We start from the raw sequence: 48996 nt of genomic DNA, 5'->3' as shown, positions 1-48996 counted from the left end.
GCGGCCGCAACGGCCTGGGGATGGTGACGACGCTGAGACATGTAACGATGTACCTGTTGATCGGTGATGTGGAGGCCAGGCATCGGTACCTATCGCTGCTATGTTCGATAGGTGTTCAGATACCACCACTCCACGCGCCCCGATCAGATCCCCTCGCAAGGGGCTTCTGTCGCGCCCGCCCGTCAGACCCGCTCTCCGGTCGGGGCTCCGCCCCTCCCTGCGACCGGGCCCGACGGGCGACCCCACCGGCCATCATAGTTGTCGCTGAACCGGCCACCGTAGTTGTCGCCGCGCACTCATTAGCGCGCTATCGCTGATCCGGCCGAGCATGGTCATATCGAGCATGTGATCTTTCTCCCAGCCGGTCACGCCGGCTGGAAACTCTCTTCGAACGCGATCGAAAAGATAAGGCCGTCCGTCGAATTCCATGCGATGGCTCTCTCTGGAGATCGCCCACGCGGCGAACTCTCCAGCACCGGCCGGCGCCGGATTTCTCACATGGCATTGAGCCGCGCGATCATCCACCCGCACTTAGGCGATGGAAACCCGGAGAACAGATCGCTTTCACGCACGCCCTGGGTGTTTGGTTCCCGGCTTTGATGGTGCGATCTTTTCCCTGAATGGAATGCGACAAGTTCTACACGGACGGCAGCTGTCGTGTTGACTCCCGCCGGGTCGCTGCTGACGGGGCCTCGTACGGTCAGCCGTTTCGAAAGGTGTAACCGTAGCCGTTGATCGCCGGCGCACCGCCGAGATGCGTGAAAAGAACCCTAGATCCCATGGCAAAAAAGCCTTTCTGGACCAAGTCGATCATTCCTTGCATCGATTTGCCTTCGTAAACGGGATCGATGATCATACCTTCGAGTCGCGCGCACAGCCGGATGGCATCGTTGGTTTCCGGGGACGGTATGCCATAACATGGGTAAGCGTACTCCTCGAGCAACACCACATCGTCCTCGACCAGTTCCATTCCAAGATCGACGAGCTCCGCTGTATGTTGGGCAATATCCAGCACTTGCGCCTTGGTTTGCAAGGGAGTGGCGGAGGCATCGATACCAATGACGTTGCGATGTTGACCGTCATTGGCAAATCCGACGAGCATGCCGGCATGCGTCGAGCCCGTGACCGTGCAAACGACGATGAAGTCAAATGCAAACCCAAGCTGTTTCTCCTGAGCGCGCAACTCCTCTGCGAACCCCACGTAGCCGAGACCACCATACGGGTGAACGGACGCGCCAGCTGGTATCGCATAGGGGGTGCCGCCCCTTGCCTTGACCTCGTAGAGCGCCTTTTCCCAACTGCGGCGGATGCCGATGTCAAAGCCTCCATCGACCAGGCGCACCTCTGCTCCCATGATGCGGCTCAACAAAATGTTGCCGACCCGGTCGTAGACGAAATCCTCGTAAGGAACCCAACTCTCTTGAACCAAAAGGCATTTCATGCCGATCTTGGCGGCGACCGCGGCAACCATCCGAGTGTGGTTAGACTGCACGCCGCCGACTGTGACTAGGGTGTCGGCATCCGACGCGATGGCGTCAGGAATGATGTATTCGAGCTTACGAAGCTTGTTTCCGCCGAAGGCGAGACCAGAGTTGCAGTCCTCGCGTTTGGCGTAGATTTCCACATTTCCCCCCAGATGCGCGCTGAGCCGGTCGAGCTTCTCGATCGGCGTCGGTCCAAAGGTGAGCGGATAGTGTTCGAACTTTTTCAGCATGTTCTTTCCAGCGATGCGTGAACGGGCTGAGCCCAGCCATGCACTTCATTTTTAGGGAGTGTGTTTGGCGTGAGGTCAACTGTGCCGTCCGACCTCTCAGGAGAGCTTCGTCATCAGCTCCAGCGCGTCATTTGCTATCACGACCACCCATTGACACGCCGGCGTACCGCGTTTGACTGCCAATGGCTTCGCGCCGGGCCCCTGCATCTCCCGGCATCGGAGCGACCGCATCGGACCATTTCAAGTATAATATGCAACGTGCGATCCGCCCAATCTTCGTGATCGATCCAAAGCGGCACGGACTTAAGCTCAGATCCTTTCACCATGCCTCAACGGAACGGCGACACTCCGCCGATTGGAACGAACTGGAGCACCTCTAAAGGTTCAATCCTCCGCACCTCATCATCGTCTAACAGCTGATGTCCAATCTGTTGCAACTTGTGAGGCTCAGCAATTCGGCTGGGTCTGCTGCCGTGGCCAGAGCGCCAGATCAGAAAGAGCACGCTTGCGAAATAGGCTATCTGGAGTAGCAGCGAACAAGCCAGCGTTGCGACGACGACCGTGCGAATGGAATGAGAAGCAAAATAGACAGCCAAAGCGTTGGTGCACAGGATTACCCAAAAAGCGCGAAAAAAGATTCTGAAGGACAACGCCGTTCTCCTGGTTTTCTCGCCACGTCATGCAGTGATCTTGTCGGCGGCAACATGTGTCTGGCAGTTCTTCGGGCAGACGCGGGCGCAGGCTCCGCAGCCGACGCAGCGGCCTTCATGGTCGACGACCATGATCATGCGATTGAGCTCGCCATCGAAGTCGTCGTCGTCGTCGTCATTGCAGGGGCCGAGGATTTCGCCTGCGTCATCGACGCCGTAAAGGTGCATGACGTCGCGCGAGCAAACCTTAAAGCAGCGTCCGCAGCCGATGCAGGTCGTGCCATCGATAGCGGTGAGATATTGCGGCATCCATTTGGAGCCGTCGCGGGTGGCGAATGCGCTCGTCATCGCGCATTCTCCGATGCAGCGAGATCTCTTTTGGCAGCGTCCCACTCGGCAAAAACGGTGAACGTTCTCTCGGCAATCACCTTGATCTCGGTCCAGTTGACCGGGAGGTCTTCGGCAAGGTCGTGCAACTCCATCTTCGCGGTTCCCGCACGTGACTGCAGCTTGCGGACCTTCTTCCGCAATTCCTCATGGTTTGACATTAATCCTTCCTCGAATAGGGCTTCCATCACACCAGCGCGACGTCGGGACTGACTTCGGTGTCTGCGGTCGCATCGTCGACCAGTTTCGTACCGGCCTCCGCGAGTTGTCGGAACGTCTCGAAGCCGAACCGGTGGATGTCCGGACAGAACGACCCAACGCCTGGCATCGAACAGCCCGCGCCCAGAGGCCTCACGGATTTGGCCTCCACAATTGGCGATGTCACCAGGCGGAAACGCTCCGCGATCGCAAGCCCGATGGCGCTGTAAAACATGTCAAGCCTCCACAGCGCGTGGGGATCGGGATAACCCATGCCAGGGATCGCGCGGCGCGTTTTTCCGGTGACGATGAAGCCGGCCAGCAGCGCTGCATCCGATTTGCCCTCCCATAAGCAGTAGGACTCCTCAGCACGGATCAGCCGCACGAGGCATTTGACGAAGGGGGTGTTAAGGGCCGCCTCGTCCTCGTTGATAGCAGCGAAGGTCGCGGCTTCGGGCAATTTCATATTCTCCCCAGTTCAGGCCTCTTCCTCGAATTTCTTTTTTCGGCAACGCCTTGCTCGGGCACACGTTCGCCGCCGATGCCCGGCTCGGAGGGGGCAATTCCAAGCAATTGATGTCGCGGTGACCAGCCTTGGACGCGTCTTCGACCGCAAGGCCTCCCACCACGGCGAGAATTCGTGTCCAACATCCCTTGCGCTCCTGCGCGGCCGCGGGGCATGGCAAAAATTCGAGCTTTGAACCTGCCGCAAACGATCCACCCGGTGCTGCATGGCGCCTACTTACTGCGGTCACGCCAGGGAAATGGACCAATTGGCCAGTAAACATTCAGATTGACGCCCCTTTTTATGTATTTTCCCAGGCCGATCGCGCTTTGGTGCCGTCGCGAAAATGTCTTGCGGAGCCGCGTAGAGAGCGCTGTAACGGCCCTCCCACCCTTGTAGCTGGCTAGGGCCTGCAGCAAATCCGATAGAAGGTGCTGTTTCAGGGCGTCCGGAGTAAGCTCCAAACTGTCAAGCGACTTCAGTGCCAACCTAAGCAACTCGATCGCGCGATCCTTATTGCCGCTGTCGTAATAGTACCTAGCGACCGCCGGATAGGACCGGAACTTAGGGCCGTCGCCTTGCGCGGGGTTGAGTGCCAGGATGTGTTCGGACAGCTTTTTGCCCATCGCGAAGCGCTCAGCAGATGGAAAGTGCGAATGATCGTGTGCCGGACCGAAGAGTTGGCCTAGCGCTGCAAGCATCCAGTTCTCTGAGTTTCTGTCGATTGCGTCGTGAACCAACTGGCGCATGACGGGCATGCCTTTTTGCATGTCGTGCATTTTGTGAAGTAACAGATGAACATGAGCCAGGCGGAAATTGATATCGTCCGGCACCAACGCGATGCCCTCTTCGATCGTCGAGAGCGCCGTCTTCCAATCCTCTATCTTCATCGCCGCCCAGAATTTGTCATTGATCGGCTTCTTCAACGCCTGTTCACGCGCTATTGCGCCATTTCTGGCGATCCGCGCCGTGTCGGCGGCTTTCGCCTCATCGCTGGTGCGCCAACTACCGTTCAGCACTTTCGGCAAAACCTCGTCGAGTTGCCTCGGATGACCGATAAAGGCGATATGGCCGTCCCGGTCGACCACGAACGAGGTCGGAATTCCGACCGAAAAGCTGGGCTCCCTCCAAAGCTTGTTCATTTCGCCTGCAGGGTCGAACGCGATCCGATAGTTCAGATCCGGGCACTTTTCGGCCAACCACGCGCCCAACTTGGCTCGGGCCTCAACGGGCGAGGAAGCGTCTTCATCGGCCACCACTCCGACGACCTCGAGTCCGGCGTCCTTGTATTTCTCCTGCAGTTGCACCAGTTGGGGTGCCGTCGCCGCACACGGTCGGCACCAAGTCGCCCAAAACACGACGACGTACACTTTCCCGGGCCGGAAACTTGCAAGTGGCTCGCCACGCAGCCAGATCTCGACCTTGACCGGGGGAGCCTGTGATTCCATCTGCAATGCCATGTTGCTCTCCAAGGCTATTGTCAAAGGTTGCGCGACTTTGCGCGCGAGCTTGTTTCCCTCTAAGCGAGGGGCACACGGGTTCAAGGAAGGCGAGCATCCCTCATCTCGCGTCCGAGCGCCTTGAGCGTTTGCTCAGTCTTGCCGCATCCAGTGTTGCCGCATCCAGTCTTGCCGAATCCAGTCTTGCCGAATCCAGTCCTGCCGAATCTCCAGTCGCAAACGCTGTGCCAGTGTGCTCAGCGTGCAGCGATGGGTGATTTCACTTGAAACCCAACATGCGACGAAGACGGCCGGTTGTATTGAACCCGACATGTTTGCCGCCCTTGTCCAGTTTCGGACATCCGTCAGCTGTGGGCCGCCAGAAGAGCCTCGCCCCGTACCACTCAACATGTATGCCGGCCAAGGGATGAGGAGATGAACATCATGACTGCGTCAACTATCGCCGGGTTCGTCACCATTCGCCCGCTTCGCACCCATTGGGTTGAGCCGTGTATCGTTGCGATCCCTCAGGAGGTAGCGGAACTCGACATTTCAATTGCAAGGGGGCCGCTCCATTCGTGTGCCGCTGCGCCCCCTCGCCCGCCTGGCCATTGTGTTTCCCGGCTGGTGACATGGACGTCCTCCACGACGACGCTGGTCCGCTGCGGCCCGCCACTACCGCCATCCCCAATGCCGCCATTTTCAGATTGACTATGACGATGATGGCGGACTGGCCGGGAGTGCTGATACAGGCCGGTGAACTCTGCGGCATTCCTGCCTTGTGTTACTTGTGTGTTTCCGGCGCCGGGGCGCTACAGCGCCCGGGCGGGTGCGAATGCGAGCGTCGTCGGATTTGATCAGCCCAAGACCATTCGACCGCCACGCGGGTCGGGCCGGACCGACTGAATACACTTAAGATGCGGCCGTCCTCGCCGCTCTGCCATCTCAGCCAATGACATCATGATTGATGCCATAGTGTGCCGCCCAATCCGGCAAGGGCCCGACTGTCCACCCGAACTCGAGGGGCTTGGCTGCGATACAATGATTGCGTTGTTCAGCCCCAAGCCAGTAGTGAGGGCGATCCGTGATTTAGCCCATGCAGGTGCCGATACGGGTCCGAACGGCGTGCCGCGTAGAAGGGATTCCCCTTTTCGACCTGACGCCGACCTGCGAGCCCTTGAGCTTGACTGCATGAGAATCCCATGTGCGCCGGCGCGGCCGTTGAGTTCCGCTCACGGATCATCTCGGGCGAGCAGAAGCCATGCTAAGGGCACACTGGAGACGTGCGGGATGTCTCGGGGCGAGGCGCCTGCATTTGTCTCGATACGCTCCGCGAACACGTGCGCGTTTGCCGCGACGTTGGCCGACTTGGCATCAAGGATAGGCGGCGCAGACAAGCAAAGGTTCGAAAAGCATCGGTGCGTCTTGGGAACCGTCAGCGCGCCAAGAACAGCGGCAATGGCGGCTTTGCTTCTATCCATCTCCTCACACCACCGAAGAGCCGCTCGCGCAGCCTCCGGCTGCCATAAGCGCCCATGACAATCATGTTGGCAGACGTGTCGATTGCGTGCTGCGCGAGCACCGTTGCCGCCGGCTTCCCGGCGCTCGGCAGCCGGTCGACTGATACTCGAGCACCATGCAGGGTGAGATAGGCAGCGACGTCGGCTCCCGGCTCGGTGCCACTTCCGGTGCAGGTCACCTCCGGATCGACTATTGTCACGCGAACTTCTTTGGCACCGGATAGCAAATCCAGCGCTTCCCGAACCGCACGGGATGCTTCAACGCGCGAATCCCAGCCGACCAGCACGCGCCGCGGCGACAGGGTGGCCTCGGCACCCTCCGGTACGACGAGCACCGGCTTTCCGGTATCAAACAAGCTGCCGTTGATAACAAGAGGTCCGAGATTGATGTCGTTGAGAAGTGCGGGGCCCACAATGGTCAGGTCGCTGCAGAGCGCCCGCTGTCGCACCGCGTCTCCGACGCTGGCCTGATTGCAGTATTCGACGTCGTAGCAAATACACCGGGCTCCCAGCAGTTTTTGAATATCCCTGGACGTCTTTTCCAGAATGCCCATTTCGTGTGAAAATTTCTCGATCTGCCTATACCGCTCTTCCAGCCTGGCAATGGCCGCTGCGCGTCGTTTTGGCCACTCAGGGATGCAACCGCTTAGCGGCGGAGGCGCCATAATGAGTACCGAAAGGTTCGCTCCGACCTCGGCACACAAGCCGGCAGATATCGTGACGTCCTTATCCGAGTGGTCAGCTCTCGTCACACTGAGTACGCTTTTGAAGGCCATGGACTGTTTCTTTTCGAGTATGTTGTACCTGCAGGCGTTTCGAAGCCGCTGGACTTGCCCTCGCGAGGGAGATGGGAAATGGCAAATCGGCTTGCCATTCAGCCATCGGGGTTCTCGAGCGAGTAGCCGGCCGATCTGACGGTACGAATGACGCTGCTGGGCGAGGCCGCCTTCAGCGCCTTTCTGATCCGGCTGATATGGACGTCGACGGTGCGTGCACCGATATGGATATTGTCGGGCCAGGCGGCCTCGATCAGTTCGTCTCGGCTAAAGACCTTGCCGGGAGCCTCAAGCAATTGGCGCAGCAGGTTGAACTCGAGCGGTCCGAGATGGATGTCGTGGCCATTACCACGAACTCGATGGGCGTCGAGCTTCATCTCAAGGCCGCCGCAGCAGAGCCAGCTGCCATTTTCGGCCCCGTTTGAACCCGGCTTCGGTAGCGCCAGCTTCGTGCGCAGACAGTCAAGCAGCGTAGCCGGCGCGATCGGCCGCACAAAGCTCTCGTCGATGCCTGCCTTTAAGAGATCGAGGTGCTGGTTCTCGGCGCCGGGGGCAATCAGGGCAATAACGGGAAGGCCACCCGTCCGGGGCTCCCTCTTGAATGTTGCGCAGATTGTTGAGCCCGTTGCGCTTGCTGGCCCGCAATCCAGCACCACCGCCTGGAGGTCTCGTTCATCGGCCGCTGCAAGTGCTTCCTTAACGCCGCCTGCCGGCTCACTCGTGAAGCCGTCCACCCCCAGAATGTGACTGAGGAACAGATACAACTCCGCATCTTGCGAACAGATCAGGACCAATGGCTTCATCGGCGTTGCCCCAAGAAGCAAATCGGCCTCGACCGCCCCGATTGGGTGGGCAGGCCATGGCATGTCTTCAACGCCTGGCATGACCCTCTTGCTCGAAAATCGCGTTCATCACGCCCGCGCCACCTCAGGATAGGCTTCCGTGGCCGCGATCGCATCACCGACCAGTTTCGTACCCGCCGCTGCGAGTTTCCAGAACGTCTCGAAACCGAACCGGTGGACATCGCGCAGGGTCTTCGACAGAACGACCAAACGCCCGGCCGTGAAAAGCACGCGCCCGAAGCCCTCATGGCTCATCTCCATCATCGGCGATGCCATCAGGCCGGAGCGCTCCTCGATCGCGAGCCCGACGGCGGTGTAAAACATGTCGAGCCTCCACAGCACGTCAGGATCGGGATCGCCGATAATCGGGATCGCACGGCGCTGTTCCTTTGTGACGATGAAGTCGCCCAGGAGCTGGGCGTCCGATTTGCCTTCCCACGACCCGCAGGAATCTTGCGCACGGATCAGTCGCAAGAGGCATTTCACGAAGGGGGTGGCAAGGGCCGCCTCGTCCTCGGCGACATCAGGGTTAACCACGGTGTCAAGCATTTCGCCTATTCCTCATTTGAAGTCCTCATCTTCGAAGCACGGTTTCTTTTCGGCAACGCCGGCCTGGCCCAGCACCTTGCGCAGCCAGGGCGGAGGAGCCTTCCTGAGCATCGTCTGCGTGCGCAACAGCACCTCTTGGATGGTTTGGGGCTGTGGCACTTTGATCGGATGGATTTTCGCCGAAATAACCTTGGCTGCCGAAGGTCCGCCGATAGCCAGACAAAACAGGAGATGACAGCCCTTCAGCGCCTCCACCTTCGGAGCAATGCGATCGTCGCCCTCGCTGCGATGCTTCCCGCTCTCGTCGGAAACGTCGTGGAAGGCCACGGCTTCCACAAGCTCCCACGCCTCGCGCGTCACGTCGAAGACTGCAAAGCACTTGGCCGACCCGAAATGGGCATTGAGGTTCTTCATGTCTTGCGTGGCGATGGCCACGCGCAAAGCGCCGGCTTGCCGTGGCGGCATCGATGCGTGAACCTCGTCAGTGACGAGCGAGAGGCGACGAACAGAGCTCATCTGGCATTTCCCGGTGGCGGAATGGATCAAGCGCCTCAGGCGTCGGCGCATGCCGGTTGGCCTGGAGGATGTTGGCAACCTCGAAGATCAAGTCTCGGGTCCCCTGATAGAGGATTGTGAGCTTATGCTGGCTGCCGAGCCGGTCGAAGATGGGGAAGCCGACGCGCATGAGCGGGATGCCAAGGCGCTGCGCCGCCTGGCGGCCGTGGGAATGAGTGACGAGAAGATCAGCGCCGGCGCCAAGAGCTTCCAAATCGCTGAGATCGCCGATCTGAACCGACTCTGCCGGTACTTTCTCCAGAATTTTTGACTTGTCGGTCGTGGTGATCGCCGCCGCGATTTCGGAGCCCATGCCGACGAAGAAAGTCGCGAGTTGATAGAGCTGGTCTGGTTCGGCAGCGATCGCAATTTTCTTGCCTCCGAAATCAAAATGTCCGTCGAGCAACGCGTCTTGCAACTGCGCGCGGCGACGACGCACCCTGACCGGCACCGCCGCGCCCGAAATCTCGGACAGCAACGAGACGAACCGATCAGCCCCCCTCAATCCAGTCAGCGACTGGAGCAGCACGTAAGGCACGCCGGTCAACCTGTGCAGCATCTGCGCCGGCTGTCTCATATGCTCGCCTATCGCGATGCAGTGCCCAGCCGTGCCAAGCTCGCGGATGTCCTCGATGCTTGTGCCGCCATAGGTGGTCGGGATCCAGCGGTCTGGCACCTTTCCGTCGAGCGAGCCGGAGACGTCCGGCACAATGACCGGCTCGAGCCCGAAGCTTTCAACCATCTCACGCAAATGCTCGATGTCCGCCACCGTGAGGTTCCAACCGGGCAGGATCACGATCTTCTTCGGCCGCCGCGCCTGCTGGCCGGGCCGTGTGATTCTTTCGAGCATCGCGGTGACAGCCTTGGCCCAGCCCTCTTCGATCGCCCCCTCGAAATCCGGCGTATTGGCCAGCACGACCTCCGTACCCGCGAGTTCTTCCCCGCGCTTCTGCCTGATATTGGCGATATCCGCTGCGAAATCCTCGCCTCGGGTTTCCATTAGCGCCGTCGTGCAGACCCCGATCAGCTTTGGCATTGTCCGGGTCTTGAGGTTGAGGATCGCCTCTTCCAGATGATCCGCCCCGCCAAGGATCGTCGCCACTTCGTCCATCGCGGTAGTCTGCAGCGGGATAGCTTCCTTGAAGTGCCGCACGAAGAGTACGAGCGCGAAGCTGGTGCACCCCTGGCTGCCATGGAACAACGGGATCGCACCATCGATTCCAAGAAAGGCCAGGGCTGCACCCAGCGGCTGCGACGACTTCAGTGGATTGACCGCCGCAGCTTTTGTCTGGGGGAGGATGCGTACCATCGGTTTCCTCAACACTCGCCGAAATCGTCGGCCGTCGTGCCGGCAAATTTCTTGAAACCCTGGACGGTCGCGGTCTTGCTCTTTGAACTCGGCGGTTCGTCCTTCATGGAGGTCTGGAAATCCCACGGCGGCGCCTCCCGCACCTGGCGCCAGATCGGGTTGTGGATGGAAAGGTCGATCTGGCGGACGAGTTCCACCATGCCGGCATACCCGGCATAAGGCTGGTGACGCTCCTGGTTGATATCGAGCCAGGGTACCTTGGCCTTCAGTGCTATAAACTGCGTGCGCCCCCCCGACAGCATGATGTCGGCCTGGTGTTTCGAGAGCATTGCGTAAAGCTCGCGCGGTGCCATGGTCTCAAACATGTGGTTCTCGTGCTTGAGAATCTTTTTGATGCGCTCCTTGTCTTCGGGCGTTGATTTCTTGACCGAGGTGCCGACGATCTCGATGCCGATCTCCATCAGCGCATGGACCACCGACCAAGACTTCACACCGCCGGTGTTGAGAAGCACGCGCTTGCCTTCGAGCCTCGACCGGTAGGCGGCAAGCTTCTTCCAGGCAATCGCCTCCTCTTCAAGAATCAACGCCTCGGTGCGGCCGAGGATCTCCGGATCCGCACCCTTCTTCACAAGCAGTCTGGCGATCTGCCGGAGCGCTTCAGAGGTGTCGGTGATGCCGTAGAAGGAGCCTTCGAAAAACGGGATGTCCCAGCGCTGCTCCATCTTGCGCGCCAGGTTAATGAGTGCGGTCGAGCACACCATCATGGTCGCCCGGGCGCGGTGCGCTGAGGCAACGTCGAGATAGCGAGCGTCGCCGGGAATCGAGGCTCGCACCCGGATGCCGAGCCGATCAAGGAGCGGCTTCACCAGCCAAAATTCGCCGGAGAGGTTGAATTCGCCAAGGATATTGATGTCGTAGGGGCCGGCATCGTCGGGCTCGACTGTGCCGATGACGTGGTCGAGCAACGCCTCGCCGGCAAGCTTGTTGCCGAGATTCTTGGACCCGACGAAGCCCGGCGCATTGATCGGAACCACCGGCAGGTCGAACTTTTCGGCCGCGCGTTTGCACACGGCTTCGATGTCGTCGCCGATCAGCGCCGTCACACAGGTTGAATAGACGAAGATTGCTGGCGGCGCGTAGGCTTCCTTGATCTCGCGGATCGCTTTGAAGAGCTTCCGCTCGCCCTGCCCCATCACCACGTCGAGTTCGGAGAGGTCGGTCGTGAAGCTAGTGCGCCATAGGGTTGGCCCGGATGAAGCCGCGCCGCGGTTGTCCCATGAATTGCCCTCGCAGGCGAGCGGTGCATGGATCAGATGCGCAACGTCGGTGATCGGCTGCAGCACGATTTTTGCGCCATCGAAGGCACAGCCGCCGGCCGCCGCCCCAGGGGTCAGCGGCTTGGTACAGCCCTTTTTGCGCGCCTTGGCATCCTTGCCGCGGTTCTTTTCGCAGCCAGGCTCGTTGAAGACATCTTGGATTTTGGCTTTGAGCGAGGACATCGTGCCGGTCTCCAAGTCCATTGAGAAGACGACCAGCCTCACCGAAAAGCCGGCCGCCACTCCTGAACGCATCGTGATCTTTCAGATTCGCTCCACGCGCTTCAGCTTCTTTATTTTAGGCATGTCTTTGTCCCGAAACCGGTTCCACTTTTGCAAGATCTGCTTTAGCGGGTCAGGTCATAAGAATAGTCTGTCACCCCCGTCTTACTTGTCTCGCGATCGAGCTTGTCGAAGATCTTGTCGAGGATTGTCGTCAGTACGCGCAACCCACCTTGGTACCCCATGAGCGCAAAGCGATGGTGATGGTGCCGGTCGAAGATCGGAAACATCAGCCGGATCAGCGGCGTGCCGGTGTCGCGCTCCAGATACTTGCCATAGGAATTGCCGATTAAGAGGTCCACGGGCTCGGTGAAGAGCAGCGACCGCATCGCCCACAGGTCCTTGCCCGCCCAGATTTGAGCATCCTTGCCGAAGGGCGATGATGCAAGCAACTCCTTCATCTCGGCTTCCCACGCCGGCGTGCCGTTGGTGGCGAGGCAATGCGTCGGCTCGCCGCCTGTCTCCATGATGAAGCGAGCCATAGCGTAGACAAAGTCCGGATCGCCGTAGATTGCGTATTTCTTGCCGTGCAGCCAGGATTGGCTATCGGCCATGGCGTCAACAAGTCGCCCGCGCTCCAAGCGGATTGCCTCGGGGATTTCCTTGTCGGAAATAGCGGAGACCTTTACCAGGAATTCGTCGGTCGCCTGAACGCCCAGCGGGTAATGGAACGCGGCCGTCGCCTGCCCAACCTCCTCGCAATATAACAGCGTTTTTCGAGTGTTGTAATGCTGTAACGAAAGTGTTGCCTCGGCGTTGAGTGCGTTCCTCACGTCTTGGATCTTCGTGCCCCCGTCATACATGCGGTATTCGCCGTCCGAGGGTGTGTCGAACTGGTCAGAGGCATCTTGGATGAAGGTATAGGACACGCCCATTAGATCGAGCAGGCGTTTGAGTTCCCGGTTGTTGCCAACGCAAAAGCCGTCAAAACCCGGAATGATGTTGATTGTTCCTGAGGCTTCTGTCCGCTGCTTGCCTTTCCAGAAGTGCTCCAAAATGCCCTTGACCGTACCGTCATAGCCGTCGACATGGCTGCCAACGAAGGCCGGCGTGTGGGCGAAGGGCACGTCGAAGTCGCGCGGGACCGAGCCTTCTTCCTTGGCGTTCTCGATGAAGCTGCGCAGGTCGTCGCCGATGACCTCGGCCATACAGGTAGTCGATACGGCGATCATTTTCGGGTCATAGAGTTTATACGTGTTGGCGAGCCCGTCGACCATGTTCTTCAGGCCACCGAACACTGCCGCGTCCTCGGTCATCGAGGAGGAAACCGCCGATGCTGGCTCCTTGAAATGGCGCGACAGGTGTGAGCGGTAGTAAGCCACGCAGCCCTGGCTGCCGTGCACGAAAGGCATGGTTCGCTCGAAGCCTGCGGCCGCGAACACCGCGCCGAGCGGCTGGCAGGCTTTGGCGGGGTTGATGACAAGTGCTTCGCGAGCGAGGCTTTTTTCGCGGTATTCCCACGTCTTGGTGAATTCGTGTTGATCGGTAACGGCCTGATCCTGATGCGGACACTCGAAGTTCAGCTTCTTCTCGGCGAGCATCTGCCTGTATTCCGGCTCGCGGAAGAGGGGCGCATGGTCGAGAATTTTTTCGGCCGACTGCGGCATGGTGGTCACCTCTTTTTTGCATCTGACCGCGCCATCCGGCGCGACAGGGACATCAAACGTTTCAGGGTCTTCCGCGGATCGCAGGGCCGCGGGGGGGGGGTATCGTCTCCTTGGCGAGACCAGGAGGCCAGGCGTTTATTCTGCAGCCATTGCCCGCCCACGGCTCGGACGACATTTCCAGGGCGCCTCGAATAGACCCCAGACCGGGTTGTTGATGGCAAGGTCCACATCACGGGCGAAAACGGCAAAGCCGTCATAGCCATGGTAGGGGCCCGAATAATCCCAGGAGTGCATCTGGCGGAACGGTATGCCCATCTTTTGCACGGGGTATTTTTCCTTGATCCCGGAGCCTACGAGATTAGGGCGAACCCCCTCGATGAACTTCTCCAACTCATAACCGGTCACGTCGTCATAGATCAGCGTGCCGTTCTTCACGTAGTGGGCGGTGCGTTGATAATCGTCGTTGTGGGCGAACTCGTAACCAGTGCCGACGATCACCATGCCGAGGTCCTCGTAGGCTGTGATGACGTGGCGGGGGCGCAGGCCGCCGACATAGAGCATCACCGTATTGCCTTCCAGGCGCGGTCTGTATTTGGCGATTACCGCATCGACCAGCGGGCGGTACTTGGCGATCACCTTCTCGGTCTTCTCCTCGATTTCCGACCCAAAATGCTTGGCAATCTTGCGCAGGGAGGCCTCGATCTGGGAGGGACCGAAAAAATTGTACTCCATCCAAGCGATGCCGTACTTTTCCTCCATGTGCCGACAGATGTAGTTCATAGACCTGTAGCAATGGATGAGATTGAGCTTGGCCTTCGGCGCGCGCTCTATCTCGGCGAGCGTGGCGTCGCCCGACCAGTTGCCCACTACGCGCAGGCCGATCTCCTCGAGCAGGATTCGCGAAGCCCAGGCGTCGCCGCCGATATTGTAGTCGCCGACGACGTTGACGTCGTACGGGCCACTCTCGAACTCGACGTCCCTCTTCTCGAACACCCAGTCGCGGATCGCATCATTGGCGATGTGGTGGCCGAGCGATTGCGACACGCCGCGAAAGCCCTCGCAGCGCACCGGCACGATCGTCTTTTCGATCTCCTTGGCCTTCTTGCGCGAGACCGCTTCAGTGTCGTCGCCTATGAGGCCGATCGGGCACTCGGACTGCACGGTGATGCCGTTGTTTAGCGGAAAAAGTTCTTCAATCTCGTCGATGATCTGTTCCAGCTTTTTGTCGCCGCCGAAAACGATGTCTTTCTCCTGGAAATCGGAGGTAAACTGCATTGTCCCGAACGTGTCGATGCCGGTCGTGCCGACGTAGTAGTTGCGGCGCTGCGACCAGGAATAGTGCCCGCAGCCGACGGGTCCGTGCGAGATATGGACCATGTCCTTGACCGGACCCCACACCACGCCTTTTGAGCCGGCATAAGCGCAGCCTCGAATGGTCATCACGCCGGGAATAGACTTGATATTCGATTTGACTTCACATTCGGAGAGGACCTCTCCTTCGTCGCCGGCCTCTTCCCCGCTCTTTGCGACGTTGAGGTGTTTTTTGCGGCGCTTCGCCGCCTTGTCGGGATATTGCGACAACACCTCCTCGATAAGCTTGGCATGGAGAGCGCCGTCATTTTCGTATTCCAGGCTCATGGGACCCCTTTCAAGGTTCGCGTGACGCCTCACCGGCGAGGCGCCGTTATTCCAAAGGCGCGCTAGGTCGAGGGTGCACCTCAAGTCGACAACGCTCGTTACAGTGCGGCCGCCTTCGCCGGTTCCTTGGCTTGGAGTTCGGCAAGCATCTGCTCGTCTGTCTTCATGATGCCGAAGTCGAGCAGCATGTCCTCGAGCTCCTCCATGGTGATTGGGGTCGGGATGGTGCCCTGGCCCGAATTGGCATGGATCTTCTCGGCCAGCGCACGGTATTCCCCGGCCTGCTTTGAGTTCGGCGCATACTGGATCACCGACATCTTCCTGAGTTCGGCATGCTGGACGATATTGTCGCGTGGCACGAAATGGATGAGCTTGGAATTGAGCTTGGAAGCCAGTGCTTCGGCGAGGTCGAGCTCGCGGTCGGTTTGGCGCTCGTTGCAGATCAGGCCGCCGAGCCGCACGCCGCCCGAATGGGCGTATTTCAAAATGCCCTTGGCGATGTTGTTGGCGGCATAGAGCGCCATCATCTCGCCGGACATGACGATGTAGATTTCCTGGGCCTTGTTCTCGCGGATCGGCATCGCAAAACCGCCGCACACCACGTCCCCGAGCACGTCGTAGGAGACATAGTCAACATCGTCATAGGCGCCGTTTTCCTCGAGGAAGTTGATCGAGGTGATGACGCCTCGGCCGGCGCAGCCGACACCCGGCTCGGGGCCGCCCGATTCCACGCACTTGATGCCTTTGTAGCCGATCTTGAGTACGTCCTCGAGTTCGAGGTCTTCCACCGAACCTTCTTGTGCCGCTAGGTGCAGGACGGTATCCTGCGCCTTTGAGTTCAAGATCAGGCGGGTGGAGTCGGCTTTGGGGTCGCAGCCGACGATGAGGATCCTCTGCCCTAGGTCGACAAGGGCGGCGAGCGTATTTTGGGAGGTGGTGGACTTGCCGATGCCGCCTTTGCCGTAAAAGGCGATCTGACGCAGACCTGACATGTAACTTTCCTTCCTTCTTCCATTCATCGCGGTTGTCCGCGATATGAATGCCGGTCGGCAGCTCTCGCCGCCTCACACAGAAGGTCTCAAAACTCGTGCCAACTTGGTTCATCGGGTAGAAGAAGAATTTCTTATTTGCTTTCAGCCGTTTAGCGCGAGGCAAAACAACAGATGGGCAAACAGCTCCTGTGTAGCGGACCCGACAAAGGCGACAGGACGCATCGGATTCCGTCGCTTGCGACCGCTGTTGAACGCGCCGCAAAGCGCAGGCTCGTCACTCATTCAATGCGATTGACGCCCCGCGAACAAGATCACCGGCCTTCGACCGATCTTGGGGTGAGAAAAAGCCATTCTCATCGCGAAGTTCCTTGGCGGAAATCTGCTTGGACGCAAAATGCGCAAGGTCGACATCGCGGGAACGCAGCTTCTCCGCGCGACGATCCTAATACATTCAAACCAACCTTAACGGCTACCTTCCTCGGTCAAGCAATATATCTGCCCGATCTATCTGAAGGGCAATGCGACGGGCGGCAAGATGGCAACCAGTGCCAACCATCACCGAAATGCGGTGAAGCAGCTGGCGAGTTGGCCCAACTGCCAGATTCACTAAGGGCCCGCCCCATGTTCAGCGGAACACGCACGGGGCGCTTTGGACAGCCTCCTAGGGCCGCCGCGTCATGCGTATCGAGGACCATCGTATCAGGAGCCTGAATATGACGCCCACGCCTCGAGTTCCGGCGCCCCCTGGCACGAAGTTTCTGAAACGTCTGGATCCGTGACGTTTTATTCGCGTCGGTTACGACGCTGAGGTGCGGGGGGGGGCGTGAAATACCGGGACGGCCGCCAGCTCTTGATGGCCCCGGAATGCCGGGACCTGCTCATCCAGTGTCTCTCAAAACTGACGAAGACGAAGCCGGGGCGATCTGCTGCTGTCTCCAGCCCGAGAGGGATGGTGAGCCTGTCTGCCGCCACTGCAACGTTCTCGACTCTACCCGCTCCGCAGGCGTGCCTTCTAGTGTTCTGTGTGCCGCCGCAAGTTCTCGGTCACCTCTGACGCCGTGCAGGACCTCCACAAGCGCGTCCATTGCACATCTTCGCCATTCCCGCGACCCGACCCGACCTTGGTCGAGCTTCCGACATTTTTGTCCACCTCCGGACAATTCATCGAACGGTCTGTTCGAGACAGCTTTCACCTTCGCTGGGCATTAAACGCGTCTCGCCGAGGTGCCCGCGGGCTGTTGCCGCCGCGGCAGCAATGCGGCGCCGGAAAGGAAACTGGTGATCAATGCGGGATAGGGACGATGGCGCAGGCGCCGCCGCCGGCGGGGGTTTTGACGTTACACGGTCGACATTCCTAGTCTGATGCGATCGCCACCTACCGGCGGGCTTTGCCCCCGTGGCTGCCGCGAAGGCGTGGTCCTTCTGTTCAAGCGAAATCGCAGCGATCTCTGCTTCAAGCCAGATGGCATGGCATTTGCACCAGCTTGTCAGAACCATCGAAGCACACACAAACTGAGAGCAAACCATGGCTGAAAGGCGACGCTCCAGACAAGCGCCTGAGGAGAGGGTGCCCATCGCGGATAAACACCGGAAGGTCGTCCCCTCCAGACGTCCATGCTCGGTAGCTTTTCAGCGCGCGTCTGGTCCCCGGCCAACATCCAAATACCTGGCGTTGGCCCAATTGCTGCTTGCCCGTCCTCATCGTCCGGCTTCGTTGGAGCATGTGAATGCTAGAGTGTTCCCTCAAAGGGCCACCCAAGCTAACGTCGGCGCGTCACTGGCAAGCATCTACAAAACGCTGAACCAGTTTCGTGAAGGGAGGCTCTTGCGCGACATCGCACTTGCGGCGCCACACGCCTATTTCGAGACTAACACTATCGATCACCACGACTTTCTCCTCGACGACAAGCAGCCAGTCATCGACATCCGTTGCAGCGTCATTTGCACTGAAAGGATCGCTGGATTCGTCCAAATCGACCCTCGATCCGGCAGTTCAGGTACAAAGAGGATGGGCCAAGCCCTTCCAGTACCACCGGACGGAAGAGGGATTTGGAAGCCGCAAAGGCCTTCATCTCATGTCCGGCATGCCATCCGAGTCTATTTCGCGTCGGCCCAAACCTAGAAAGCCGCGCCAGCTTTCTTCCAAAAGGAGCAACTTGATGACCATCACGAAGAAGGTTCCCTTCGTTACTTTTCGCACGCGTGTTCGCGATGAGTCCGTCGACGGGCCAAATCCATACTGCTGGCAAGACAAGACATCCGACGAATATTTCGATGGCAAGCGCGTCATCCTGTTCTCGCTGCCCGGCGCCTTCACCCCGACCTGCTCGACCTACCACCTGCCGAATTTCGAAAAGCTCTATGATGAGTTCAAGAAGGAGGGAATTGACGCAATCTACTGCATCTCCGTCAACGATGCCTTCGTCATGAATGCGTGGGGTAAGTCTTTGGGGCTGCAGAAGGTCGAGCTTATCCCGGACGGCTCAGGCGAGTTCACCCGCAAGATGGGCATGCTGGTTGCGAAGGACAACCTCGGCTTCGGAATGCGCTCCTGGCGCTACGCCGCCCTGATCAACGACGGTGCGGTGGAGCAGTGGTTCGAGGAAGAAGGTTTCTCCGACAACTGCGAGACCGACCCCTATGACGTCTCATCCCCGCAGAACGTTCTTGAAACACTGCAGGCCGTCGCATGATCAAGTGAGCGTCTGGCAATCCCATTAATGCACGGCCAAGAGCTTCCTCGATCGGAGTTTCGCGATCAACATGCTGTCCTCGGCAAGGCTGGTTCAACGCCAGAACCAATCAATGGTGGCATCGCCTCAGCTCATTGAGTCGATGCGCCTGTTGCAACTGGCGCGCGCCGAACTGCATCAATTCGTGGAGCAGGAACTCGAGAAAAATCCGCTTTTGGAGCCAGCTTCAAACGACGGTGAGGCTCTTGGCGACGCGGCGATTTCGGTAGACCAGTCCACCGGCGCACGCGAAAAAGACATCGATAGGCCGACGATCACGGCGGCCGCCGAGCGACTGGGGGAATGGAAATCGCTGCGCAATACGACGAACATCCCTGCGGACAGTCGCCCTGCCGTGGCCGAGTTTGCCGCCTGCACCGAAACATTGCACGACCACGTCGCTGGTCAGATCGCGCTCACTGCATTCACACCACAGGAGAGGCTGATTGCCGGAGAGCTAGCAGCTAATCTGGAAGATACGGGCTATCTTCGGGTGGACCTTTTGGAACTGGCCGGCAGACTGAACGCCCGCGAGACGGATGTGGAACGGGTTCTCGCAACCCTGCAGCAGTTTGATCCACCGGGAATTTTTGCTCGTACTCTGAGCGAATGTCTCGAGATCCAGTTGCGTCAGCGAGATCGGTTCGACCCGGCCATTGCCGCTCTGGTTGCGAACCTTGAGATGGTTGCCAGACGCGATTTTCAGGCGTTGAAGCAGTATTGCTGCGTTGATGAGGACGACCTTCTCGAGATGTTGCATGAAATCCGTGCGCTCGACCCCAAGCCTGGAAACCGGTTCCAATCCGGAGCGCCCGAATCCATCATACCCGACGTCTGGGTCACGCCCTCGCCCGGAGGTGGATGGCAGATCGAACTTGACCCGGACGCATTGCCCAAGGTTTTGATCAACCAAACCTATTTCGCAGAAGTTTCGCGACACACCGGCCAGAACTCTAAAGATCAGGCATTTCTGAACGAATGTCTGCAAAACGCGAACTGGCTAATCCGCAGCCTCGATCAGCGCGCCAAGACCATTCTTAAGGTTGCGGCTGAAATCGTGCGCCAACAGGATGCCTTTTTTGAACACGGCGTCGCCCACCTGCGACCACTCAATCTCAGGACTGTCGCTGAGGCGATCAATGTGCATGAGTCGACGGTGAGCCGGGTGACCTCGAACAAGTATATGCTTACACCACGCGGGGTGTTGGAACTGAAGTATTTTTTCACTGTTGCGATTGCCTCCTGCCAAGGCGGCGACGCGCACTCCGCCGAAGCTGTCCGCCATCGGATCAAAGCGATAATTGCTCAAGAATCGACCGGTCGCGTGCTTTCCGACGACGACATCGCCGTCCAGTTGAAGGAAAGCGGCATCATTGTCGCGCGCCGCACGGTCACAAAATATCGCGAGGCGATGAACATCCCCTCCTCCGTGCACCGGCGCCGGGAAAAGCGCCTACAGCTCAAAGGCGATCAAGCTTGGCAGCCTCATATCGCTGACGAACGCGGCTCTTAGTCCAACGCGATCCGTTCTTGATCCTTGCGAGGCTGCGTTTGCTTTCCTCCGAGCCGCTTGCGGCCAAAACGAGCGAGTCCATCACTCGAATGACTATGGCCGCTTCTTCGCGTCCCCAACCGGCCTGTTGAAGCTCGGTCAGTCACGGCAGTTTCTCGTCCGTGTGACGGCAGCGGGACCCGCGGCGTGAGCCGAGACTAAATGCACAGACAGTAAGCCCTCCTCAACGGAGGTAGCCTAGAGAAACGCCCGAAAAACGCGGAGGGCAGGGCTACTGCGTGTTGGCTGAAGGGCCGATCAAAAATTCGTCTTAGCCGATCCTAAAAGCTTCCAATCGTCTTTGCTCCAGCCCGCCGCATGTCGAGCAAGGGCCGAGACGCTAGGGAGCGAGGGAGCGCGCCCTCAAAAGCGCCGTAGCGACCGAGCGACCGATCTACAAGTAGTCATCAGGGTTCGGATCGTATCGCGCGCTCGAACGCCGCATCGTCCGATGACACCAGTGAGAGCCGCGTAGCTCTTGCATAAGGGACCTCGGTCCCGGCGATCCGTTTGTTCGTTCTCTCACATACTTGTGCTGCTTCCGAAACGAGAAGGTCTCGACCCGAGCCGAGTCGAGCCCAGCGCACCGCGACCAGGAGATGAACATTCCCTACTGCTGTGGAACGTGCCCGGGAAAGGCGCACCTACGGCTCGATGGCGGTCAAGGTTAGCCGCCTCATACTACTGACGAACGTGCCCTCAGTCCAACGAGATGCCGTTCTTGATCCTTGCGACGCTGCGTTTGCCTTCCTCCGGACATGAGCAGCCGTTTATCCAAGGAATGCGCGCAAGATTTTGCGCCGAGCGGGGCGACGGGAAATGATTGGCTCAAAAGATCAGATGCATGCAAAAATGTTGCGCAGCTAGCCGCCCCGCGACTGCCAACCGGACCTTGAACCCTTGGACGAACTCGGCTTCGATGAGCCGCAGCCCGTCGGCTGGCGAAAAGTCGACGATCAACAGGCGGCCTCCGCAAAATACCCGTTATCCAGTTCGCTGGCGTTTCCCGCATCACCGAATGAGGTCCAGCCGCCGTCCACGTACAGGATGGAGCCGTTCACGTATGAGGCGGAGGGCGAGGCCAGGAAGAAGGCTGCGTCAGCGATGTCTTTTGGTTGTCCCAGCCTGCCCATCGGGATGCGTCGCGCGATCGTTTTCATGTTGATGCGGCCGACCTTCGCCAACTGAGCAACGCCAGGCGTGGAAATGAAGCCAGGAGCGACGGTGGCCGTCCGTATGCCGACCGGCCCGAGTTCGGCCGCCAGGCATCGGGTCAGAATGTCCAGCCCCGCCTGGGAGGCACCATAAGCATGGCGCGGCGCGAAAGGCAGAAAACTGTTGATCGATCCGATGTTGAGGATCACGCCGCCAGCGCGCATCGCCTTGATCGCTTCGCGAGCGCAGGTGAAAGCCCCGGTAAGATTGACATCCAGGACGTGTTGGATGTGTTCCGGTAATTGTTCGATCCCCAACAACAAAGTGTCGGCGGCAGCAGCACCGTTGACGAGCACATCAATGCGCCCGAAGCGCGCCCGCAGTTCCTCGAATAGAGCTACCACCTCGCTCTCGACGGCCACATCCACGCATTTGGCCGGGTTCTTGCCGCGGAGCCACACAGCGAGCTCTGCCGCTGCAGCGCCATCCCTATCCGCAATCACAACGGTATCGCCGTTTGCTGCAAAGCGGCGAACGACGGCTGCGCCTATGCCGTTCGCGCCGCCGGTGACGAGCACGATTCGCGCATCGGTGTGTTCGGCCGGACAACAGCGTTCGGCTTGAGGTGTCCCATCCACCGGCGGGTACGCATCCCCCGGCTGGTTGAATGACATCCAGCCTCCGTCGACTGCCAGCACTGAACCGGTGATGTAGCGCGCCTGCGAGCTGGTCAGAAACCGCACGGCGAAGGCGATCTCGTCCGGGCGCGCCAAACGCCCCAGCGGCACGCGGCGGCGCACGGCCGCTAGGTCCACTTTGCCCGCCCGGTCCAGTTCTGCCACCATCGGCGTGCGCACGTAGCCGGGCGCTACCGCTGTCACGCGAATGCCGCGAGAAGCCAACTCGCATGCAAGCGACTTCGTCAACGAGATCAGGCCCGCTTTTGAGGCCGCGTAGGCGTTGCGCTTGGGATTGCCTACGACGCCCGCAATCGAAGCGACGTTGACGATGGCGCCGCCCGGCCTCATGAGCTTCGCCGCTTCGCGGGCCATGACAAACGGTCCAATTAAGTTTACTGCCAGGGCCAGGCGGAAGGCTTCGACACCAGTGTCGACGCTCGCAGCCATGGTGGGTCCCATCGCGGCGTTGTTGATGAGGACGCTGATCTGGGCGAACTGTGCTTCGACCCGACCGTAAAGCGCGAGCACGTCCTCCTCGCGCGAGACGTCGCACTCGAGGCCGATATGCGGGTGGCCGAGACCACGGGCGAGTTCAACGACGCCACTGCCAGGAAGGTCTACCGCAATGACAGTGTCTCCATCCCTGGCAAGAACTTCGACCAGCGCACGGCCGATCCCACCCGCGGCGCCCGTAATGATGATAATGCGTCCTGCCTGCACGATGAGGAGTTCTCCTGCGCTCCCTTCCGCGATTTCAGGCCATCAATTTGAGCGGCAAAAGATGCGTCGCGTTAAAGCAGCGCGTCCTGGCGCTGGCCAGTTGCGGAACCGGAAAGACGCCGCAGCGATCCGGCGGCGGACCAACTTCCGATTTGGTAGCCGAGGCTGCTGAGGAACCGGCCAAGGACAGGAGCTTGCCTGGATGATCGGTGCGTACATCTGGGCACAACCAGTTTCGCCGGCGGGCTCGTGGGACAGACCCGATCGCTCACGCCGTCGCGGGCAGATAGGCAATCCAATTTGGCGCATCTTCACCGGGCAGTCTTTCGCCGGGATCGCTGTGGCATCGCAAAGTTGTCATGGCCTTCTTGAGTCGCCTCGGCCGATGCGGCTGTCTCGTTCGAAGCCTCCGAAGAGTCATGGCGAGAAGGTATGCGACGCTTTCCGAGCCTGTAGACCGGATCATCCGGATGCGGTGCTCCGATCGGACGTCGCGGGCCGAACCGTTCTGCCTCAACGATCGCTGCTGGGATCTGCTCCTCTATCCAATCGAAGACTACCGTCCGTTCGGCAATCCGCCACTCCCCTTCCCTCTTGTGAAACAGATCGCAGTAACGGCCGCACAGAAGCGTCTGGCGTACGTCTCCGTCTATGTCCGGTGCGCGTTGCAGAGCGGTAAAATAGCTCTCGACCGCAGCCTCTGCCGAGTTGAGGAATTCGATCAGGATGTTGGTGACTTGGTGGATGTTACGCGGTCCGGTCTTGAAGACACCGAGTGCAAACTCGATGAACCCCTCTGCAGGACCGCAATAGGCTCCGTGATTGTCATGCGCATCGGGCCAGTACGCGCTGCGTAGCGCCGCTTCATCGGCGCGGTCGATCCCGCGGCAGTACTGATAGAGGCAGTCGCGGATCGCCTCACGGTCGATTAGTTGGTCAATTTTCGTCTGTTCCATCGGCTCTGCCACAAATTCTGTGATCGGAAGAAGTGTTTCGCGAACCGCACCTTGGCGTTTGCGCATCCTGGGACATCTCGATGCCGCGGATGCCCCTGCGCAGTTGGACGAGGGCGGTGGTGGAACAGGAGGGGCGTGCCTCCGTTCCCGTATGGGCCACTTGGTCGATCCCTTTCATGCCCGCCGGACTCTCGGTGGAATGACGTCCGGTTCAACTCGTGCTGCAGGGTCACGGTCGCATTTAAGTGCACGTTCGGGACAGGATCGCGCGCCTCGCGATGCAGTCAGTCCCTCCCCTTCCGCAACTTCGATGTTACCGGGTAGGATGTAACCGGCGTCATCGAGCTTGAAGATGTGTGGCGCGAGCGCCGCGCATCGCGCGTGACCCTGGCATTTGGCATTTTGGACGATGATGCGCATGGCGATGCCTCCATTGTCGTTGCACCTCGGCTCGAGGCGGGGCTTGGTCAGGACCAGTCTAGAATCAGATTTTCGATCCCGAACACATGGCCGCCAGAGGTGATGGGTGCCGTACCCTTTTTGATCCGGAAGGCGGGGATGCGCGCCAGCCACTCCTCCAGGCCAATGACGATCTCGCGCCGGGCAAGGTGTGAGCCAAGGCAACGGTGAGGACCATAGCCAAAGGCGGCGTGGCGGTTGTCCTCTCGCCCCAGATCGACCGTGTTGGGGCATTCGAATTCCGCCGGGTCGCGGTTGGCGATCATCGTGGCGCAGGAGACATAATCTCCCTTGCGGATCGGCGCGCCTTCCAAGTCGATATCTTTCGTTACCACGCGGATCAACTGAACGGTCGGATAGGCGCGCAGCAATTCTTCGGCCGCGGCCACGATCCGGCCTGGTTCGCCGCGCAGCAATTCCTGATCCTTGAGGTTGCGTGCGAGATAGGCCAGGTCAAAGCCTATGGCTGCCGCAACAGTGTCTAGGCCGGCAACAAAAACAAGAACGCCGACGCCGCGTACTTCCTGTTTCGTCAGGCGGCGGCCCTCGACCTGCCCCTGCACGACGAAGGTCATGAAATCATCAACCAGGTCCTTGCGGCGGGCGGTTGCAAGTTCATCAATGAACGATACGATCGTCCGGGCCGCGGCCGGCCGTTTCACATCGTCGCCGTGGAGCAGATCTCTCCCCCATCCGACAAATGTGTCGATTCGGTCATCCGGCAGCCCAAGGAGATGAAGGAAGACGTTTACCGAGAACGGAAATGCGAAATCCTTCATGACGTCGCAGCTTGTGCCCGATGCGGCGATCCCGTCGATGAGCCTGATTGCCCGCGCGCGGACAGCCGGCTCTAATGCCGCCACCCGTTTAGGCGAAAGCAGTGGATTGAGCAGGGAGCGAAAGGCGCCATGGGCCGGAGGATCGAGTTCAAGTGGGATCATCGGCCAGCTTTCGCCCAGCGCGGAGGCAAAGATGCTGCGATGGCTGGAAAAAGTTTCGGCGTCCTGCAGCACCCGGCGCTGGTCGCTTGCGCGGGTAATCACCCAGGTACCCTTCCCGTCGCGTGTGTTGAGGGGTGAATAAAAGATAGGCGGGCCGGCATGGACGCAAGCGACTGCTGCGTGGGGATCCCCGTTGGGAGTCGGTGACATGCCGGGCGAAGTAAACAGGCTGAAGTCCCTCACCATTTCGGGCGGCACATGGTCTGGAACCGGGCTTGTAGCCATTTGGCTTCTTCTCCTGAACGTCAGGCGTTCATGCGCTCGATTGAGATCGCCGGCCAGTCATAAGGTCGATGGCTAGCGCCAGCTAAGTCTCGGCTCAGGTGCTTTACGATTGTGTTGCCCGATGCACCCGACCTGCGCACCAGCGCGCAAAGAGAGCAGTCGCAAGTTCAAGCAGCAGGGGCACTCCTTCGTGCTTCGGTCTCTAAAGCATAGCCGCTGCTTATCCCTGTTAAGTGGAGAGACTGGTCGATCAATGCTGCGCTCGGCGACGCACTGGTGACGCTCCGCTGATAAAATCATCTAAGCAAGTAGCGTGCCGCATGGCGCACCGATCGTGCTGTACCGAGCGGTGCCCAGCCTGCGCTGAGCCGCCGTCGCTTTAATCACCGTTCCATCATCGTTAGGACCAACGTCTGACAACCGACATCTACGGTCGGTTTGTCGGGTCTGCTACACGGGGCTGTTCAGCCTTGACTCCTGCCGCAACTTATTTAGCCATTGCCTGATCGCCTGGGGGCGGTGGCGGCACACGATCGTGCGCAGCGGTCGGGCCGACGACGTGATTTGTGATTCACGGCTTCTGAAGGGGAGACGTGATGAATCGGAACCATTTTTGGCTAACGCAGGAGCAATTTCGCCGCATTGAAGCTCATCTGCCGACCGACACGCGCGGCAAGGAGCGGGTAGACGATCGGCGCGTGATCAGCGGCATCGTTCATGTTCTGAAATCTGGCGGGCGCTGGGCCGACGCGCCGCCGGAATATGGGCCGCGCAAGACGCTCTACAACCGGTATGTTCGCTGGGCTGTCAGGGGCGTGTGGAGTGATCTCTTCCACGCGCTCGCCAGGGCCGGTGGTCCGCCCGAGCAGGTGCTGATCGACTCATCCGCCGTGAAGGCGCATCGCTCGGCTTCGGGTGGTAAAGGGGGGAGCACAATCAGTCCATCGGTCGCTCGCGCGGCGGTCGCACGACCAAAATTCACGCCCTGACCGACCGGTATTGCCGCCCCATCGCCTTCATGCTCACCGGCGGCCAGGTCGCTGACTGCACGGCGGGAGGCGAACTTCTGAAACGGCTGCCGGACACCCGCATCCTGCATGCCGACAAGGGCTACGATTCAGATGCGATCCGACGCCAGGTCGAGGCCAGCGGTACACTGCCGAATATCCCGCCTAAGGCCAACCGGCGCTGGAAAAACTGCTTCTCACCCGTGCTCTACCGCGACCGCAACGCCATCGAACGCATGTTCTGCCGTCTCAAGGACTTCCGAAGGATAGCCACGAGATACGATCGTCTTGCCGTCAACTTCCTTTCCGCTGTCTGCATCGCCGCGACCGTCAGCTATTGGTTGTGGGTCCGGACCCTAAGCCTATCCCCCGAAATGCCTTCAAAGGAAGCTGGGTAGCATTGCGGCGCCTCAACTCGGGCCGCTTGAGCGTCCGGCTACGCGGTTAATCCGGCGCTACTTTTGAGGCTGGGCAAGGCTTGGTCTGGTCGAACAGCGACAGGTTCACCAGCTTGCCGGTCATCGAGAAGCCCCCATAGTCCATGACGAGATCGCGCGTAATACCGTTTTCGTGCAGTTTGAAGCTGACCCGATACTCCGGCACGTCCGAGCCGCCTTTGCCGGCATCGTCGAAATAGGCGATGTCGACCGGCCAGTATTTGTCGGTTGCGAGCTTGGCGAGCGCTGGCGCCTCCGGGTCCGACTTGTCGGGGTCGGTCTTCTCCCCGAGAACAACCGCGGTCGTCACCACTTTGTTGGCATCCTCGGAGCCGTCGAAAAGATTGCTCTGGTAGAAGTTTTCGCCTTTTTCGGCCTTGTCGATCATCTCGACAAGATGACTGGTGGGGAACCTCGTGGCGCCGAGCTCAAGCGTGCTTTTCAAAGGCTTGTCGATGTCGACCTTGAGTCCTTTGGGCCCTCTCGTCGCCATGCCCTCGACCTCCTTGTCGAGGTTCTGATCAACGAAGGACTTCGTCAGAAAAGAAAAGGTCTTGCCCTCAGCGTCTTCGAACGTTGTCGTCTGGTGGTCGATCAGCGTGGTGTTATCTTTGGCGACGACCTGGATGATAAACCGGACCCTCACCGTATAGCCCTCGCAAGGAGAGCCGTTGAACTCATACACCATGCGGCCCAAAATGCCTGTGATGCCCGATCGGTCGGACGCCTTGTTGAGGCTGAGATCGTAGACGGCGCGATGCGCCTGCAGCGCTGGCACAGCAAAGGCCGGAGCCATCGAAATGGCCGTCGACAACAGGACGGCGGAAAGAGAAAGGCGCGTCGCGCGCATAAAGTGCTCCGATCGTCGCGGCGGATGGCGGGCCGCAGGGAAAGATGGACCAGTTGAAAGGTCGAGGCGGAAGGGAGGAATGGAACCCGCCAACGCGGCGCCTGTTAGCATATGGAAAGCAAGCGCGAGACAAAACGAAAACCGACAGCGATTTCAGGTTGGGTATAACTCATGTACCAAGCGCAGCGTTAAAATCTTTGTAAATGTTTTGTTATGCCAATTTAACGTCCGCTTCATGCTGTCTCATCATTGGTGCCTCATTGGCCCTTTGTCCTGGCGAGTTCTAGCCGCCGACGATGCAGGTTAATTAGGAAAATAGACCAACTTGGCTCCTTTTCCCTCGCATTCCGTTTCAACATGACTCTGGGGACAGTCACCACACGCAGCTGGCAGTCTCTGGCAAGGCCGAGCGGTGGCAAACGGGATCTGGTTTTGGGGAAAAAAATTGTAGGCCGCGCGGGATCGTGGGCCGGCCATTTTCTCGCGGACGGCCGGTCGATCTTGGCAGCGCCCACAATATTCCTCCATCTGATTGAAAGCACGTCTCAGCGGTTTCGACTGCTTGTCGCAATTTACGCATCACAAGCTGGCGATATTTGGCCCATCTGCAGATACGATCGCCCGCAATATGCCCGGGTCAATTCCAGAATTCCGCGGCCGGCAGACCGATCTTGCTATGCTTCTTCTATCTCTTGTCGTACCTCGACCGCCTCAATGTCTTTGGATTTCATCAACCGCTAGTCCAGAAGCCGCCGCCAAGCGTCCGCTCTAACATAGCGCTCAAGCGGCCTCGCGAATGCGAGAAATCCTTCATAGACAGCTCCAAAAGAACCGGGGTGTCTAAGCGCTCCCAGCGCGTCAAATAAATGGGCGTCGATTCGCCCGAAGATCGGCGTCTGGGAATGTGTCGCCGGAAATTGGCAGCCATAGCGTGATATGGTGGTTTACCTGGTTCTGATTACTCCAAGAGCCTACCCGCCCAGATCCGTCCCTGCGCGACCCCCACGGCTCGTCATCGCCAATGGGCTCGCCCATACCGCCGCTACAGTGGGAAACACGACATCGTCCCACCAGCCTGCTTTATTCAATTGCTGACCACTTCAACAAAACGTTGTTAACCAAATTTTCTGACCCGCCAGAGCTTATTCGCGAGATTGAAGCGGCGAGGTGATTGATGTGTGATTCACACATAACCGTTTTTCCGCTGGATCGGCGGCGGAAATTAGTCGAAGGCATCGCCCGGGTTTTGCAATCCAAGAACGCCGAGGACGCGAGTGCTTTTTGGCGTAGCACCGTGAAGACAATTCTCGTTCAGCTATCCAAATCAGGAATTGCACCCGGCTCGGCCGAACAGGAAGTTCGCACGCTTTTTAATGCTGTCTTAGCCGAGATAGGCACCCGCAGTGCTTTGAAACTCTCGCAATAGCATCGGCTCATGAGAGACGTCCGAGGCTTCGAACTTCGAACGGTAGCACTACTGTATACGTTCTCGGTGCACGATCATCGAAATTGTGCGGCCGATGTGTTCTCGGGTGAGTCGGTTCGCCCTCACTGTCTCTGACCGTAATAGGTCAAATTAAGTTAGACGATGCGGAAATCCATTCATGGTAGGCCGACGTTCACCGCGCGAGCTTTTCCACGAGCTGAACCCGTTAAAACAATGAGCCGGAAGTTTGAATTCCAGGCCGCTTCTACGCGACTTCGAGCCTCGCGTTAGTCCCAACGACAGAAATGCAGTCCTCCTTCAAGGCATCGCAACGTGGCGATGCAGAGTCAATATAAGGCCTGAGGCTAATGCAATTGCGGGCTGATCCCGGACGAGCGGTATTTGTGGAATGTCTGGCTCGCTGCAGTGGCGCTGGCATCCCAATCACCAATTTGCAGCCGCCAAGGCAGCTATTGCACTCGCTCAGCCCCTTTAGAGCGTTTCATAGGTTGATTGAATCGGAAGGGATTGAACGAAGCCGCTGACGCGGCATTTGGCGGATCGGTTTGCGGGTGACGCTTCTGTTTTGAAGGATTGCGACTGTTGAAGCGCAATCTCGAGAACAGGAGCAATGAGATGGTCGAGTTGAGCCCTCTTCGCCGGCGCATGATCGAGGACATGACGATCCGCAATCTGTCGCCGGCCACCCAGCGATCCTACGTGCATGCGGTGGCGAAGTTTTCGCGCTACTTTGGCCGCTCCCCTGACCGGCTTGGCCTTGAGGACGTGCGCGCCTTCCAGGTGCATTTGGTCTCAACGGGGATTTCGTGGCCGGCGCTGAACCAGACGGTGTGCGCACTGCGGTTCTTCTACGGCGTGACGTTGGGCCATGCCGAGATCCCGGAGCGCATTGCCTACGCCCGCTTGCCCCGCACGCTGCCAGTGGTGTTGAGCGCCGACGAGGTGGTCAGGTTCCTGGAAGCGGTCCCGAGCCTGAAGACGCGCACGGCCCTGACGACAGCCTACGCTGCTGGCCTTCGCGCCTCGGAGACCGTCGACCTAAAGGTCGGCGACATCGATAGCGAGCGCGGTGTCATTCGGGTCGAGCACGGCAAGGGCGGCAAGGACCGCACCGTGATGCTGTCGGCGCAGCTTCTGCGCATCCTGCGGATTTACTGGCGGCTGGCGAAGCCGCAGGACTGGCTGTTTCCCGGGCGCGGCGCCGATCGTCATATCGATGTGCAGGTGTTGTATTCGGCCTGTCGCTCGGCGCGTGTGGCCGCCGGCATCGACAAGCGGGTGACGGTCCACACGCTCAGGCACAGCTTCGCCACGCATCTTCTGGAGAACGGCACCGACATCCGCATCATCCAGGTGCTGCTTGGCCACAACAACCTGTCGAGCACGGCGCGCTACACCAGGGTCTCGAACGGCCTAATCCGGCGCACGACGAGCCCGCTCGACCGGCTGAACGTCGAGGTCGTGCCGCCGGGCTGACCGGTCCCGCCCATGCCGGCGAGACTGGAGGTGGCGGATATCTTCCGCCGCCATGGCGGGGCGTATCGGCAGGTTCATGACGGCCATCTCGGGCGGGTCGAGCGCCGCGTGATGAGCGCGATCGAGCTATGCCGGACCGCCGAACTGGGCGGCCATGTCGAGGGTTGCCGATCCTGCGGGACAATCCGCGTGGCCTATAATTCCTGCCGCAACAGGCACTGCCCCAAATGTCAGGGGAAGGCCTGCCGGGACTGGCTCGCCGCGCGGCAGGCCGAGCTTCTGCCGGTGCCCTACTTCCACGTGGTGTTCACGCTGCCGGCCGAGGTCGCCGCGATCGCCTTCCAGAACAAGACGGTACTCTACACGATCTTGTTCAAGGCGGCGGCCGAGACGCTGCGCACAATCGCCGCCGATCCCAGGCATCTCGGCGCCGAGATCGGCCTCATCGCTGTACTGCACAGCTGGGGCCAGACGCTCACCTACCATCCCCACTTGCATTGCATCGTACAGGGCGGCGGCATCTCGTCCGACTGCACACGCTGGATGTCGTGCAGGCCGGGCTTCTTTTTGCCCGTGCGCGTACTGTCGCGCCTGTTCCGCCGTCTCTTTCTGGAGGCATTGCGGACGAGCTTCGACGCGGGCATCCTCAAGTTCTTCGGTGATCTCGCCGGCTTGACCGAGCCAGCCGCCTTCACCCGCCTGTTGGCCAAGGTGCGCCACCTCGACTGGGTGGTCTACGCCAAGCCACCTTTCGGTGGGCCGGAACAGGTGCTTTCCTATCTCGGCCGCTACACCCACCGCGTCGCCATCGCCAATTCCCGGCTGGTCGGCATGGACGACGATCGCGTCGCGTTCCGCTGGCGGGATTATCGTCATGGCGGCAGGACGAAGGTCATGACGCTCGATGCCCATGAGTTCATCCGCCGCTTCCTCCTGCACACGCTACCCGACGGCTTCCACCGCATCCGCCACTACGGCTTCCTCGCCAACGGTCATCGCGCCCCCAAGCTCGGCCTGTGCCGCCGACTGCTGGCCAGCCAGCAGCAGAACAATCTCAAACCGAGTGCCGAAAGCGCCGCTGTCGCCGCCGCGCGCCTGGCGTTGACGCATCGCTGCCCATGCTGCGGAGGGGCGATGATCACGCTCGCCACCTGGCGATGCGGGCAGGCGCCGCCGAACCCCTTCTGGAATGACACCTCATGATCACGCCGGGTGCGTCCACATCATCTGGTTCGGCACCCGTCGCCATGCGCGCCGGCACCCAAACCTTTGTCCCACCGCACAAAGCAGCAAGCAGCCAGCCCGGCGATAGAGGCCACTGCTGCCTGTCTGACGATTCACGTCATCACGGTTTTGCCTCCCGCCATGCTGTCCATCGCTGTGGTCGAACCGCGAACGCCGTTCATCGGCCTGGCAAAAACAATCCCACCGCTCCTCAGGGCTACAATCCCCATAGCGCCAGACCGACCCGCAGCTTCGCTCAATCCGGCTTGCAATGAGGTCCGACAATCAGCCGGCTCGCTCCGTCGCGCCGACGGACCTCACAGAAGCCTCCAGATTCCCGCTCGGTCTGATTTGTGATTCAAGATGCTGGCTGGATAGGAGGCCAGCGTCTGATGGTTCGACCTCTTTCCGATGATTTACGCGAGCGGGTTGTTAGGGCGGTTTTGAGTGGCGAGAGCCGCCGGTCGGCCGCCAAACGGTTCGGTATTGCAAATTCGACAGCCGTGAAGTTGTTGCAGCGCCATCAGGCAACCGACTCGGTGGCGCCGGGCAAGATGGGTGGCCACCGTAAGCGGGTTCTGGAACCGCATCGGGCCTTCATCGTGGAGCGGATCAACCAGACCTCTGATCTGTCGCTGCATCGGCTGAAGGACGAGTTGGCCGCGCGCGGGGTCAAGGTCTCGCACAATGCGGTGTGGCAGTTCCTGCGCCGAGAGGGGCTAAGCTTCAAAAAAAGCTGTTCGCCCTTGAACAGGCACGCGCCGATATTGCCCGCAGGCGCCAGCGATGGCGATCCTGGCAGGCCGGCCTCGATCCCCAATGCCTGGTCTTCATCGACGAGACCTGGATCAAGACCAACATGGCTCCGCTGCGCGGTTGGGGCCGAAGGGCCAGCGGCTGCGCGGCCTGGCTCCGCACGGCCACTGGCGCACGCTGACCTTCCTCGGCGCGCTGCGCTGGGATCGGCTCGCGGCACCTTGCGTCTTCGACGGGCCGATCAACGGCCAATGCTTCCGCGCTTATGTCGAGCAGCAGCTCATCACCGTGCTGAAGCCCGGCGACATCGTCACAACCTGGGCAGCCTTAAGTCGGCTACCATCAGGCGGCGACTCCATCTTCATCGAATACCTCGGTGTCTTGCCGAGTTGCGAAGACACACGGGAGGCGATGGCGCGTCCAGGGTCCCTATAGCAGCATTCCCATCGCCATCAGGTCGCCAGCCGTCACGATGACAGCTGGCAACAAGCAGACATGCTCTTCGGATAGGGAAATTCATGAGGCAAGGTCAACTCGGCCTTGGCGGGTTTTAGGATTTCGAGGCTGGCTTCCGTGCGCCAGCCTCGCTCATCAGATGGCGGATGTCGTCCGAGGAGTAGCCGTCGACAGCCATAACCATGCGGATGATCGGTTCGTTCAAGATTTCGTCGAGCGTGGGCTCGCGGTCACGTGTCATGCGTCGCCTCCGAACACTTACTGTTGCCCCCGCAGTATATGCGTACACGATGTCGGCTGTGTGACGGATCCAGGGGTATCCGACCATCAAAGTAACGACAGCGCGGCCGCATGCGTCGCTTGCCGTGTCCCCAAACGGTTTACGGTTATATGCGGGCGAAGAGCAGAGTACTGAGCGTGGAGCACAATGGTGCGCCGGGGACGCTCGACGACGACATTGTTGTTACAGATACCTTGCATTCTTATGGATCGCCGCGCCGCTGCACGGCCGAGGCCCAGAAGTTCACTGTCGTAGCCGGAGTGGCAGATGTCGCCGAACGGCAAGTCCGCCTCGACGGGATATCGCCCAAGGGACAAGAACCGCCGGTTGCCGCGAGTTGCCCCTTCGCGCCTCGACTGCGTCCTGCCGCTCTCTCAGTCCGTCAGCTTGTTGAAGGCCGAGCCCCCTAGAATAGTGTCCAGCCGCCTCAGCGCAAGGGCCTAGGGTAAGCGGAAAACAACATGAAATGGCTCTTACCTCATGCAGCGGTCGGACCGGGAATGCGGGGCAAGGTTTCGGCCAGGAACCGCCAGTCCTCCCGCTCGCCTTCGCCTTCGTGGCGCTTGCCGAAGAACTGTATGATCATTTTGCCGTCGGCGCCGTAGGCTTCGAGCGAGGTGACGTGACCGTCCTTCGTCGGCTTGCGAACGGCCCAGACCTCGCAGATGTGATGGGTCCCCAGATGGAGGTGGAAGGTCTCGTCGAGCACATTGATCCACGGGCCGATTGTTTTGATCAACTTGACCGGACCGGAATGGATCTGGATGCAGCCACGATTGCCGACAAAGCACATAATCGGCATCTCGTCTTCGGCCGCTTGTTGGAACATTGCACCAATGGCGTCCTTATCGAGCGCCCAAGCGTAATTCTCGCCGACCATTCGGACCGCATCGCAGCGGCTGAGCTTCAGTGTCTTCAACATTCCGAAGAACTGATGCACGTTGGTCAGCTGGCTCCAGTGCTCGCGTAGATCCTCCACCGCGGCTGCTTGGTCGGGAACCTCTGAGTCATCGTCGACTTGGCTCGCCTTGACAGCTACGATCGGCGCCTGGTTGCAGGATTCCAGCTGGACCACCAGCTTCCGATAAGCATCGAGGTCTGAGGCGGCCCCGAGTTGCACCTTGTGCATCGCTTTGCCTGCAGCATCAAAGAATTGCAGGCTACGGCTGATGTCCTCGCCATTGCGCTTCTCGACGGCAAAGCCATGCGCCCAAACTTTCGGGAAGACACGCAAGTCGATGTCGTCGCCGAGCACCAGAGCATGCTTGTTGCCGGTGACTACCTTGTCGTAAACACCGATCTTTTCGTGCATGGCACTCTCATTGCGGGTCAGCGCCATCACCTCGCCAACCGTTTCGAGGCCGGTCAGCACATCATTGACGCGCGGCTCGACACGAACCGCGCTGAGACCGCAATGCGCGGCGACCAGTTCCGCCTCCGAAATGCCCAGCCGGGCGGCGAGATCGTGCTCACGGATCTTCGGATTGTCTTGCTGCGCCCGCCGGATTTCGTGCGGCGATGGTCTCTCGCGCTGGTCCATGTGTTAACGACCTTCATCTGCTTGTTAAGGATCAGCTGCGCTGCCGGATGGTCGGTCGAGTGAGCGCAGCGTGGTGCTCGATGCCGACCTCGTGCTCGTTCACGAACAGGGTGCTGCTGGCGAGAGTGCGTGACCATCGAACCGGGCGTGTCGTCTGAGCGGCGAGGACCCGATTCCACCCGCGCAGAGCGGTTCTGACCCAGCCCTGACATGTTGCCGAAGCCCTGACATGTGGCTTGCTCCATTCGATCGATCGCGAGGGCACTCGCAGCATGATTGTCGTCTCGGCGGTTTTTGCCGCATCGCCATTTGCCGCATCGCCAATAGGCGTTTCAAAAGTCGTGCCAGTTCGCCTGAACAAGCGCAAAACAATGTTCCGCACACTCATCAGTGATTTATGTGAGAGTTCAGTGGGAACCGAGGCCGGACACTTTGTGTGACGTACCCGACAAACCCGACAATGCATGTCGGTTGCCCGACGTCTTGCCAACAATGGCGCACAAGATTGATAGCGCCTCTAGAGGGATCGCGCCGTGTTAAAGCGGCCTTTTCCTCTTTGGCATGGTCTCTGCAACGTGATCCGCAAAGACGTCACGGATTGAGGATAAGTCTTGCCATGATCACGCTCACCGACAATGCTGTAGCCGCCGTCAAAACCGCTCTTTCCAGCGCCAGCGAGCAAGCGGAGGGCCTTCGCATTATGGTCCAGACCGGCGGCTGCGCCGGGTTCAAATACATGATGGGCCTGGAGAGCGTCTCGCGCCAGGGCGATGTGATCACGGAGACAGATGGGTTCAAGCTGTATGTGGACGCAGACTCCCAGCCGCATGTCGCCGGCATGACGGTCGACTTCGTCACCGGGCTCGACTCTTCCGGCTTTGTCTTCGACAACCCCAACGCGCGGGACAAGTGCGGCTGCGGCAAGTCCTTCAGTTAGCTGAGGACTGTTCGTATGAGGCCTGTCTACCTCGACAACAACGCAACGACACGGGTCGATCCTGACGTTGTGGAAGCGATGTTGCCGTACTTCACAGATCAATTCGGCAACCCTTCGTCAGCGCACGCGTTTGGCGCCTCAGTCGGTGCGGCGATGAAGAAGGCGCGGCGGCAGTTGCAGGCCCTGATCGGAGCGCAGTTCGACGACGAGATCACCTTCACCTCGGGTGGAACAGAAAGCGACAATGCAGCGATCCTTTCGGCGCTCGAGGTCACGCCCGACAGAACCGAGATCGTGACATCGGTGGTGGAGCATCCCGCCGTGCTGACGCTGTGCGCGCATCTTGAGCAGGTTCGCCGCGTCAAAGTCCACAGGATCCCGGTGGATCGTCGTGGCCGGCTTGACCTCGACGCCTACAAGGCAGCTCTCTCGCCCCGTGTGGCAATCGTCTCGGTAATGTGGGCGAACAACGAGACTGGTACGATCTTTCCCGTGGCCAAGCTTGCCGAGTTGGCCAAGGAAATCGGCGCCCTTTTCCATACCGATGCGGTGCAGGTGGTCGGCAAGCTTCCAATGGACCTGAAATCGACCGCTATCGACATGATGTCGCTCTCCGGCCACAAGCTTCATGGCCCCAAAGGGATCGGCGCACTTTGGATAAGGCGTGGCGTGCACTTCCGCTCGATGATCAAGGGAGGACACCAACAGCACGACCGGCGTGCCGGTACCGAGAACACGCCCGGCATAGTCGGGCTCGGCACGGCGGCCGAACTCGCTTTGAAATTCTTGGACGACGCGACCACACGGGTAAAGTCGCTGCGCGACCGCCTGGAGGACGGGATCCTCCAGCGCATCCCAAACACCTGTGTCACTGGCGATCCGATGGAGCGGTTGCCAAACACCGCAAACATCTCCTTTGAACATACCGAAAGTGATGGAATCCCACATCTGCTGAACCGCGTGGGCATCGCCTGTTCATCCGGCTCCGCCTGCACCTCCGGCTCAATGGACCCCAGCCACGTCCTGAGCGCGATGAAAGTGCCACATGGGGCAGTTCGATTCTCGTTTGCGCGCGACAACAACGAAGAAGACGTCGAGCGGGTGCTTGAGGTCATGCCGGCAATCGTGGAGAAGCTGCGTGGCTCTACCGGTTCTCGGCCACGTGGGCGAAGTCCCGAAGGCGTTCGATCCGATCTTTGCCTGAGCGGAAAAAGAACAGGCTGCCGTTCATGAGCCGTGATGTCTTTCTCAACGACACGACCTTGCGCGACGGCGAGCAGGCGCCCGGTGTCGCCTTTACGACGGCGGAAAAGCTGGAGCTCGCCGAGTCTCTTGTGGCCGCCGGCGTCCCGGAGATCGAGATCGGCACGCCGATCATGGGCTCCGACGAGATCGAAACAATTCGCGCGGCGGTCGAGCGGCGTCTCCCGGTTCGGCTCACGGCCTGGTGCCGGATGAAGGCGAGGGATCTCGACGCAGCGATTGAGAGCGGCATCGGCGCCGTCAATCTATCGCTGCCTGCATCGGACATTCAACTTGCCGCCAAGCTCGGCCTCGATCAGGCGGGAGCGCTCCAGGTCATTGAGGATATGGTCAGGCGGGCTGCCGCTAGTGGCTTCTTCGTCGCTGTGGGCTGCGAGGATGCCTCGCGAGCCGATCGGGATCTTCTTGCCCGCGTCATCGAAACGGCTGCGCGCGCCGGCGCAAGCCGCGTTAGGCTGGCCGACACGGTCGGCATTCTCGACCCGTTCTCGACTTTCGAACTTGTCGCCCAGCTCATGGCGAAGTCTGAAGCCTCCCGCCGGCAGACGGCGACTATCAAGCCGGTCGTCGGCGCCGATGTTTTCACCCACGAATCCGGCACTCACGTCGCAGGGCTGCTGAAGGACTCGCGCGCCTATCAGGGGCTCGACCCGGCACTCGTGGGCCGCTGCCGGCGTATCGTCATCGGTAAGCATTCTGGCGCCACCTCGATTGCCCGTGTGCTGAGCGAAAGCGGTCGCGATCTCGACCCGGATTTGGCGGCCGCAATCGTGGCTCGCGTCCGCCGCAAGGCGGCCGAGGTCAAATCGCGTGACAGCAACTCAACTGGTCGAGATCTACGATGGAATGTGCAGCGAGGCACGCTTCGCGGATGTCGCCGGTTCAGGCCAGCTGGGCGACGAACACGGCGACACCACAGTGTCCGACAAGGGAGAATGCGATGAATTGTTCCGCTGACGGCCGCCCCATCGACGTTACCGACATCCTCGCGCGACTGAAGGGCCTGTCGGCCGCAGAGGAGTTCTTCGCGATCCTTGGGGTCTCTTATGATCCAAAGGTGCTGAATGTCTCACGGCTTCATATCTTGAAGCGCGTGGGCCAATACCTTGCCGAAGAAGATCTATCCGATCTGCCCGACCAGGTGGTCGCCGCGCGGGTGCGTGCTACGCTGCAACGCGCTTACGAGGACTTCGCGACTTCCTCGCCGCTTAAGCACAGGATCTTCAAGGTGCTCAAAGACCACGATCCGAGCAAGCCTGCCACGCCAGGCCGCACCTTCGTCCCATTCGAGTCCGTAATGAAACGGTTCGCGAAAGAGTGAGCGCGACATGGTTGCGACGCGACAATGTCGAGAAGCCTACACAACGGGTCGTCATGAACGCGACCCTGGAAGGAACCCGACGCGTCTCGATGAATAGGAGGGACGCAAAAAAACAGTTGGCACAAATAATGCTGCCAACGAGATCAACTGCCAGACCCGCATCCGGATAGAAGCCCAAAGAGACCGCCAATGCACATTGTAGTCTGCATCAAGCAGGTGCCGGACTCGGCACAGATACGGGTCCATCCCGTTACAAACACGATCATGCGCCAGGGTGTGCCTACCATCATCAATCCTTACGACCTATTCGCCCTCGAAGAGGCACTTAGACTGCGTGACACTTACGGCGGCGAGGTCACCGTGCTCACTATGGGCCCGCCCATGGCGGAGGACGCGTTGCGCAAGACGCTCGGTTACGGCGCCGACCGCGCTGTGCTGTTGACTGATCGCTATTTCGCCGGCTCGGACACGCTGGCGACATCCTTCGCTCTTTCCCAGGCAATCGCGAAGGTTGGCGAGACGTTCGGCACGCCAGACATCGTCTTCACCGGCAAGCAGACGATCGATGGCGACACCGCCCAGGTCGGGCCCGGCATCGCCAAGCGCCTCGATCTCATGCAACTCACCTATGTCGCGAAGATCCCCTTCGTTGACCTCGCTGCGCACGAGATCAAGGTCGAGCGCCGCTGTGAAGGCGGCACGCAGATGCTGAAGAGCAGGCTCCCTTGTCTCATCACCATGCTGGAAGGCACAAATGAGATCCGTCGGGGCTCGCTCGAGGACGTCCTGTCCGCCGCACGAAGCCAGGTCCTGAAGTGGAGTGCGGCCGACGCCGGAATTGATGACCTCACCAGATGCGGCCTGCGCGGCTCGCCGACGGTCGTCAAGCGCGTTTTCGCCCCTACAGCGCGGGCGGAAAAGGCGGCACTTATCGACACCCCCGAGAGGAGTTTGCGTGATCTCGCTGACGAACTTATCGCCGCAATCTTAGCCCGCCAGCCAGCGCTGGAACAGGAACTCGCCTTCAACGGCGGCGAATGACGGCAAGGAGAGACGATGTCGACAGCGAATCGAGAAGCCCCTCGCCCTGCCTCCGGCCGTGCCGGCACAAAGAAGGAGCTGCCTGAGCGTTTCAAGGACTATCGCCACGTCTGGGTTTTTATCGAGCTTGAGCGCGGTCAGGTCCATCCCGTATCATTCGAACTGCTCGGTGAGGGCCGCAAGCTCGCCGACAAGCTTGGCGTCGAGCTTGCCGGGATCGTGATCGGAGCGCCGGAAGAGACCAACCAGTCTGCGGTAGCCGAGGCGTTCGCTTATGGCGCCGATCTTGTCTACTACGTCGAGGCGGCGCTGCTTGCCGACTATCGGAACGAGCCTTTCACCAAGGCGATGACGGATCTGGTTGACACCCACAAACCCGAGATCCTGCTTCTGGGGGCGACCACACTCGGCAGGGATCTTGCCGGATCGGTGGCGACCACCTTGCAGACAGGGCTCACGGCCGACTGCACAGAACTCGACGTCGATGCCGACGGTTCGCTCGCCGCGACGCGTCCGACTTTCGGCGGTTCCTTGCTGTGCACGATCTATACGCTCAATTACCGGCCGCAGATGGCGACAGTCCGACCGCGGGTCATGCCCATGCCGCAGCGTATGGACAGGCCGGTCGGGCGTGTCATCCGGCATCAGCTATCGGTAGTCGAGGATGACATCGTCACCAAAATCCTCGGCTTCCTGCCGGATAGCCAGTCTGGAAAGGCCAATCTTGCTTACGCCGACGTTGTGGTTGCGGGAGGTCTCGGTCTAGGCGCGGCGGAGAACCTGCAGCTTGTGAAGGATCTCGCGCGGGCAATTGGTGCCGAGCATGGCTGTTCGCGCCCGTTGGTCCAGAAGGGCTGGCTGTCGGCTGATCGGCAGATCGGCCAAACAGGCAAGACCATCCGGCCGAAGCTTTACATAGCGGCTGGAATTTCCGGCGCCATCCAGCACCGGGTTGGCGTCGAAGGAGCGGATCTCATCGTGGCTATCAACACCGACCCGAAGGCGCCGATTTTCGATTTCGCCCACCTCGGGATCGTCACCGATGCGATCCGCTTCCTGCCTGCACTGACGGAGGCCTTCACCCGGCGTCTGTCGCCCCACAGTCGCGATAAGCTTGCGAGCTAGGGAGATGGACATGATCGAGGAAAAATTCGACGCCATTGTTGTTGGGGCCGGCATGTCCGGAAACGCAGCTGCTTACACAATGGCAAGCCAGGGCCTGAACGTGCTGCAATTGGAGCGAGGTGAATACCCGGGCTCCAAGAACGTTCAGGGAGCAATCATGTACGCGAACATGCTGGAGAAGATCATCCCGGATTTCCGGGATGATGCGCCTCTCGAGCGCCATTTGGTTGAACAGCGGCTTTGGATCATGGACGACACTTCCCACACCGGGATTCACTATCGATCGGACGACTTCAACGAGGCGAAGCCCAACCGCTATACGATCATCCGCGCCCAGTTCGACAAATGGTTTTCACGTAAGGTGCGCGAGGCTGGCGCGACCGTTCTGTGCGAGACGACCGTGACGGAACTCGTCCGCGATACCAAGGACAAGGTGATCGGCGTCCGCACCGACCGGACCGGCGGAGAGATTCTCGCTGACGTTGTCGTTCTTGCAGAAGGTGTCTCCGGACTGCTTGGCACGCGCGCCCGGCTTCGCGAGATGCCGAAGCCGAAATCCGTGGCGCTCGCCGTCAAGGAAATGCATTTCCTGCCTGAAGAGGTCATAGAGCAGCGGTTCGGCCTCAAGGCCGGTGAAGGCTGCGTGATCGAGGCAGTCGGTACAATCTCCCGCAGCATGGCCGGGCTTGGCTTCCTTTACACCAACAAGGAATCGATCTCACTGGGCATCGGCTGCCTCGTTTCGGATTTCGCTTCGATGATGGAGAGCCCATACGTCATACTCGATGCGTTAAAAAGTCATCCTTCGATCCGGCCCCTGATCGCCGGCTCAGAGGTGAAAGAATATGCCGCGCATCTCATTCCCGAAGGTGGCTACAAGGCGATTCCGCAGCTTTTTGGCGACGGTTGGGTGGTGGTCGGCGATGCTGCGCAGTTGAATAACGCCGTCCACCGCGAGGGTTCGAACCTTGCCATGACGTCCGGTCGCATCGCCGCTGAGGCAATCGTGCAGGTCAAGAGCCGCACGCGTCCCATGACTAAACAGAACCTGGCGCTCTACAAAACCATGCTGGAGAAGTCCTTCGTGATCAAAGATCTGAAGAAATACAAGGACATGCCGGCCCTGCTCCACACCAATTCCCAAAATTTCTTCACGACCTACCCACAATTGATGTCTCAGGCGGCTCAGAACTTTATGCGGGTCGACGGCACCCCGAAAATCGATAAGGAAAAGGCGACCACAGCTGCCTTCATCAAGGCGCGTTCGCGCTGGGGGCTGGTGAGCGACGTGGTCCGCCTCGCATTCGCCTGGCGCTAGGAGGACGATATGACAATCGCAGCATCACGCATTGAGGAGAAGCTCTACCAGAACCGCTACCTGGTCGATTCGGGGCGCCCACATATTAAAGTGCGGCCGCACCAGAAGCCTAGCTCTAACCTGCTCGCGTTGACCCGTGTCTGCCCGGCCCAATGTTACGAATTGACTGACGAGGGCCAAGTGGAGATCATCGCCGACGGCTGCATGGAGTGCGGCACCTGTCGGGTACTGTGCGAGGCCAGTGGTGAGATCGAGTGGAATTATCCGCGCGGCGGCTTCGGTGTCCTCTTCAAGTTCGGATGACCTGCGCACGCGCGCCATTGCCAAAAGCGTGCCGACACCTGCAATTGCAACCTGACAACTTGCAATTGAACAGCGGCTCGTTAATACTGAGGCCTCGCGGGTCGAAATACAAAAAGGCGCTTTGGGAGGAGCACCCCTGCAACCCCTGAGGTGTTTTCGATGGCTCAAATAATGCGGGATCGGGTGGATGAGATAGGGCCTCGCAACACCCGGCCACCTAATACAAACATGCACGCGGCGAACATCCCGCTCAGGGGAATCTACGAGATATCCGAGATCCTGACCGCTCCCACGCGGCTGGAGATCACGCTTGCTAATGTCGTGAACATTCTCTCCTCGTTTCTGCAAATGCGTCATGGAGCAATGGTCGCCCTGGACGCGGACGGGGAGCTGGAGATTGTCGCAACTGCCGGCAACAATCACGCGCCTCAATCAGACTGGCGCCGTGTCATACCGCAGGCCGTGGTGGATCGGATCGTCGCTACGGGGGCGCCGCTCGTCATACACGATGTGAGCAAGTCCGAACTATTTCAGGCTGGTCTCCAAACGGCTTTGAGTGGCACCCACATGCCGGTTACCTTTATCGGAGTGCCAATAGAGGCTGAGGAGGAAATTCTCGGTACACTCTCGATCGACTGTGTCAGGGACGGCGCCGCGAGCATGCGTTGCGATGAAGACGTACGCTTCCTGACGATGGTCGCCAACCTCGTCGGCCGGACCATCCGCCTGCATCGCATCCTGGGTTCAGATCGTCAGCGGCTTGATGAGGGACGGAGAGCAGAGAAATCGGTCGACGAGAAGCAGACCCGCCCTGCCCGGCATTCGCATGTCAAAATCGATGGGATCATCGGGGAAAGTCCCGCACTCAAGCAGGTGCTTGAAACCGTCGCAGTCGTAGCAAGGACCAATTCCACCGTGCTTTTGCGCGGTGAAAGCGGCACCGGCAAGGAATTTTTTGCACAGGCAATCCATAAGCTTTCGCCTCGCAGCAAGAAGGCGTTTGTCAAACTGAACTGTGCCGCACTGCCTGAAAGCGTTCTGGAATCGGAGTTGTTTGGGCATGAAAAAGGCGCCTTCACCGGGGCTGTCTCGCAGCGCGCCGGCCGTTTCGAATTGGCGAATGGCGGAACCCTGCTGCTTGACGAAATCGGCGAGATCTCGCCTGCTTTTCAGGCAAAGCTGTTGCGCGTCTTGCAGGAAGGCGAGTTGGAGCGCGTCGGCGGCACCAGGACACTAACGGTCGACGTCCGGCTCATATGCGCCACAAACAAGGACCTCGAGACGGCTGTCGTGAACGGAGAGTTCAGGGCCGACCTTTACTACCGCATCAATGTGGTGCCAATCATGCTGCCACCGCTCAGAGAGCGACCCGGCGATATTCCACGCCTTGCGCAGGCCTTCCTCGAGCGATTCAATAGCGAGAACCATCGCAAGCTCGCCTTCGCGCCGTCGGGGCTTGACCTGATCTCGCAATGCTACTTCCCTGGCAACGTCCGTGAGCTGGAAAACTGCGTGCGAAGGACGGCCACGCTTGCGCGTTCAAGCACCATCGCCACTTCAGATTTCGCCTGCCAGAATAGCCAGTGCCTGTCTTCCCTCCTCTGGAAAGGAGCCGACCGTTCAAATGACAGCAATGCCGGCGATGAGTTCGGCCGCAACAGGATGCCGGTTGGCTCGCCGCTGGGAGCCAGGCGCATCGGCGCCTCCGAGGGCGAGGAGGTGCCCGTCAATGCCCGCGATTCGAGCGATCCTGCCTGGGGTGCAACCGGCATGCGAGTGATCGATCGCGACCGGCTGATCGACGCGATGCAGAAGGCCGGCTGGGTTCAGGCCAAGGCTGGTCGTATCCTCGGCCTCACGCCGCGGCAAGTCGGCTATGCCCTGCGTCGACACGGCATCGAGGTGAAGAAGTTCTAAACGCCCGCGACGTCAAACGTCAGGCTTCCTCAAGGTCTGTGAGTGGGACCTTGCAGATGCCACTCGCCGGTCAGTCGCAAGTCCGACAAAAATGTGACGTAACGAACATGCGGAATCGCACATGAAAGCCGACATATTGAAGTGAAACCGCTTTCTTGAGCTGGCACAACTCTTGCGCTTTGAACTGCGACGCCCCACCCAGGAACGGAGCCGTTCATGTCTTTATCGACGATTTCGCTTGAGAGTTTGGTCAGAACCAAATCCTTCGACCGGTTGCTGGCGACCGCGAAATCCACCGGCTGCGCATCTTCATCCTGCGGCTCGTCCGCAAAGCCGGACGAGATCGACTCTGCTGTCTGGGAGAAGATCAGGGACCATCCATGCTATTCCGAAGAGGCGCACCATTATTTCGCGCGCATGCATGTCGCGGTCGCGCCAGCCTGCAACATCCAGTGCAACTACTGCAATCGCAAATATGACTGTGCCAATGAAAGCCGGCCCGGGGTCGTCTCGGAAAAGCTGACTCCAGACCAGGCACGACGCAAGGTGATCGCGGTTGCCAACGAAGTGCCACAGCTTTCCGTGCTCGGCATCGCCGGGCCGGGCGACGCCTGTTACGACTGGAAGAAGACGAAGGCAACTTTCGAACGCGTGGCCAGGGAAATCCGCGACATCAAGCTGTGCGTCTCCACCAACGGGCTCGCACTGCCGGATCATGTTGCCGAGCTTACCGATATGAATGTCGATCACGTGACAATCACAATCAACATGGTCGACCCCAAAATCGGCGCAAAGATCTACCCCTGGATCTTTTACAACCATCGCCGCCACACCGGCATCGACGCTGCCAGGATCCTGCACAAGCGGCAGATGTTGGGCCTGGAGATGCTGACCGCGCGCGGCATCCTCACCAAGATCAATTCGGTAATGATCCCCGGCGTCAACGACGAACACCTGATCGAGGTCAGCAAATGGGTTAAGGAGCGCGGCGCGTTCCTGCATAATGTCATGCCGCTCATTTCCGACCCCGCGCACGGTACGCATTTCGGCCTAACCGGGCAGCGCGGCCCAACGGCGTTGGAATTGAAGACACTTCAGGATCGCCTCGAAGGTGGGGCCAAGCTGATGCGCCATTGCCGGCAGTGCCGGGCCGACGCCGTCGGCCTGCTTGGCGAGGACCGTGGCCAGGAGTTCACGATCAGCCAGATTTCGGACGAGATCACCTACGACGCCAGCAAACGCAAGGTGTATCGGGAGGTGGTCGCGCGCGAGCGCGGCGATCACGTGGTAGCCAAAAGCCAAGCAGTCGCGACGGTCAAGGCAGCGGGTTCCGGCAAATCGCTTCACATCGCTGTGGCGACCAAGGGCGGCGGCCGGATCAACGAACATTTCGGCCATTCGAAGGAATTCCAGGTTTATGAAGCCTCTCAGAAGGGGATCAGCTTCATCGGGCATCGCAAAGTCGAGCAGTATTGCCTCGGCGGCAGAGGCGCGGACGCCACCCTCGATGGCGTCATAGCTGCGCTCAAAGGCGTCGACATCGTGCTGTGCCTCAAGATCGGAGATTGCCCCAAGGATCAGCTCGCGGAAGCTGGAATCCGGGTAATGGATCTTTATGGCTACGACTACATCGAGACCGCTATCGGCGCGCTTTACGCCGCCGAGTTTGGGAGCGAACCACTGGCGGCGACGGCTTGAGCGTCTCGTCCTAACCGAATCAGGAGTTGGAAAATGGCCCTCAAGATCATCGCCTCGCAATGCACGCAATGCGGCGCCTGCGAGTTCGAATGTCCATCGAGTGCGATCAAATTCAAGGGCGAGATTTACGTGATCGATCCGGAGCAGTGCACCGAATGCAAGGAGGCCTTCGATACCCAGCAATGCGCCTCGGTATGCCCGGTGCCGGGGACTTGCATTCCCGCCTAACCTCCACGGGTTAGCGGCTCGCTCGGGGTGAAGCAGGCCATGACCTCCTTTACCGAACTGCAGCCGCGAGAAAGGAATGAAGGGGTGGGCCTCGGACGCGAACAGGAGGTCGAGATCCGTAAGCCTCCACGATTTATGCCGGGCGAGCGGGTCCGTGCCATACGGCACATAAAGAATGACGGAACCTTTCCCGGTAGCGAGATAGGCGCAAACCTCGTGCGGAAGGGCGATGAAGGCTATGTGCGCGACATCGGCACCTTTCTCCAGCAGTTCTATATCTATGCGGTCGAATGGTTCGATCGCGGCACCGTCGTTGGCATGCGCGCCCACGAACTGATCAGCCTCGACAAATCCGAGGATTCTTGTGCCGAAATCACTTGTGGTCACTAACAAGGGAACAGCCCGATGAAGGTTATGATCCGCAAGACCAAGGCCGGCCTATCGGCGTATGTGCCCAAGAAGGATCTCGAAGAGCCGATCATCGGCGTCGAGAATGAAGAGCTATGGGGAGGGTCTATAACGCTCAGGAACGGCTGGCGGCTCGTCCTGCCCGACCTTCCGCGAGATACACCTTTGCCGATCACGGTCGAGGCAAGAAAGATTTCCGCCGAGGATTGATGCCGCAGGTCGGCAACCTGGGAGCGTCAACGGGACACGAGCATGAATAAGATCTTGGCCTTGGGTCATCTCATCATCAATCGGGATAGTCATGCCGCAAAGCAGCTTAAACTACTGAAGCGGGCTCTCTGCGCCGATGAGATCATCCCATATCTGGGTCCCGACCTGCTTCGGCTTAGGTACGGGGAATCACCGGTACCGCACACGCCGCAAGCCGTTGCCGCGGCATTCAACGCGCGGGCGCCCGCTCCTTCCAAGATTCGCAACAATATGTGGTCGGTCGCTCAATTCATCGAGCAGCGCCGGCATCGGCGGACGCTCCAAGCCTGGATGACTGAGATATTCGCTGGGCCGGTGGCGCCGACCGTTTTCCATGCCTGGCTCGCGACACTTCCCCTCTCGCTGATCGTCGATAGCTGGTACGACGGCGCCACGCGCGCGGCCCTCATGGACACTGGCCGCACTGATGTCGTCGAAATTCAAGGCGTCACGCGGGCGCACGCAATTGGCGACGTTTGGACGAAAACGTACGATTTGTCTGGAACGGAACTCCAACCAGATACGGCGGCGACGACGGTCCTCTATACGCCGCACGGCAGCATCAAGCCGGCGGCAAACTTCCTTATCGCGGATTCGGATTACGTCGAAGTCTTAACCGAAATCGATATCCAGACTCCGATCCCTCGAGCCGTGAAGGAACGGCGTACCAAGCGCGGCTTCTTCTTCTTCGGCTGCCGGTTTGACGACCATATGCTGCGCACCTACGCCAGACAGATCATCAAGCGCTCAAGCGGCCCGCACTTCGCGGTTATTGATTCGGCAACGCTGACCAAAAACGAACGCCACTTCCTTGCATCAAACGCAATCACGGTCCTCGACATGCCGGTAGACGAAGCCGCGGCTCAACTGGTTGGGACAGGCGTCTAGCAGATGATGGCCAGCTTTGCATGTCATGGGTTTTGACGGGGGAGTAGCGAACCTCAAGGCCCTCCAAACAGCCCAATGTCACTGGAATGCACCCCCGACAGTAGAGCTATCCGCAGCGTAAGGCAGGCGCGCAACGAAATCGCCGACGACGGCGAAACGCGAGATCACCGCATCCGCCGCTTTCGCCAGCAACACCCTGAACCAGAGGGATTACCTGACGCGCTACACCCAGGACGGCAGCATGCCGACCGACAACAATGTTCTCGAACGCGATATCAGAACCTTTGCCACCGACCGGAAGAGTTCAGCGGTACCATCGACGGAGCCAAGGCCAGCGCCATCGTCTACAGCTTGGTGCTAACCTGCCGCGCCTCACGCGTAGAGCCGCTCGCATGGTTGCGCCACGTTCTCACCGAGATTGCCTCAACGCGCTGTCGATACTGATATCACCGACCTGCTGCCCTTCAACTTAGCCGAAGCCGCTGCAGTCTGATCAGGCGCGTCCGTCTGAAAGCGATCGGTTGTTGCAAGCCTCGCTTGCATGGACAGCAAATCACGCGCCGCGTGACGCTGATCGTTCGCCCGAGCGTGCTAGGCGGTCGAGCCATCTAGCCGAGAGGCGGGAATACTCCGCTGTTAAGCTTCGGAAATAGGTCGTCACCACTCAAGGCGACCCTGAACAGGGGTGGTGGACCGGATTGATGTCCGCAGCAAGCCGTCAGCTTCAGGGCGAATGACGCTCGGACCCAAAAGACCTTCGCCTGGACTGTGCTATTGCAGTCCGAGTCTTTTCTTCAATTCCGCGTTCTCCTTGCGTAGACGTTCCGCAAGCATGTTCTTCAGGCGCTTGTTTTCTTCTTCGAGCGCAACCAGGTCCTTGAGATCGTCACCTGCTGTGGCAGGCAGCCGTGCCTTCTTCTTCCATTGATAATAGGTCTGTTCGGAGGTGCCGGCCTGCTTTACGGCGCTCTTGAGGGTGGCCCCGCCGTTGACCGACTTTTCAATTTGAGCGAGCTTTTGGGCACGCTCCTGCTCGGAGTATATTTTTCGACCGGGCCGCACAGGGGC

46 protein-coding genes and 2 pseudogenes are annotated in these 48996 nt (G+C 59.8%); 23 read left to right on the top strand and 25 right to left on the bottom strand.

Going from position 1 to position 48996, the window contains the following annotated elements:
• Positions 1–700: 700 nt before the first annotated feature.
• The 15 genes from DPM33_RS33795 to nifH form a co-directional block, all read right to left on the bottom strand.
• Complete coding sequence (locus DPM33_RS33795) at positions 701–1714, bottom strand: 1-aminocyclopropane-1-carboxylate deaminase (protein WP_112101689.1); 1014 nt, start codon at positions 1712–1714, stop codon at positions 701–703.
• Between the two features lie 329 nt (positions 1715–2043).
• On the bottom strand, positions 2044–2364 hold the full coding sequence (locus DPM33_RS33790; RefSeq protein WP_112101688.1) for an exopolysaccharide production repressor protein: 321 nt from the start codon (positions 2362–2364) through the stop codon (positions 2044–2046).
• 27 nt (positions 2365–2391) lie between these two features.
• The gene (gene fdxB, locus DPM33_RS33785; RefSeq protein ID WP_112101687.1) at positions 2392–2712 is read right to left on the bottom strand and encodes a ferredoxin III, nif-specific; all 321 of its coding nucleotides are present in this window, start codon (positions 2710–2712) and stop codon (positions 2392–2394) included.
• Positions 2709–2912, bottom strand: coding sequence for a CCE_0567 family metalloprotein (locus DPM33_RS33780; protein WP_112101695.1), 204 nt, complete (start codon positions 2910–2912; stop codon positions 2709–2711). The genes fdxB and DPM33_RS33780 overlap by 4 nt, the downstream gene beginning before the upstream one ends.
• A 26-nt stretch (positions 2913–2938) precedes the next feature.
• Positions 2939–3409, bottom strand: coding sequence for a DUF269 domain-containing protein (locus DPM33_RS33775; protein ID WP_425373611.1), 471 nt, complete (start codon positions 3407–3409; stop codon positions 2939–2941).
• 278 nt (positions 3410–3687) lie between these two features.
• Positions 3688–4914, bottom strand: coding sequence for a TlpA disulfide reductase family protein (locus DPM33_RS33770; protein ID WP_167449303.1), 1227 nt, complete (start codon positions 4912–4914; stop codon positions 3688–3690).
• A gap of 1414 nt (positions 4915–6328) precedes the next feature.
• Positions 6329–7189, bottom strand: a complete 861-nt coding sequence (locus DPM33_RS33765; RefSeq protein ID WP_112101685.1) for a universal stress protein — start codon at positions 7187–7189, stop codon at positions 6329–6331.
• Between the two features lie 98 nt (positions 7190–7287).
• Positions 7288–8073, bottom strand: a complete 786-nt coding sequence (locus tag DPM33_RS33760) for a winged helix-turn-helix transcriptional regulator (protein WP_112101684.1) — start codon at positions 8071–8073, stop codon at positions 7288–7290.
• 27 nt (positions 8074–8100) lie between these two features.
• Positions 8101–8580 (bottom strand): NifX-associated nitrogen fixation protein, encoded by a 480-nt coding sequence (locus DPM33_RS33755; RefSeq protein ID WP_112101683.1) that lies wholly within the window; start codon positions 8578–8580, stop codon positions 8101–8103.
• Positions 8581–8592: 12 nt separating this feature from the next.
• The gene (gene nifX / locus DPM33_RS33750) at positions 8593–9096 is read right to left on the bottom strand and encodes a nitrogen fixation protein NifX (protein ID WP_112101682.1); all 504 of its coding nucleotides are present in this window, start codon (positions 9094–9096) and stop codon (positions 8593–8595) included.
• Positions 9062–10444 carry a nitrogenase iron-molybdenum cofactor biosynthesis protein NifN gene (nifN, locus tag DPM33_RS33745; RefSeq protein ID WP_112101681.1) on the bottom strand — a complete coding sequence of 461 codons (1383 nt, stop codon included), beginning with the start codon at positions 10442–10444 and terminating at the stop codon, positions 9062–9064. Before nifN ends, nifX begins: the two co-directional genes overlap by 35 nt.
• A gap of 8 nt (positions 10445–10452) precedes the next feature.
• A complete protein-coding gene (gene nifE / locus DPM33_RS33740; protein WP_112101694.1) occupies positions 10453–11943 on the bottom strand; it encodes a nitrogenase iron-molybdenum cofactor biosynthesis protein NifE in 1491 nt (496 codons plus the stop codon).
• A 164-nt stretch (positions 11944–12107) separates the two neighbouring features.
• Positions 12108–13649 (bottom strand): nitrogenase molybdenum-iron protein subunit beta, encoded by a 1542-nt coding sequence (gene nifK, locus DPM33_RS33735; protein ID WP_112101693.1) that lies wholly within the window; start codon positions 13647–13649, stop codon positions 12108–12110.
• 135 nt (positions 13650–13784) lie between these two features.
• A complete protein-coding gene (gene nifD / locus DPM33_RS33730) occupies positions 13785–15287 on the bottom strand; it encodes a nitrogenase molybdenum-iron protein alpha chain (protein ID WP_112101680.1) in 1503 nt (500 codons plus the stop codon).
• 98 nt (positions 15288–15385) lie between these two features.
• Positions 15386–16279, bottom strand: coding sequence for a nitrogenase iron protein (gene nifH / locus DPM33_RS33725; protein WP_112101679.1), 894 nt, complete (start codon positions 16277–16279; stop codon positions 15386–15388).
• Positions 16280–17804: 1525 nt separating this feature from the next.
• Between nifH and DPM33_RS37855 the strand changes: the two genes are divergently transcribed.
• From DPM33_RS37855 to rpoN, 3 genes are all read left to right on the top strand, one after another.
• Entirely contained in the window at positions 17805–18401 is a 597-nt protein-coding gene (locus DPM33_RS37855) for a transcriptional repressor (RefSeq protein WP_112101678.1), read from the top strand.
• Between the two features lie 37 nt (positions 18402–18438).
• Entirely contained in the window at positions 18439–18972 is a 534-nt protein-coding gene (locus tag DPM33_RS33715) for a peroxiredoxin (protein ID WP_112101677.1), read from the top strand.
• 70 nt (positions 18973–19042) lie between these two features.
• Complete coding sequence (rpoN, locus tag DPM33_RS33710) at positions 19043–20524, top strand: RNA polymerase factor sigma-54 (RefSeq protein ID WP_112101676.1); 1482 nt, start codon at positions 19043–19045, stop codon at positions 20522–20524.
• Positions 20525–21391: 867 nt separating this feature from the next.
• On the opposite strand, the gene DPM33_RS37570 is transcribed toward rpoN, so the two are convergent.
• From DPM33_RS37570 to DPM33_RS33690, 5 genes are all read right to left on the bottom strand, one after another.
• Complete coding sequence (locus DPM33_RS37570) at positions 21392–21523, bottom strand: hypothetical protein (protein ID WP_281004851.1); 132 nt, start codon at positions 21521–21523, stop codon at positions 21392–21394.
• Positions 21520–23121, bottom strand: coding sequence for an SDR family oxidoreductase (locus tag DPM33_RS33705; RefSeq protein WP_112101675.1), 1602 nt, complete (start codon positions 23119–23121; stop codon positions 21520–21522). The genes DPM33_RS37570 and DPM33_RS33705 overlap by 4 nt, the downstream gene beginning before the upstream one ends.
• A 308-nt stretch (positions 23122–23429) precedes the next feature.
• A complete protein-coding gene (locus tag DPM33_RS33700) occupies positions 23430–24074 on the bottom strand; it encodes a nuclear transport factor 2 family protein (RefSeq protein WP_112101674.1) in 645 nt (214 codons plus the stop codon).
• Between the two features lie 174 nt (positions 24075–24248).
• Complete coding sequence (locus tag DPM33_RS33695; RefSeq protein ID WP_112101673.1) at positions 24249–24494, bottom strand: ferredoxin; 246 nt, start codon at positions 24492–24494, stop codon at positions 24249–24251.
• Between the two features lie 47 nt (positions 24495–24541).
• Positions 24542–25759, bottom strand: coding sequence for a cytochrome P450 (locus DPM33_RS33690; RefSeq protein WP_112101672.1), 1218 nt, complete (start codon positions 25757–25759; stop codon positions 24542–24544).
• Between the two features lie 596 nt (positions 25760–26355).
• Here DPM33_RS33690 and DPM33_RS33685 point away from each other — a divergent pair.
• Positions 26356–27164, top strand: a protein-coding gene (locus DPM33_RS33685; RefSeq protein ID WP_112101671.1) for an IS5 family transposase whose coding sequence is annotated in 2 segments (ribosomal slippage) — positions 26356–26695 and positions 26695–27164 — 810 coding nt in all. Because the reading frame shifts where the segments join, the coding sequence is not laid out codon by codon here.
• Positions 27165–27210: 46 nt separating this feature from the next.
• Here the strand turns inward: DPM33_RS33685 and DPM33_RS33680 are convergent.
• Positions 27211–28053 carry a cell envelope integrity EipB family protein gene (locus tag DPM33_RS33680; protein ID WP_112101670.1) on the bottom strand — a complete coding sequence of 281 codons (843 nt, stop codon included), beginning with the start codon at positions 28051–28053 and terminating at the stop codon, positions 27211–27213.
• A 1174-nt stretch (positions 28054–29227) separates the two neighbouring features.
• Between DPM33_RS33680 and DPM33_RS37260 the strand changes: the two genes are divergently transcribed.
• The 4 genes and pseudogenes from DPM33_RS37260 to DPM33_RS33660 all read left to right on the top strand — a co-directional run.
• Complete coding sequence (locus tag DPM33_RS37260; protein ID WP_112101669.1) at positions 29228–29479, top strand: DUF6074 family protein; 252 nt, start codon at positions 29228–29230, stop codon at positions 29477–29479.
• A 636-nt stretch (positions 29480–30115) separates the two neighbouring features.
• The gene (locus DPM33_RS33670) at positions 30116–30976 is read left to right on the top strand and encodes a tyrosine-type recombinase/integrase (RefSeq protein ID WP_112101692.1); all 861 of its coding nucleotides are present in this window, start codon (positions 30116–30118) and stop codon (positions 30974–30976) included.
• A gap of 12 nt (positions 30977–30988) precedes the next feature.
• Complete coding sequence (locus DPM33_RS33665; RefSeq protein WP_112101668.1) at positions 30989–32179, top strand: IS91 family transposase; 1191 nt, start codon at positions 30989–30991, stop codon at positions 32177–32179.
• 413 nt (positions 32180–32592) lie between these two features.
• A pseudogene (locus DPM33_RS33660) lies at positions 32593–33268 on the top strand (IS630 family transposase); the annotation flags it as partial.
• Between the two features lie 238 nt (positions 33269–33506).
• Here the strand turns inward: DPM33_RS33660 and DPM33_RS36525 are convergent.
• From DPM33_RS36525 to DPM33_RS36520, 3 genes are all read right to left on the bottom strand, one after another.
• Positions 33507–33653, bottom strand: coding sequence for a hypothetical protein (locus DPM33_RS36525; RefSeq protein WP_167449301.1), 147 nt, complete (start codon positions 33651–33653; stop codon positions 33507–33509).
• A gap of 517 nt (positions 33654–34170) precedes the next feature.
• On the bottom strand, positions 34171–35232 hold the full coding sequence (locus DPM33_RS33655; RefSeq protein WP_112101667.1) for a hemin-degrading factor: 1062 nt from the start codon (positions 35230–35232) through the stop codon (positions 34171–34173).
• 31 nt (positions 35233–35263) lie between these two features.
• Positions 35264–35620 (bottom strand): hypothetical protein, encoded by a 357-nt coding sequence (locus tag DPM33_RS36520; protein ID WP_167449300.1) that lies wholly within the window; start codon positions 35618–35620, stop codon positions 35264–35266.
• 228 nt (positions 35621–35848) lie between these two features.
• Here DPM33_RS36520 and DPM33_RS33650 point away from each other — a divergent pair, with 228 nt between their 5' ends.
• The 15 genes and pseudogenes from DPM33_RS33650 to DPM33_RS33580 form a co-directional block, all read left to right on the top strand.
• Positions 35849–36169: an iron-sulfur cluster assembly accessory protein gene (locus DPM33_RS33650; protein ID WP_112101666.1), complete on the top strand. Its 321-nt coding sequence runs from the start codon at positions 35849–35851 to the stop codon at positions 36167–36169.
• A gap of 15 nt (positions 36170–36184) precedes the next feature.
• The gene (nifS, locus tag DPM33_RS33645; RefSeq protein ID WP_112101665.1) at positions 36185–37402 is read left to right on the top strand and encodes a cysteine desulfurase NifS; all 1218 of its coding nucleotides are present in this window, start codon (positions 36185–36187) and stop codon (positions 37400–37402) included.
• Positions 37399–38376, top strand: a complete 978-nt coding sequence (locus DPM33_RS33640; protein ID WP_245442637.1) for a homocitrate synthase/isopropylmalate synthase family protein — start codon at positions 37399–37401, stop codon at positions 38374–38376. Before nifS ends, DPM33_RS33640 begins: the two co-directional genes overlap by 4 nt.
• Positions 38373–38753, top strand: a complete 381-nt coding sequence (gene nifW, locus DPM33_RS33635; RefSeq protein WP_112101664.1) for a nitrogenase stabilizing/protective protein NifW — start codon at positions 38373–38375, stop codon at positions 38751–38753. Before DPM33_RS33640 ends, nifW begins: the two co-directional genes overlap by 4 nt.
• 189 nt (positions 38754–38942) lie before the next feature.
• A complete protein-coding gene (locus DPM33_RS33630) occupies positions 38943–39794 on the top strand; it encodes an electron transfer flavoprotein subunit beta/FixA family protein (protein ID WP_112101663.1) in 852 nt (283 codons plus the stop codon).
• Positions 39795–39809: 15 nt separating this feature from the next.
• A complete protein-coding gene (locus DPM33_RS33625; RefSeq protein WP_112101662.1) occupies positions 39810–40919 on the top strand; it encodes an electron transfer flavoprotein subunit alpha/FixB family protein in 1110 nt (369 codons plus the stop codon).
• A 10-nt stretch (positions 40920–40929) separates the two neighbouring features.
• The gene (locus tag DPM33_RS33620) at positions 40930–42237 is read left to right on the top strand and encodes an FAD-binding protein (protein ID WP_112101661.1); all 1308 of its coding nucleotides are present in this window, start codon (positions 40930–40932) and stop codon (positions 42235–42237) included.
• A 9-nt stretch (positions 42238–42246) separates the two neighbouring features.
• A complete protein-coding gene (locus DPM33_RS33615; protein WP_112101660.1) occupies positions 42247–42540 on the top strand; it encodes a ferredoxin family protein in 294 nt (97 codons plus the stop codon).
• A gap of 228 nt (positions 42541–42768) precedes the next feature.
• Complete coding sequence (nifA, locus tag DPM33_RS33610; protein ID WP_245442635.1) at positions 42769–44457, top strand: nif-specific transcriptional activator NifA; 1689 nt, start codon at positions 42769–42771, stop codon at positions 44455–44457.
• A 216-nt stretch (positions 44458–44673) separates the two neighbouring features.
• Positions 44674–46155, top strand: coding sequence for a nitrogenase cofactor biosynthesis protein NifB (nifB, locus tag DPM33_RS33605; RefSeq protein WP_112101658.1), 1482 nt, complete (start codon positions 44674–44676; stop codon positions 46153–46155).
• A 33-nt stretch (positions 46156–46188) separates the two neighbouring features.
• Positions 46189–46383: a 4Fe-4S binding protein gene (locus tag DPM33_RS33600; protein WP_112101657.1), complete on the top strand. Its 195-nt coding sequence runs from the start codon at positions 46189–46191 to the stop codon at positions 46381–46383.
• Positions 46384–46422: 39 nt separating this feature from the next.
• Entirely contained in the window at positions 46423–46773 is a 351-nt protein-coding gene (locus tag DPM33_RS33595) for a nitrogen fixation protein NifZ (protein ID WP_425373610.1), read from the top strand.
• A gap of 15 nt (positions 46774–46788) precedes the next feature.
• Complete coding sequence (nifT, locus tag DPM33_RS33590; RefSeq protein WP_112101656.1) at positions 46789–47001, top strand: putative nitrogen fixation protein NifT; 213 nt, start codon at positions 46789–46791, stop codon at positions 46999–47001.
• 42 nt (positions 47002–47043) lie between these two features.
• Positions 47044–47928, top strand: a complete 885-nt coding sequence (locus DPM33_RS33585) for an SIR2 family protein (RefSeq protein WP_112101655.1) — start codon at positions 47044–47046, stop codon at positions 47926–47928.
• 193 nt (positions 47929–48121) lie between these two features.
• Positions 48122–48421: pseudogene (locus tag DPM33_RS33580) on the top strand (transposase domain-containing protein); the annotation flags it as partial.
• 278 nt (positions 48422–48699) lie between these two features.
• Here DPM33_RS33580 and DPM33_RS33575 read toward each other — a convergent pair.
• Positions 48700–48996: transposase (locus tag DPM33_RS33575; RefSeq protein ID WP_245442633.1), on the bottom strand; the 297-nt coding region annotated here is incomplete at its 5' end.

This window comes from Mesorhizobium hawassense, assembly GCF_003289945.1.
GTDB lineage: Bacteria > Pseudomonadota > Alphaproteobacteria > Rhizobiales > Rhizobiaceae > Mesorhizobium > Mesorhizobium hawassense.
The sequence above is the reverse complement of the archived record's forward strand: the minus strand, read 5'-3'. Positions and strand labels throughout refer to the sequence as shown.

Bases quoted from the DNA above. Each gene is read 5' to 3' on its own strand.
- DPM33_RS33795 (WP_112101689.1), bottom strand. From the start codon at position 1,714: ATGCTGAAAAAGTTCGAACACTATCCGCTCACCTTTGGACCGACGCCG.
- fdxB (WP_112101687.1), bottom strand. From the start codon at position 2,712: ATGACGAGCGCATTCGCCACCCGCGACGGCTCCAAATGGATGCCGCAA.
- DPM33_RS33780 (WP_112101695.1), bottom strand. From the start codon at position 2,912: ATGTCAAACCATGAGGAATTGCGGAAGAAGGTCCGCAAGCTGCAGTCA.
- DPM33_RS33770 (WP_167449303.1), bottom strand. From the start codon at position 4,914: ATGGCATTGCAGATGGAATCACAGGCTCCCCCGGTCAAGGTCGAGATC.
- DPM33_RS33765 (WP_112101685.1), bottom strand. From the start codon at position 7,189: ATGGCCTTCAAAAGCGTACTCAGTGTGACGAGAGCTGACCACTCGGAT.
- DPM33_RS33760 (WP_112101684.1), bottom strand. From the start codon at position 8,073: ATGCCAGGCGTTGAAGACATGCCATGGCCTGCCCACCCAATCGGGGCG.
- DPM33_RS33755 (WP_112101683.1), bottom strand. From the start codon at position 8,580: ATGCTTGACACCGTGGTTAACCCTGATGTCGCCGAGGACGAGGCGGCC.
- nifX (WP_112101682.1), bottom strand. From the start codon at position 9,096: ATGAGCTCTGTTCGTCGCCTCTCGCTCGTCACTGACGAGGTTCACGCA.
- nifN (WP_112101681.1), bottom strand. From the start codon at position 10,444: ATGGTACGCATCCTCCCCCAGACAAAAGCTGCGGCGGTCAATCCACTG.
- nifE (WP_112101694.1), bottom strand. From the start codon at position 11,943: ATGTCCTCGCTCAAAGCCAAAATCCAAGATGTCTTCAACGAGCCTGGC.
- nifK (WP_112101693.1), bottom strand. From the start codon at position 13,649: ATGCCGCAGTCGGCCGAAAAAATTCTCGACCATGCGCCCCTCTTCCGC.
- nifD (WP_112101680.1), bottom strand. From the start codon at position 15,287: ATGAGCCTGGAATACGAAAATGACGGCGCTCTCCATGCCAAGCTTATC.
- nifH (WP_112101679.1), bottom strand. From the start codon at position 16,279: ATGTCAGGTCTGCGTCAGATCGCCTTTTACGGCAAAGGCGGCATCGGC.
- DPM33_RS37855 (WP_112101678.1), top strand. From the start codon at position 17,805: ATGGCTGAAAGGCGACGCTCCAGACAAGCGCCTGAGGAGAGGGTGCCC.
- DPM33_RS33715 (WP_112101677.1), top strand. From the start codon at position 18,439: ATGACCATCACGAAGAAGGTTCCCTTCGTTACTTTTCGCACGCGTGTT.
- rpoN (WP_112101676.1), top strand. From the start codon at position 19,043: ATGCTGTCCTCGGCAAGGCTGGTTCAACGCCAGAACCAATCAATGGTG.
- DPM33_RS33700 (WP_112101674.1), bottom strand. From the start codon at position 24,074: ATGGAACAGACGAAAATTGACCAACTAATCGACCGTGAGGCGATCCGC.
- DPM33_RS33695 (WP_112101673.1), bottom strand. From the start codon at position 24,494: ATGCGCATCATCGTCCAAAATGCCAAATGCCAGGGTCACGCGCGATGC.
- DPM33_RS33690 (WP_112101672.1), bottom strand. From the start codon at position 25,759: ATGGCTACAAGCCCGGTTCCAGACCATGTGCCGCCCGAAATGGTGAGG.
- DPM33_RS33680 (WP_112101670.1), bottom strand. From the start codon at position 28,053: ATGCGCGCGACGCGCCTTTCTCTTTCCGCCGTCCTGTTGTCGACGGCC.
- DPM33_RS37260 (WP_112101669.1), top strand. From the start codon at position 29,228: ATGTGTGATTCACACATAACCGTTTTTCCGCTGGATCGGCGGCGGAAA.
- DPM33_RS33670 (WP_112101692.1), top strand. From the start codon at position 30,116: ATGGTCGAGTTGAGCCCTCTTCGCCGGCGCATGATCGAGGACATGACG.
- DPM33_RS33665 (WP_112101668.1), top strand. From the start codon at position 30,989: ATGCCGGCGAGACTGGAGGTGGCGGATATCTTCCGCCGCCATGGCGGG.
- DPM33_RS36525 (WP_167449301.1), bottom strand. From the start codon at position 33,653: ATGACACGTGACCGCGAGCCCACGCTCGACGAAATCTTGAACGAACCG.
- DPM33_RS33655 (WP_112101667.1), bottom strand. From the start codon at position 35,232: ATGGACCAGCGCGAGAGACCATCGCCGCACGAAATCCGGCGGGCGCAG.
- DPM33_RS36520 (WP_167449300.1), bottom strand. From the start codon at position 35,620: ATGAGTGTGCGGAACATTGTTTTGCGCTTGTTCAGGCGAACTGGCACG.
- DPM33_RS33650 (WP_112101666.1), top strand. From the start codon at position 35,849: ATGATCACGCTCACCGACAATGCTGTAGCCGCCGTCAAAACCGCTCTT.
- nifS (WP_112101665.1), top strand. From the start codon at position 36,185: ATGAGGCCTGTCTACCTCGACAACAACGCAACGACACGGGTCGATCCT.
- DPM33_RS33640 (WP_245442637.1), top strand. From the start codon at position 37,399: ATGAGCCGTGATGTCTTTCTCAACGACACGACCTTGCGCGACGGCGAG.
- nifW (WP_112101664.1), top strand. From the start codon at position 38,373: ATGAATTGTTCCGCTGACGGCCGCCCCATCGACGTTACCGACATCCTC.
- DPM33_RS33630 (WP_112101663.1), top strand. From the start codon at position 38,943: ATGCACATTGTAGTCTGCATCAAGCAGGTGCCGGACTCGGCACAGATA.
- DPM33_RS33625 (WP_112101662.1), top strand. From the start codon at position 39,810: ATGTCGACAGCGAATCGAGAAGCCCCTCGCCCTGCCTCCGGCCGTGCC.
- DPM33_RS33620 (WP_112101661.1), top strand. From the start codon at position 40,930: ATGATCGAGGAAAAATTCGACGCCATTGTTGTTGGGGCCGGCATGTCC.
- DPM33_RS33615 (WP_112101660.1), top strand. From the start codon at position 42,247: ATGACAATCGCAGCATCACGCATTGAGGAGAAGCTCTACCAGAACCGC.
- nifA (WP_245442635.1), top strand. From the start codon at position 42,769: ATGCACGCGGCGAACATCCCGCTCAGGGGAATCTACGAGATATCCGAG.
- nifB (WP_112101658.1), top strand. From the start codon at position 44,674: ATGTCTTTATCGACGATTTCGCTTGAGAGTTTGGTCAGAACCAAATCC.
- DPM33_RS33600 (WP_112101657.1), top strand. From the start codon at position 46,189: ATGGCCCTCAAGATCATCGCCTCGCAATGCACGCAATGCGGCGCCTGC.
- DPM33_RS33595 (WP_425373610.1), top strand. From the start codon at position 46,423: ATGACCTCCTTTACCGAACTGCAGCCGCGAGAAAGGAATGAAGGGGTG.
- nifT (WP_112101656.1), top strand. From the start codon at position 46,789: ATGAAGGTTATGATCCGCAAGACCAAGGCCGGCCTATCGGCGTATGTG.
- DPM33_RS33585 (WP_112101655.1), top strand. From the start codon at position 47,044: ATGAATAAGATCTTGGCCTTGGGTCATCTCATCATCAATCGGGATAGT.